Origin of the sequence: Paenibacillus ginsengihumi DSM 21568, assembly GCF_000380965.1 — a bacterium.
Classification (GTDB): domain Bacteria; phylum Bacillota; class Bacilli; order Paenibacillales; family NBRC-103111; genus Paenibacillus_G; species Paenibacillus_G ginsengihumi.
Genome location: NZ_KB905584.1, coordinates 1 through 49,782, shown reverse-complemented (window position 1 = coordinate 49,782; position 49,782 = coordinate 1). Strand labels below are relative to the sequence as shown.

General features: G+C 55.3%; 44 protein-coding genes and 4 pseudogenes. 42 read left to right on the top strand and 6 right to left on the bottom strand.

Annotated features, from left to right (window positions below; genetic code table 11):
* The first annotated feature begins 274 nt into the window (after nt 1-274).
* Nucleotides 275-634 (top strand): class II aldolase/adducin family protein, encoded by a 360-nt coding sequence (locus F591_RS0117460; protein WP_019535908.1) that lies wholly within the window; start codon nt 275-277, stop codon nt 632-634.
* A gap of 30 nt (nt 635-664) precedes the next feature.
* A complete protein-coding gene (locus F591_RS0117455) occupies nt 665-1,264 on the top strand; it encodes an aspartate/glutamate racemase family protein (RefSeq protein WP_019535907.1) in 600 nt (199 codons plus the stop codon).
* A 184-nt stretch (nt 1,265-1,448) separates the two neighbouring features.
* Here F591_RS0117455 and F591_RS28355 read toward each other — a convergent pair.
* Together F591_RS28355 and F591_RS28350 are read right to left on the bottom strand one after the other, a co-directional pair.
* Nucleotides 1,449-2,033, bottom strand: a pseudogene (locus F591_RS28355) (B3/B4 domain-containing protein).
* A 28-nt stretch (nt 2,034-2,061) separates the two neighbouring features.
* A pseudogene (locus F591_RS28350) lies at nt 2,062-2,364 on the bottom strand (LysE family translocator); the annotation flags it as partial.
* A gap of 2 nt (nt 2,365-2,366) precedes the next feature.
* Between F591_RS28350 and F591_RS28345 the strand changes: the two are divergent.
* Nucleotides 2,367-2,927 (top strand): annotated as a pseudogene (locus F591_RS28345) (aminotransferase class I/II-fold pyridoxal phosphate-dependent enzyme); the annotation flags it as partial.
* A 73-nt stretch (nt 2,928-3,000) separates the two neighbouring features.
* On the opposite strand, the gene F591_RS28340 reads toward F591_RS28345, so the two are convergent.
* Nucleotides 3,001-3,621 carry a TetR/AcrR family transcriptional regulator gene (locus F591_RS28340; RefSeq protein ID WP_019535902.1) on the bottom strand — a complete coding sequence of 207 codons (621 nt, stop codon included), beginning with the start codon at nt 3,619-3,621 and terminating at the stop codon, nt 3,001-3,003.
* 135 nt (nt 3,622-3,756) lie between these two features.
* Here F591_RS28340 and F591_RS0117430 point away from each other — a divergent pair, with 135 nt between their 5' ends.
* From F591_RS0117430 to F591_RS0117310, 25 genes and pseudogenes are all read left to right on the top strand, one after another.
* Entirely contained in the window at nt 3,757-4,947 is a 1,191-nt protein-coding gene (locus tag F591_RS0117430; protein WP_019535901.1) for an MFS transporter, read from the top strand.
* Between the two features lie 108 nt (nt 4,948-5,055).
* Nucleotides 5,056-5,732 (top strand): annotated as a pseudogene (locus F591_RS0117425) (response regulator transcription factor).
* Nucleotides 5,729-5,941 carry a hypothetical protein gene (locus F591_RS32350; protein WP_019535900.1) on the top strand — a complete coding sequence of 71 codons (213 nt, stop codon included), beginning with the start codon at nt 5,729-5,731 and terminating at the stop codon, nt 5,939-5,941. The pseudogene F591_RS0117425 and the gene F591_RS32350 overlap by 4 nt, the downstream one beginning before the upstream one ends.
* Before the next feature lie 3 nt (nt 5,942-5,944).
* The gene (locus tag F591_RS0117415; protein ID WP_019535899.1) at nt 5,945-7,597 is read left to right on the top strand and encodes an ABC transporter permease; all 1,653 of its coding nucleotides are present in this window, start codon (nt 5,945-5,947) and stop codon (nt 7,595-7,597) included.
* Between the two features lie 4 nt (nt 7,598-7,601).
* Entirely contained in the window at nt 7,602-8,276 is a 675-nt protein-coding gene (locus F591_RS0117410) for an ABC transporter ATP-binding protein (RefSeq protein ID WP_019535898.1), read from the top strand.
* A 134-nt stretch (nt 8,277-8,410) separates the two neighbouring features.
* Nucleotides 8,411-9,952, top strand: coding sequence for a nickel ABC transporter substrate-binding protein (nikA, locus tag F591_RS0117405; RefSeq protein WP_019535897.1), 1,542 nt, complete (start codon nt 8,411-8,413; stop codon nt 9,950-9,952).
* The gene (gene nikB / locus F591_RS0117400) at nt 9,953-10,900 is read left to right on the top strand and encodes a nickel ABC transporter permease (protein WP_040741947.1); all 948 of its coding nucleotides are present in this window, start codon (nt 9,953-9,955) and stop codon (nt 10,898-10,900) included.
* Nucleotides 10,897-11,745 (top strand): nickel transporter permease, encoded by an 849-nt coding sequence (gene nikC / locus F591_RS0117395; protein WP_019535895.1) that lies wholly within the window; start codon nt 10,897-10,899, stop codon nt 11,743-11,745. The genes nikB and nikC overlap by 4 nt, the downstream gene beginning before the upstream one ends.
* On the top strand, nt 11,745-12,542 hold the full coding sequence (locus F591_RS0117390) for an ABC transporter ATP-binding protein (RefSeq protein WP_019535894.1): 798 nt from the start codon (nt 11,745-11,747) through the stop codon (nt 12,540-12,542). The genes nikC and F591_RS0117390 overlap by 1 nt, the downstream gene beginning before the upstream one ends.
* Complete coding sequence (locus F591_RS0117385; RefSeq protein WP_019535893.1) at nt 12,539-13,306, top strand: ABC transporter ATP-binding protein; 768 nt, start codon at nt 12,539-12,541, stop codon at nt 13,304-13,306. The genes F591_RS0117390 and F591_RS0117385 overlap by 4 nt, the downstream gene beginning before the upstream one ends.
* 15 nt (nt 13,307-13,321) lie before the next feature.
* The gene (locus F591_RS0117380; RefSeq protein ID WP_019535892.1) at nt 13,322-13,840 is read left to right on the top strand and encodes a GNAT family N-acetyltransferase; all 519 of its coding nucleotides are present in this window, start codon (nt 13,322-13,324) and stop codon (nt 13,838-13,840) included.
* Between the two features lie 331 nt (nt 13,841-14,171).
* Entirely contained in the window at nt 14,172-14,681 is a 510-nt protein-coding gene (locus F591_RS0117375) for a MarR family transcriptional regulator (RefSeq protein WP_245581067.1), read from the top strand.
* A 19-nt stretch (nt 14,682-14,700) separates the two neighbouring features.
* Nucleotides 14,701-15,123, top strand: a complete 423-nt coding sequence (locus F591_RS0117370; protein ID WP_019535890.1) for a RidA family protein — start codon at nt 14,701-14,703, stop codon at nt 15,121-15,123.
* A 1-nt stretch (nt 15,124) separates the two neighbouring features.
* Nucleotides 15,125-16,618 (top strand): monooxygenase, encoded by a 1,494-nt coding sequence (locus F591_RS0117365; RefSeq protein ID WP_019535889.1) that lies wholly within the window; start codon nt 15,125-15,127, stop codon nt 16,616-16,618.
* Nucleotides 16,619-17,052: 434 nt separating this feature from the next.
* Entirely contained in the window at nt 17,053-18,828 is a 1,776-nt protein-coding gene (locus F591_RS28335) for a sensor histidine kinase (protein WP_019535887.1), read from the top strand.
* Nucleotides 18,829-18,833: 5 nt separating this feature from the next.
* Nucleotides 18,834-20,426, top strand: a complete 1,593-nt coding sequence (locus F591_RS0117355; RefSeq protein WP_019535886.1) for a helix-turn-helix domain-containing protein — start codon at nt 18,834-18,836, stop codon at nt 20,424-20,426.
* A 152-nt stretch (nt 20,427-20,578) separates the two neighbouring features.
* Complete coding sequence (locus F591_RS0117350) at nt 20,579-22,072, top strand: ABC transporter substrate-binding protein (protein WP_019535885.1); 1,494 nt, start codon at nt 20,579-20,581, stop codon at nt 22,070-22,072.
* Complete coding sequence (locus tag F591_RS0117345; RefSeq protein ID WP_019535884.1) at nt 22,069-23,076, top strand: ABC transporter permease; 1,008 nt, start codon at nt 22,069-22,071, stop codon at nt 23,074-23,076. Before F591_RS0117350 ends, F591_RS0117345 begins: the two co-directional genes overlap by 4 nt.
* Nucleotides 23,077-23,094: 18 nt before the next feature.
* Nucleotides 23,095-23,982: a carbohydrate ABC transporter permease gene (locus tag F591_RS0117340; protein ID WP_019535883.1), complete on the top strand. Its 888-nt coding sequence runs from the start codon at nt 23,095-23,097 to the stop codon at nt 23,980-23,982.
* A 51-nt stretch (nt 23,983-24,033) separates the two neighbouring features.
* On the top strand, nt 24,034-25,320 hold the full coding sequence (locus F591_RS0117335; RefSeq protein ID WP_019535882.1) for a prolyl oligopeptidase family serine peptidase: 1,287 nt from the start codon (nt 24,034-24,036) through the stop codon (nt 25,318-25,320).
* Between the two features lie 2 nt (nt 25,321-25,322).
* A complete protein-coding gene (locus tag F591_RS0117330; protein ID WP_019535881.1) occupies nt 25,323-27,089 on the top strand; it encodes a DUF5605 domain-containing protein in 1,767 nt (588 codons plus the stop codon).
* 370 nt (nt 27,090-27,459) lie between these two features.
* Complete coding sequence (locus tag F591_RS0117325; protein ID WP_019535880.1) at nt 27,460-28,446, top strand: glycoside hydrolase family 43 protein; 987 nt, start codon at nt 27,460-27,462, stop codon at nt 28,444-28,446.
* 255 nt (nt 28,447-28,701) lie between these two features.
* The gene (locus F591_RS0117320; RefSeq protein WP_019535879.1) at nt 28,702-30,075 is read left to right on the top strand and encodes an ABC transporter substrate-binding protein; all 1,374 of its coding nucleotides are present in this window, start codon (nt 28,702-28,704) and stop codon (nt 30,073-30,075) included.
* 99 nt (nt 30,076-30,174) lie between these two features.
* Nucleotides 30,175-31,062, top strand: coding sequence for a carbohydrate ABC transporter permease (locus F591_RS0117315; protein WP_019535878.1), 888 nt, complete (start codon nt 30,175-30,177; stop codon nt 31,060-31,062).
* 24 nt (nt 31,063-31,086) lie between these two features.
* Nucleotides 31,087-31,923 carry a carbohydrate ABC transporter permease gene (locus F591_RS0117310; protein WP_019535877.1) on the top strand — a complete coding sequence of 279 codons (837 nt, stop codon included), beginning with the start codon at nt 31,087-31,089 and terminating at the stop codon, nt 31,921-31,923.
* Between the two features lie 90 nt (nt 31,924-32,013).
* Here the strand turns inward: F591_RS0117310 and F591_RS0117305 are convergent, their stop codons facing one another.
* Nucleotides 32,014-32,982, bottom strand: coding sequence for an ArsR/SmtB family transcription factor (locus tag F591_RS0117305; protein WP_019535876.1), 969 nt, complete (start codon nt 32,980-32,982; stop codon nt 32,014-32,016).
* A 534-nt stretch (nt 32,983-33,516) separates the two neighbouring features.
* Here F591_RS0117305 and F591_RS0117300 point away from each other — a divergent pair.
* The 3 genes from F591_RS0117300 to F591_RS0117290 are packed head-to-tail and all read left to right on the top strand — an operon-like array spanning nt 33,517 to nt 37,484.
* A complete protein-coding gene (locus F591_RS0117300) occupies nt 33,517-34,875 on the top strand; it encodes an MFS transporter (RefSeq protein ID WP_019535875.1) in 1,359 nt (452 codons plus the stop codon).
* 42 nt (nt 34,876-34,917) lie between these two features.
* Nucleotides 34,918-35,949 (top strand): LacI family DNA-binding transcriptional regulator, encoded by a 1,032-nt coding sequence (locus tag F591_RS29645; protein ID WP_019535874.1) that lies wholly within the window; start codon nt 34,918-34,920, stop codon nt 35,947-35,949.
* 50 nt (nt 35,950-35,999) lie between these two features.
* Nucleotides 36,000-37,484, top strand: coding sequence for a sulfatase (locus F591_RS0117290; protein ID WP_019535873.1), 1,485 nt, complete (start codon nt 36,000-36,002; stop codon nt 37,482-37,484).
* Between the two features lie 222 nt (nt 37,485-37,706).
* On the opposite strand, the gene F591_RS0117285 is transcribed toward F591_RS0117290, so the two are convergent.
* Both F591_RS0117285 and F591_RS0117280 read right to left on the bottom strand, forming a co-directional pair.
* On the bottom strand, nt 37,707-38,177 hold the full coding sequence (locus tag F591_RS0117285) for a glutathione peroxidase (RefSeq protein WP_019535872.1): 471 nt from the start codon (nt 38,175-38,177) through the stop codon (nt 37,707-37,709).
* Between the two features lie 186 nt (nt 38,178-38,363).
* A complete protein-coding gene (locus F591_RS0117280; protein ID WP_019535871.1) occupies nt 38,364-39,347 on the bottom strand; it encodes a cation diffusion facilitator family transporter in 984 nt (327 codons plus the stop codon).
* A gap of 447 nt (nt 39,348-39,794) precedes the next feature.
* Here F591_RS0117280 and F591_RS0117275 point away from each other — a divergent pair, with 447 nt between their 5' ends.
* From F591_RS0117275 to F591_RS0117220, 11 genes are all read left to right on the top strand, one after another.
* Nucleotides 39,795-40,577, top strand: coding sequence for a class I SAM-dependent methyltransferase (locus F591_RS0117275; RefSeq protein WP_019535870.1), 783 nt, complete (start codon nt 39,795-39,797; stop codon nt 40,575-40,577).
* A gap of 142 nt (nt 40,578-40,719) precedes the next feature.
* Complete coding sequence (locus tag F591_RS30535; protein WP_083935527.1) at nt 40,720-41,160, top strand: FAD-binding protein; 441 nt, start codon at nt 40,720-40,722, stop codon at nt 41,158-41,160.
* Nucleotides 41,161-41,427: 267 nt separating this feature from the next.
* Entirely contained in the window at nt 41,428-42,594 is a 1,167-nt protein-coding gene (locus tag F591_RS0117265; RefSeq protein ID WP_019535868.1) for an amidohydrolase, read from the top strand.
* A gap of 1 nt (nt 42,595) precedes the next feature.
* The gene (locus F591_RS0117260) at nt 42,596-43,966 is read left to right on the top strand and encodes an MmgE/PrpD family protein (protein WP_019535867.1); all 1,371 of its coding nucleotides are present in this window, start codon (nt 42,596-42,598) and stop codon (nt 43,964-43,966) included.
* A gap of 3 nt (nt 43,967-43,969) precedes the next feature.
* On the top strand, nt 43,970-45,349 hold the full coding sequence (gene purB, locus F591_RS0117255) for an adenylosuccinate lyase (protein ID WP_019535866.1): 1,380 nt from the start codon (nt 43,970-43,972) through the stop codon (nt 45,347-45,349).
* A gap of 19 nt (nt 45,350-45,368) precedes the next feature.
* Nucleotides 45,369-45,521, top strand: a complete 153-nt coding sequence (locus F591_RS31535; protein WP_019535865.1) for a hypothetical protein — start codon at nt 45,369-45,371, stop codon at nt 45,519-45,521.
* Nucleotides 45,522-45,595: 74 nt separating this feature from the next.
* Nucleotides 45,596-46,108 (top strand): GNAT family N-acetyltransferase, encoded by a 513-nt coding sequence (locus F591_RS0117245; protein WP_019535864.1) that lies wholly within the window; start codon nt 45,596-45,598, stop codon nt 46,106-46,108.
* Between the two features lie 433 nt (nt 46,109-46,541).
* On the top strand, nt 46,542-47,333 hold the full coding sequence (locus F591_RS0117235; protein ID WP_019535862.1) for an amino acid ABC transporter substrate-binding protein: 792 nt from the start codon (nt 46,542-46,544) through the stop codon (nt 47,331-47,333).
* Between the two features lie 32 nt (nt 47,334-47,365).
* Complete coding sequence (locus tag F591_RS0117230) at nt 47,366-48,037, top strand: amino acid ABC transporter permease (protein WP_019535861.1); 672 nt, start codon at nt 47,366-47,368, stop codon at nt 48,035-48,037.
* A 14-nt stretch (nt 48,038-48,051) separates the two neighbouring features.
* The gene (locus F591_RS0117225; protein ID WP_019535860.1) at nt 48,052-48,780 is read left to right on the top strand and encodes an amino acid ABC transporter ATP-binding protein; all 729 of its coding nucleotides are present in this window, start codon (nt 48,052-48,054) and stop codon (nt 48,778-48,780) included.
* A 235-nt stretch (nt 48,781-49,015) separates the two neighbouring features.
* Nucleotides 49,016-49,782, top strand: a 767-nt coding sequence (locus tag F591_RS0117220) for an Rpn family recombination-promoting nuclease/putative transposase (RefSeq protein ID WP_245581065.1), incomplete at its 3' end; no start/stop codon positions are given.

Here is a 49,782-nt window from a genome sequence, read left to right as displayed (position 1 = left end):
AACTTCTTCATGATCTGCTTGATTCGGCGACGCTCCGCAAGAATTTCAATTCGGCGTTCGCGGCGTGATTTTCGTTCTGGCGCATGGTTCGTTGCTTGTGGTACCATGTTGCTAGGGACACTTCCTCTCGTTGGTTATTCGTGGTGGTTTAACCTTTGACAAGAGGCTTGCAGTGTCCTGTTTATTTTGCAAAAAAATTGGCAACTTTTTATGACGAAAATGCCTTGTCACAACGTGAATCTCTCAGATTTTGGCTAGGCTACATTCCGAATTCATGTTAAAGCAACAGTTAAGCCAGGCTGGACGTTATTTGCTTGAACATGAATTGGCCTGGGGCACCTCCGGGAACATGAGCGCCCGCATCGATGAAGAACACATGCTGATTACCGCATCCGGAACGTTCATGGGAGATTTAAAAGCCAACGTCATTATCATGCGCAACCATGGCGTAGTGGTCTTTGATGATCATTTGACAGAAGCCGCAATGCGGCTCGAAACGCTGGAAATGGCCAGCCGGATGATGATTCAGGCTCAAGCCGCGGGCATTAAACTAAACAGAATTCCTGACCAAGTGGTTCAAAGTTTTTTGGAGGGTTCCACATACAAACCAAGGAAACGCCCTGGCGGCAAGTGATAATCTGAAAATTCAAGGGAGGGATGGACCATGAGCAAACGCGTCGGTTTGGTGCATGCCACGCTTAATGCGCTGCAGCCCATGACAGAAGCTTTTCAGCAATACGCACCTGCGATTCAGACGCTTCATTTTCTGGATGAAGGCCTGATCGCAGATTTAAATGCCGCGGGCAAGGTGACACGGCCTTTGATACGGCGGTTCATCCGTTTGGTTGAGAAAGCAGAGGAGGCTGGAGTGGACGGCGTGCTTCTTAGTTGTTCAAGTTTCACGCCATATACTCCCCTTATTAACCAGTTATTTGATTTCCCCATTGTCAGCATTGATTTTGCTATGCTTGAAGAGGCTGTCCAGATTGGTACGAAAATTGGAGTCATTGCTACAGTAGTGACAGCTGCACCGATCACCAAGCAAATCCTTGAAGAGATTGCGGCAGAAAAGAAGAAGCCGATTGAGATTTATACCGAAACGTTGACAGACGCCTTTGCAGCGCTGCAAAACGGGGAAGAGCATCGTCATAATCAAATCATTTACGACAAAGTGGAGGAAATGTCCCGAACTTGCGATGTCGTCGTTCTCGCACAAATATCTATGGTCAGAGCCATGGAAGGATACACTCCCCTGATATCATAATTATATTCGATTTTGAAGAAAAGTATATTTAATTTGTCCCTTTCGTGAAGGCTCGAGTTCTTTAAGGGCGCATCAACTTCAAAATAAATAAGCTCCCGAATATTGTCCGAATGACGATTCAGGAGCTTTGTTGCGTACTTGGAATTTGCTGTAGAGCCTCTCTAAACGTAAGATGGGATATACATCAGATGGTCATTTCCCTACGATTCACATCTAGCACCTCGATCCTCGCAATGCCGCCGAGCTTCTGCGACACCTGCTCAGACAACGCTTTGAGCGCCATATGAAACTCAGGCCTTCTTGCTGCATCGATGGATTCCATGCAGAGGAAGGCGTTTGTCGTATGTTCAGTCAGCATCGTTCGTTGAGCTTCGCGCCAATTCCAGCATCTTCATATGGCTCCGGCATCATCTTTATAGACGATTTCCCCTTCGTATGGCGGGGCATTGTCGTCGCTGCCCAATGGAAGGAACGGTTCGGTGCCGTTCGCCTGCGTTAAGCGAACATCGCCCACAAACGTGTCGATATCTTCTCCGCCGCACGGCAGCCCGTAACGCAGCGAAATGGAATTATAGATGTCGACGACGGGGTTGCTGCTGAATTCCTCCATGCCGAGATGTTGCTGCGCTTCTTGTGCGGCCTCCCGCAGCAGCTTCTCGTAAAACTCAACCTCTCTGATGGAGTTATCGATTCCCCGGCAAATGACGATGCCTATGGTTGCCTGAGGAAACAACGACCAAAAATCCTCTTCGATCATAAATTTAGGCATGCAAATCAACGCTCCATTTCGTTTTGCTTTAGGATGAGGAAGGGCTCGCCAAGGCGGAGAAGATCCCCAGAACAATATAAAAATAACCCGTTATCCGGTTCCGCAGCGTCGAGCTCCCTTCGCGGCGCATAATCCGCTTGCGGATGCTTGCGGCAAGAACAGCATACAAGCAATCGCCAATCAAAGCGAGAAGAACAAATATCGTCCCTAACAGCGCGAATTGTCCTGTGACCGACCCGGCGGAAGGGGATATGAACTGCGGGAAGAAGGCCAGAAAAAACAGCGCTGTCTTAGGATTCATGACTTCTACGAGCACGGATTGGCCGAAAATACTATGACAGCGAATTTCGCTATACCCAGCAGCCGTTCCCCGCTCTGGCCTCCATCGATTCGACGAAAGTGATTTATCTCGGGAATTTCTCCAAGTGCTTCCTTCCGGGACTGCGTATCAGCTATATGGTGCTGCCGCAGCCGCTGCTCGGCCGTTATAAACAGCAGTTCGCTCATTTCGAGAGCGCCACTTCGCTGCTCGGCCAGCTCGCCATGGCGAAATTGATGGAGGAAGGGGAATGGAATCGTCATATTAATCGCATGCGGCTGGTGTATAAACGGAAAATGCAGCAGTTGGTTGCTGAATTAAGGAATCGCTTCAATCGGAACATATCGATCATTGGCGAGCAGTCCGGCTTGTATGTGCTGGTCAAGGTGCACTTGGAGCGTTCGGAAGATTGGCTTATTGAGCAAGCTTCCAGGCAAGGAGTGAAAGTTTACCCAACCTCATGCTTCTTCATTCACAACAAGCCCGAGAAACCGATGGTGAAACTGGGCTTCAGCAGTTTGTCGTGCGAGGAAATCGAGCTTGGCGTGCAGCTGCTGCACAAGGCCTGGTTGTAAACTTTCTTGCAGTGCAGGCGCAGGCGCCGCCGGGGAACGGCGCGTGCGACCGTTATTCGGGCAGGCCAATGCCTTATTGGGTTGACGCATCGGAAGCCGGAGCGGGCCCGCCCCCGATCAGCAGCCGGTCGATGATCCCGGCCAGCGCTTGTCTTTTCTCGGCATATTCCTCGTCATTCCAGGCAAAAATTCCGCGGTCATACCAGAAGGAAGCGCCCACCAGCAAAAACTCTGCCGCCAGCTCCGGCTGCTGAACGCGGAATGTTCCTTCCGCCACGCCTTGCCGGACGATTTGCCGGGCATAGGGGAGCAGAGCCGTAATTTCGGCGACTATCCATTTCTGATGCAGGGTGCTGTTGCTTTCTTGGTGCAGGTAATCAAGCACTGCCGCCTCCTGATCGCTCGGGTAAGCGTCCATCAGGAGGCGCGTCAGCTTCTCCAGAGCATTCCGCTCCGTACTTGCGACGAGTTGCTTCACTTTCTCGAGCCGCGAGGCCAGGTTGCGTTCGCAGGCGGCATGGATGATCTCTTCCTTGGATTGAAAATAGTAGTAGAACGTGCCCTGCGCGACGCCGACCTTCCTGACGATATCGCTGACCGATGTCTGCTCGTAGCCTTTGGAGTTAAAGAGCTCCATGGCGGCATTCAAAATTTCGTCTTTGCGTTCCTGCGGGTCTTTGGAAATTCTCGGCATGCGAAGGCCTCCTTTGGGTCGTTCGCTCTTGTTCTAAAATTTACTATACCTATTGACTGGTCGTCAGTCAATGATATAAGCTTATATTTATAATTTGACTGACAGTCAGTCAATAAAAAGAAGGAGCGATGAGCCGTGAACAAGCGAACGATTTTGTGGGTGCTTGGCCTCTCCGCCGCCATGGTGTCTTTTGGGCAAAGTGTATATGTGCCCTTGCTGCCCGACCTGCAGCGGGATCTTCATACCTCTTTGGCTTTGGTCAACTTGACCGTCACTTTATTTACATTCGCGATGGCCGCTATGCAGGTTGTGCTTGGACCTGTCGTCGACTGCAGCGGCCGCAAAAGAGTTTTGATCCCCGGTATGTTTGTCTATGTGTTCGCTACAGCCGGATGCATGTGTTCGACTTCGATTGACATGCTGCTTGTCTTTCGCGTGCTTCAAGGCATCGGCGCGGCTGCTGTGCCGCTCGTTGCCGCAACGATGATCGGGGACGTGTTCGAAGGGAAGGAGCGCGCCGAAAGCATGGCCACGTACCAAATGATCGTAGGGTTGTCGCCTGCCGTCGGCCCCTTGATCGGAGGGCTGATCGGGTCGGCTGCGGGGTATTCGGGGGCTTTCGGCTTTGCGGCGGCCAGTGCCGTTCTTATGATGATCGCCGCCATGTACCTGCTGCCGGAAACGAAACCGGCCAATGCAAGCGGCCCGAGGACCCGGCTGGGGCTAAAGTCGTTTGGCCGCATTGTGCAAAGCAAAACCGGCAGTGCCGTTTTATTGTGCGGGTTCGTCCTTTATGAAGTGTTTTACACGTTTATTGTGTTTCTCCCCACCATGCTGGAAGCCCGGTACGGCTTGGGGGCGGCGGCCATCGGCATGTGTTCGCTGGCGCTGATGGCAAGCAGTCTTGTCGGCAGCAAACGGAGCGGGAAGCTTCAGGCCAAGGTCGGATCGGTGAAGGCGCTGTTTTGGAGCGGGGCGCTCCTTGCCGCCAGTCTTGTTGTGTTCATATTCGCCGCCCCGTTGTCTCTCCTGGCCTTGCCCGCTGCGCTGATGCTGACCGGCTTCGTCAGCGGCCTGGCGATGCCTGTGATGCCCACCCTGTTGGCGGCGGAATTCGTCCGGGAGCGGGCGACCGCGATGGGCGTCTATAACTTTGTCCGTTATGTGGGCATGGCGGCAGCGCCGATGATCGGCAGCATCTTGTATCCGGCAGGCGGCACGTTCCTGCTGATCGGAGTTACGGCGGCAGGGGTCGGCGCCGCGATCCTCGCGGCCCGTCGGCTGCTGCTGCCGAAGGCGAAGGAAGAACAGACGGTCCAATTTTAGGCAGGGCGCCATTTCCATTTGATAATGATTCTCATTATTTGAGTCATGCGCTATAATATTCATAACTCAACAAGTTTGGGACGCTTATCATGAGAGGAATCGAATGGAATGAAACGGATTTTATTCATTTCGACGAGCCGCATCTTTCGCGGTTCGTCGAAATGGAGCTGCGACGCGATGCGAACGACGTCGTTTTGGCTTACGACGGGGTAACCGGCCTGCATCTTGCGCTTGGCGAAGAGTGGGATGTGATTTTGCTCGATCTGATGCTTCCGAGGATGGACGGGCTTGAAGTGTGCCGGCAAATACGCACGCTCAAAAAGACGCCTGTCATCATGCTGACGGCCAGGGACAGCATTTCAGACCGGGTAGCGGGTCTGGATTGCGGCGCCGACGACTATATGCCGAAGCCTTTTGCCATAGAGGAGCTGAAGGCTCGCATGAGAGTGATTTTCAGAAGACAGGAGGACAGCGCCGAAGCGTCGCCATCCTTGCTTACTTGTCGGGACTTGACTGTCAATGTCGACTTGAGGGTTGTCATGAGAGGGGATGTGGAGATCGGCCTGACCAAACGGGAATTCGATCTGCTCGCGGTGCTTATGGAGAACGCCAACCGCGCGATGAGCAGGGAGACGCTCCTCGATAAAGTATGGGGCTTCGAAGCGGCGGTGGATACGAATGTCGTCGATGTGTATATCCGCTATTTGCGCAATAAAATTGACGTACCGGGCCAAGCCAGCTATATCCAAACGCTGCGCGGCATCGGTTACATGATGAAGACATGATCGCGCAAGCCTTGAAGCGGACGCTGCTGCGCATGCCGATTCAATGGACGCTAACCTTATGGTCAGAATTCCCGGTCAACAGTCAAGCGACGCTTCCGGAACTGCTGAAAAGCTGGGGGACGTTCAAGCGCCAGAACATCGATTTTGCGAAATACGGCGAGCTGAATCCGAAGGCCGTGGAGATCGCCAATAAGGTCGGCTGGAAATAAGCGATGAGAATAACGCTGCTTCCGAGATCGGCAGGCAGGCACATCAATGGTTGGACGATAACAAGCGTGATCGGGGCGGCAGCCGTACTGCTGCCCATCCTTTATGTGCTTGCCGGTTTATTCCGTTCGCCAAACGAGAATTGGGACAAGGTCAAACAATTTTTGCTGACGGATTATATGTTGGGATCGGCAAAGCTGGTGCTTTTTACCGGCTTTTTTGCCGCATTTATCGGCGTTGCGCTCGCTTGGCTCATCGCAGGCTATACGTTCCCGCTGCGAAACTTTTACAAGTGGGCGCTCGTGCTGCCGCTTGCGGTTCCGCCCTATATCGCCGCCTATACGTACAGCTCGATGACCGGCTATACGGGCATTATTCAAGCGACACTGCGCAATCGCTTCGGCATTGTGCTGCCGCCGGGGACGATCGAGATCATGTCGGATCGCGGAGCCGTTTTCGTATTGACGCTGTTTCTGTTTCCTTATGTATTCATGATAACCCGAGTTTTTCTGGAGCGTCAGAGCGCATCGTTTATTGAAAATGCGCGGCTGCTCGGCCATAAGCCGCTCTCCGTCTTTTTCAGGGTGGTGCTGCCGCTCGCGCGGCCGGCCATGATGGCAGGCTTCATGCTGGTTGTTTTCGAGGTGCTCAGCGATTACGGAGTAGCCAATTATTTCGGCGTGCAGACGCTATCCACGGCCATCTTTCAGACCTGGTTCGGAATGTACGATGTGCAATCGGCTATGAGGCTGGCGGCCTGGCTCATGCTTGGCGTGATCAGCCTCTTTATCCTCGAACGTTGGCTGCGGCGCAGCAGGCGGTATTCAGCCGCAACGCGCCGCAGCCAGCCGCTTCAGCCGCTTCAGCCGCAGCGGCTGAAAGGGCTGGCGGCCTGGGGGGCCGCCTTGTATTGCACGGTTGTTTTTGCGCTTGCTTTCCTGGCCCCGGTCGCCCAACTGGCGGCGTGGTCCATCCAGCACGGCAGTGCGGTATGGCGCCTCGGCTTCGCCGAATGGACCGCGAATACGCTGAAAGGGGCGGGAATCGGCACGACGATCGTCCTTCTGATCGCGCTTCTCTCCACCCGAGCGGCGCGAATGTCTGGCTCATCGCTGATGCAGGCTCTGGCGCGCCTGATGTCGGCCGGATATTCCGTGCCTGGCGCGATTGTGGCGATCGGCGTGCTCGCCGTGTTTCTTGCGCTGGACGAGCGGCTGGCCCCGCTCTATAAAGCGATGGGCAAAGCGGATGGGGCGCTCGTGCTCAGCTTGTCGCTGGCGATGCTTATTGCCGGCTATGTGATCCGCTTCCTGGCAACGGGATACGGCGCTTTGGAAGCCGGTTACGAGAAAATGCCGCGGGCCTATTCGGAGGCGTCGCGGACGCTGGGCCGCAGCAGCCTGGCGACCTTCCTGCGGGTGGAGCTGCCGCTGCTCAAGGGCTCGCTGCTTAGCGGCTTCGTGCTGACCTTCGTGGAAATCGTCAAGGAGCTGCCGCTGACGCTGCTGCTCAGACCGTTCAACTACGATACGTTATCGACGCGGGCCTATCAATATGCCGCGGACGAACGCGTATTTGACGCCGCGCTGCCATCGCTGCTGCTGGTACTGATCGGACTGGTTTCCGTACTCTTCATGCTTAAAGCGGAAAGGAAATGAGCTTATGTGTTATGTCGCGATTGAACATATAACGTTCCGCTTTGCCGGCGGGCAGCCGCCAGTGATTGACGGGCTGTCGCTTACGATGTCCCGCGGCGAAATCGTCGGCATCCTGGGGGCGAGCGGCAGCGGGAAGAGCACGCTCCTCAGGCTGATCGCGGGACTTGAAATGCCGGAAAGCGGCAGCATTGCCATCGACGGCCGCCTGATGGTGGACGAGCGCACCTTCCTGGAGCCCGAGCAGCGCGGCGTCGGCATGGTATTTCAAGACTATGCCTTGTTCCCGAACATGACTGTCGCCGGTAATATCGTCTTCGGGCTGCATAAGCTGAAAAAATCGGTGCGCCAGGAGCGGCTGGAGCAAATGCTGGAGCTTGTGCAAATGAAGGAATATGCGAGGCGTTATCCGCATGAGCTGAGCGGAGGGCAGCAGCAGCGCGTCGCCCTCGCCAGAGCGCTTGCGCCGCAGCCTTCGGTGCTTCTGATGGACGAGCCGTTCAGCAGCCTGGATGCCCACTTGAAAGCGGCCATCCGCAGTGAGCTTAGGCAGATTTTGCGGAAGGCGAACATCACCTGTCTGCTCGTTTCCCACGATCAAGCGGATATCGAGGCGATATGCGACCGCGCCCTGCATATCAACATTCGCGATGAACAGGACACTCCAACCAAAATCCGTTGAAGAAACTGCTTCAAAAAAGGAAGAACAGCCCCCCTGGATGTGGAGCGGACGGTCGTTAAAAAAGGCCTTGTCACATCAAAAAAATTACGATATTATATTAATCGTAATTGTTACTAAAAAGAGGGGCGTTTATTATGAAACAGTTCTTTTTAAAGAATCGTTTTCTGAACTTGATGATCGTACTTGTCTGCATCCATTTGATCAGCGCTTGTAACGAGTCCGGACAAAGTCATGAAGAAAAGAAGCACATTCATTTTCTATATAATTTCTCAACGAATTCTTTGGATCCCCATGTGGATTCCAGTTACGTCCCGCTGCGGGCAGGGATAACGGAAACGCTGGTACGCCTGGATGAAGACAATCTATCCATTGCGCCTTGGCTGGCGGAAAGCTGGGAGGGCACAGACGGTCAGCATTGGACGATTAAAGTCCGGGAGAACGTCACGTTTCATAACGGTAAGAAAATGGATGCGGAGGCGGTGAAAGCGTCTCTTGAACGCGCATTGAAAGAGAGCGTGGCCATTCAAAATGCGCTCAAGATCGAAAAGATCGAAACGGTGGGCGATGATACGCTGAAAATAAAAACAAAGACGCCCTTTCCCGAATTTGTGTCCGAGCTTGTGAATCCCAATGTCTCCATTATCGATGTAACGGAGGAAGACATTGTCAACCGTCCTGTAGGAACCGGCCCTTTCGCGCTAAAGTCGTTCTCGCCGGGGAGCAAGCTTGAGCTTGAGCGCTACGATCATTATTGGGACGGGGCTTCCAACCTGGATTCCGTAACGTTTGCTTTTAATGAAGATGCGAATGCTCGCACGCTTGCGCTGAAATCCGGACAAGTGGATATCGTTTACCGTCCGGAGGTGGAAAGCCTGGCGTCTTTGCAACAAATGGACGGAATGAAAGTGGAATCCACCGCGACTTTTCGCGTGCACCAGATGACCATGAATATGCAGCGAAAAAGCTTGCAGGACGTCAACGTGCGCCGGGCGGTGGATGCGCTTATCAATCGGCAGAAGATTGTCGATACCATTCTGCTGGGCTACGCCGAACCCGCGGTCGGGCCGTTTCTGCCGTCGCTGCCGTTCGCGCCGAAGTATGAACAGACTGACACCGGAGCCGACGTCGCGGTTGAATACTTGAAAAAAGCAGGATACTCCCTTGTAGATGGTAAAATGCAAAAGGACGGCGAACCGCTTCAATTTGTATTGCTAACCTACAGCGCAAGAGCCGATCTGCCGTTAATCGCTCAAGTGTTTCAGTCGGACGCCAAGCAGATCGGAATCGAAGTCAGCATTCGTCAGATTGATGTCCCTGAGGAATACATGGCCTCCAACCGCGATTGGGATCTTGCGACATACAGCAATCTGACCGCCCCGCGCGGGGATGCGGGCTATTACTTGAATGCGACGTATCATCCCACTGGCGCGCTCAACTTTAGCGGCGCTCAGGAACCCGAACTGACAGCCATGATCGACAGGCTCAACCAAACGGTCAGTCAGGAGGAGCGCGCGTCGCTGGCTGAGCAAATCGCTGATTTTGTCCACGAAAACCGAATCAATTCGTTTGTTCTGCATCCATCGACCATTGTGGCCTATAACGAAAAGAAAGTGAAAAATTGGGTGACAACCCGAAGCGAATATTACATGATCACAAACCGGTTGGACGTGAATTAAGTGATTCAAATTTTGATTCGTAAATTTCTGGAAGTCCTGTTGTTTTTGCTATTCATTACGTTTGTCAGCTTTTTGTTTATTCGGCTTGCGCCTGGCGATCCGGTTCTAACCATTTTGAACGTGGATGAACTATCCGTTAGTCAAGAGCAAGTTGAGGCTCTGAGAGAGGAGATGGGATTCAACGAGCCGCTGCTTGTCCAATACGGACGTTGGCTGCTTTCGTTTATTCAGCTTGATTTCGGCAGCTCTTATATGACTGGGCAGCCCGTCATGGATGTTATTTTCAGAGGGCTGCCCGCTACGCTGGAATTGGCGGGCGGCGCGCTCATCGTCATGCTGGCCGTGTCGATTCCGCTTGGTTCGCTATCCGCTCTTTACCGGAACAGCTGGATCGATCAAGCAAGCAGAATCCTCTCCATTCTTGGAGCGGCTGTCCCCAGTTTTTGGCTGGGTCTGCTGTTCATCGATTTATTCGGTGTGCGTTTAAACTGGTTTCCCACCATGGGAAGAGACGGCCTCTCCACATTGGTCTTGCCGTCTCTGACGCTGGGGCTGGCGATCTCCAGCGTATATGTTCGATTGCTGCGTTCCAGCCTGCTTGACTCGCTGAGCCAGGAATTCATCCGTGCGGCGCGGGGACGCGGGTTATCCGAGCGGAGAATATTTTTTGTACATGCATTCCGGCACAGCCTTCCCCCCGTCATTACCTTTTTCGGAGTCAGCCTGGGAAGCTTGATTGGCGGCGTGCTCGTTATTGAAGTATTGTTTGCGTACCCGGGGATCGGCAAACTGGTCGTGGATGCCATCCGCGGGCGCGACTATCCCCTCATTCAGGGGTACATTCTCATGATGGCGGTTATTGTTTTTGTTGTGAATACGTGCGTGGATTTATCTTACCGGTATTTAAACCCCGAAATGAGAATAAAAGAGAGGGAGGTGAGCGGATGAAAGGATGGTCTTTGCCATGGCCCAAAGCCAATAAGCGAAGATGGCTGGGCGCGGTCGCATGGCTGTGCGTGCTCTTGGTGGGGATTGTCGCCATTTATGCCTTCTTTGTCTTGCGCCATGATCCGACATTGACCAATCTGGATCATCGCCTTCAGGGGGGAAGCCTGCAGCATCCGCTTGGGACCGATCATCTTGGTCGGGATGTGCTGACCAGGCTCTTGCTGGGGGGACAGCAAACCATCGGTTACAGCTTGCTGGCCTTGACCGTATCCCTCGCCATTGGGGTTCCCTTCGGTCTGATCTCAGGTTTTAGACGCGGGCTGGTGGATCGTATTTTTATGCGCATTGCCGACGGGTTTCTATCCTTTCCGGATACGATTGTGGCGATTGTTCTGAGCGGTTTGCTTGGAGCGGGGATCGGCAACCTGGTGCTCGCGATTGTCATCGTAAAATGGGTCGGCTATGCTCGGCTTGTTCGCAGCACCGTTTTAGCGGAGTCGCAAAAAGACTATGTGCTCATTGCCCGAACCAACGGGCTGTCCTCCGGCAAGATTATGCGCAAGCATTTGTTTCCTCATATTGCGGGGCATGTCCTCGTGCTCGCCAGTCTCGATCTTGGAAAAGTGATTTTGCTCATTTCGGCCTTTTCTTACATAGGACTTGGAGCGCAGCCTCCGACGCCTGAATGGGGAGCCATGCTGAACGATGCCCGTCCTTATTTTCAGTCCAAGCCCGAATTCATGATCTATCCCGGTTTGGCGATCGTCGTTACTGTGCTGCTGACGAATATGCTGGGGGATTATTTGCGCGATCGTTTTGATGTCAAGAAGGAGGTGCAATCGTAATGTTGTCGATCAGACAGGTCTCGATTCGCAGCGGAGCAAAGAAGCTTGTCGACAATGTGTCGCTCTCCGTTCGCGAGGGAGATTGGTATGCCCTGGTCGGACAAAGCGGGAGCGGGAAAACGCTGCTCTCTCAAGCGATCGGCCGAATGCTCCCTCCAAATTTGCGGGCAGAGGGGAGCATTTTTTATAAGGAACGGGATGTATTGGCTTTATCGTCCGAACCGATGAGAACGATTCGCGGTTCCAAACTGTCCTATGTGTTTCAGGATTATCAGGGTTCTTTTACTCCCTTTAGAACGATTGGCCAACACTTTGAAGAATACCAGAAGGCTCACGGCTGCTTCGATTCCCGCGCCCGGCAACGAAACGCGCTGGATGCGCTCGATTCCGTCGGGCTGGATGAGTCCGTGTACAAGCGATATCCCTTTCAGTTAAGCGGAGGGCAGCTTCAGCGCGTCTCCATTGCAATGGCGCTGCTGCTGTCGCCGGATTTGTTGATCGCCGATGAAATTACCACGGCATTGGACAGCGTCTCCGGGCACCGAATTTTGGAATTGCTTGCCAAAAGACAGAAGGAGACCGGCTTTGCCATTTTGTTTATCACGCATGATTGGCGGCCTGTCAAACGGTATGCGAACCGCATCGCGGTCATGAAAGAAGGCCAAGTGGTTGAAGCAGGGGAGAAGGATCATGTGCTTGACCGCCCGCAGCATGCATATACCAAACAATTAATCGACGCGGCCCCAACGCTTGATCGCGTTCTTGCAGCAAGTCGGGAGGAGGCGGAAATCGTATGAAGCTGCTTACGGTTAAAAACTTGACCAAATCGTACCAAGGGCAAAAAACGGCGGTTTATCCGCTCTCCTTTGACCTGCATCAAGGCGAATGTCTTGGTCTCGTCGGAGAAAGCGGCTGCGGCAAAAGCACGCTCGCTCGCTGTTTGCTGCGCATCGAAACGATCGACGGGGGCTCGATTTATTTCAAAGACGAAGCGATTGAACGGTTGAACGAGCGCCAATTGCACGCTTATCGGCAAAAGATGCAGATTGTGCTGCAAAATGCATCCGCCGCGTTAAACCCGAAGCTAAAAATAAAAGACTCCCTCATCGATCCATACGAACAGTATCGAAAACAGCTGAGTCTTCGGTATTTCTCCTATACGTCCAAGAAGGCCTTTATCAAGCAGCTGCTTGACGCCGTCCAGCTGCCGGAGAGCCTGGCGGACCGGTATCCGCATGAATTAAGCGGCGGACAGCGCCAGCGGGTGACGATTGCCCGTGCGATCAGCATCGAACCGGAGCTGCTTGTATTGGATGAACCTACCGCCAGCCTGGATGTGATCTCGCAAGGGGCGGTTCTTGCTTTGTTGGCCGAGCTGCGCTTATCATTAAATCTGTCTTACTTGTTCATTTCGCACGATCTGGCTGCCGTCGCGCAAATGAGCGGGCGCATTCTGGTGATGAAGGAAGGGCGGCTTGTCGATCAATTCCATCGCGATCAGTTGATGTCCGATGAACGGCACCCGTATACTAAAGAGCTGATTTCCATTTTTAGCAGTTGAGAGGGAGAAATTCGCATGAGAACGGCTGTCTGTGTAAATGAAGTGACGAAGGGGCAAATTCCGGCTGTAATCGATTTTATGGTGGGCATTCGCAAGGAAGTATTTCCCATGATTCGGGACGAGCGGCTGCCGGAGGACATGTTGAATTTTGAACGGATCTATGTGGAGCCTGAGGACGCTTCATTTTTCGTAGCCGCCGCAGAAGATGGCCGGGTGATCGGTACCATCGGCGTGCTGCGTTACGATGATCGCATTGAAGCGATTCGCGGACGCTATCATCAAGAAAGCGCAGCGGAGATTGTCCGCTGTTTTGTCGGACCGGCGGCCAGAAGATCAGGGGTCGGTTCCCTGCTGTTTCGGGAAGCAGCCAGGTTTGCCGCGGATGCCGGATACTCGAAGCTTTATTTGCACACCCATCATTTCTTAAGCGGCGCGGCCGAGTTTTGGCAGCGTCAAGGCTTCTCGATCTTTCTGGACCAACGGGACGATTGGGAGACGATTCATATGGAAATGGCATGCTGCTCCAATTCCTGAGGGCGGCATAGATTCGCTTGATGGCTGAGAGCAGGCCTTGATCATCCATTTCGCTTGTCTCGTCATGAATAGCTGTGCAGGCCCCGAATAGCCCCTGGAAAGTCGAGGAGATTGACGGCGCGGAGCTTTTGTAGTACATTTAAATTGTTTCATAAGAAATAATATTTGATACATGGCGGGAAATTTCTTCAAAAATATGCTTTCCTATATGAATCTTATATTTTTTCTATTGAAACAAATATTTATTTTTTTGTTTTTCATCCAAACTTTTCACCGCATTTTTAAACCTATTGTTTCAATTGAAACAATAATGATACAATGAAAGGAGTTGATGCAAAGGAGCGGAAGAGCAATGAATTCGGGTCATAAGGCTGTAAATTACGTTTACAATCTCTACCTTGCGTTTTGGCACCAGAAAGAGCTTTACGAGAATCGGGAGAGCGACATCTTTCTGAAGGAACTTCGTCAATCGATCGGATCGGACGTGTACCTGAACATGACGGAAGTTCATGTTATTTCCTGTGTCGGGCAGCATGAGCCGATCAATCTGACCGCCGTCGCTGAAAGAATGGACATTAGCAAGGGCAATGTTTCCAAGATTGCCGCCAAGCTGGTCAAGGACGGATGGCTGCGGAAAACGCAGTTGAACGATAACAAAAAGGAAATCTACTTTCGGTTGACGCAGGCGGGTAAAAGGCTGTTTGCCATTCACGAGGAGCAGCATGAGAAGGAAAAGCGGAAGCTCAGCGCGTTTTTCGAACGGTATGGCGATGCCGAACTGGATTTTGCGCAGCGCCTGTTTAGTGATTTTATTGCTTTTTACAGGGAAGGCGAAAATTGAGCGCTTACGGAGAGGTGCGATGGAAATGGATATTATCAATCCGGCAACGCTGACGGATGCGGGGAAGAAGCTGATCGCCCAGATTAAGGTGGCGCCCGCGTCCCGTCTGGCCTTTATTTCCGGACAAGTGGCCTTAAACGAAAAGGGGGAGCTGGTCGGCCCCGGCGATTATCGTCTGCAGGCGATTCAGGTGTTCACCAATCTCAAGCTGGCGATCGAAGCGGCGGGTGGACGGCCCGACCAAGTTGCTCAGATGAAAATATACGTCGTAAAGCATAACGCGGAGCTGGCGAAGCTCGTTTTCGCGGCCGGCATGGAAGTGTTCGGGCCGGAGTGGCCTTTAGCCGCCAGCACTTATCTGGGAGTCGAGTCATTGGGCCTTCCGGAATGGCTGATCGAAGCGGATGCGATTGTCGCTCTTCCGCCGGAAGGAAGATTTTAAAATGGATTATGAAGTAATCGTTGTCGGCGGAGGACCTGTAGGGATGATGCTGGCCTCGGAGCTGGCCTTGGCCGGAGTGAAGGTATGCATTCTGGAAAGACTGAAGGAAACGACGCCGTACTCCCGCGCGCTTACCGTTCATCCCCGCACGCTGGAGCTTTTCGATCTGCGCGGCATCAAGCCGAAATTTATGGAGCGGGGCAGACCGGTATCGAGGGGACATTTCGCCGGGCTGGAAACTCCGCTCGATTTCTCAGTGCTTGATTCTGCCTCTAACTATACGCTTATTATTCCTCAGAGCGAAACGGAAAAATTGCTGGAAGCGTGGGCCGGCAGCTTGGGCGTGGAGATTCGGCGCGAGGTGGAGGCCGTATCGATTCGCCAACATCCGGACAGGGTAAATATTGAGACCGAAGGGCCGGGAGGAGCTGCCAAGCTGTCGGCCGCCTATGTTGTCGGAGCGGACGGAGGGCGTAGCTTGGTGCGCAAAGAGGCGGGAATACCGTTTGAGGGTACGAGCGAAACGTTCACGACCGTTCTCGGCGACGTCTCTTTGTCTGGACTTCCGCCCATGAGCGCCATATCCAGCTATTCCGAAAGGGGATTAGTGGCCATCCTGCCGATCGACCCGACCACTTACCGGGTTTTGCTCGGCGATCCGGCGAGGATGTCCGTGCCGAAAGAAGAGCCCGTCACACTCGAAGAGCTTCGCTCCGGACTGGAACGGGTGCTAGGAAACGATTACGGCATTTCCAAGCCGCGTTGGCTTTCCCGCTTCGGCAATGCGACGAGACAAGCCGGCCGATATCGCAAGGGGCGAATTTTCCTTGCAGGCGATGCTGCGCATATTCATTTCCCCGCCGGCGGACAAGGCATGAACGTCGGAATTCAAGACGCCGTAAATTTAGGCTGGAAGCTTGCCGCCGCAATCCAAGGCCGGGCGCCGGATTGGCTGCTCGACAGTTATCATGCGGAACGCTTCCCGGTCGGCACGGCATTGCTCCGCAATACGGAAGTTCAGACCTTGATGTTCGAGTTATCCCCGCGCATGGTGGAGCTTAGAAGCCTAATGGCCGGCCTGCTCCGCTTCCCCGATGCGAATCGGATGGTCTCCGAGCAGATCGCCGCTTTCAACGTCCGGTACGAGTCGGATGCCGAGTCGCCCTCCCATCCGCTGGGCGGACAGCGGGCAGCCGAACTGGAGCTCAAGCTGGCGGACGGGACAGCGTGCCGGTCTTACGAGTTTTTCCACAACGGCCAATTCGTTCTGCTTCAACTGGATGTGGAAGAAGGCATGCCCTTTGGGGAACTGTGGCCGGGCTCAGAGCACGTGCGGGTAGTCAACGCCTCATTGACGAAAGCGAACCCGGATTGGAGCGGCGTTCGCGCGGCGCTCGTGCGTCCGGACGGATATGTCGCCTGGGCGGTTGCCCAATCGGATCCCGCTCCGAGGGATTCCGTCGCGCGAGGCATGTCTCGTTGGATGAAATTCTGAAAGGCGAGTGACGCCGACAATCCCATAGCCGATCAGCAAACGCCCGGCCGCTGCCATCTCCGGCAAGCGCCGGGCGTTTGGTATATCATCTCCCGGTACCCTTCCGCAGCAGCTTGTCCAAAGACGCCGGATTCGGTATATTGTGTTTGGCGGTTTCTTTGGCATGGACGCCGATGGTAAACGATTTTGTAAGACCGTCGATTCCGGTGATATAAGACATTCGAGCCAACTGCCGGGACTGTTCGAGCCCGCACTGCTCCCTTTTTGAATGCGCTTACGAAAATGGCGGACCGTTTATCAGGTGCGGCATTTTTTGTTTCCCGGAGCATATCGAAAAAAACGTATAAAAATGTCGTCTAACGAGCAGGCGGCTCGTCTCGTATACGATAAACTTGAAAGTTAACGATTACCTGGAAAAGTGAGTTGAGCGAAGAATGAGCAGATGGTCAGGCCGCCTGGCCGGCAATTGGATTCGTTTCAAGCTGGTGGTCAGCCTGCTTGTTGTCACGGTGCCTATGCTGTCGCTGCTGATCTATCTCAGCTATTATTCCATCGATTTGGTGCGCAAGCAGGTGGCCGATTCCAATGCCAATATGATGAAGCTGTACATGGACCAGATCGACAAAGGGCTCGAGGATGTGGATCAATATTTGTACAACATTGCAGGCAGAGAGACGGATTTGCTGATTATGGCGCAAGCCGAATCGGAAGACGATTATCAGAAAGCGAAAATCCGCTTGATGTCAAAGCTGTCCAGCGACGTTGCCATCTACAAAGCGATCGATTCGTTCTTCGTCTATACGACCGACAGCCATGATTATTTTGAGGCTTTTACGTCGGGCAGTTATGCGGAGCGGCTGGAAATCCGGAAAGATGTGGAGGCCATGCTTTCCGGCGACACCAGCAACATCAACGGCTTCGCTGATAATAGCTGGCAGATTCGCAAGATTGGCGAGGAGCACTACCTGTGCCATATCCTGCGCATCGAGGATGCGTACCTGGGCGCCTGGGTGAATATGAAGAAGCTGGTCAAGCCGCTTGCTTTGATCGATCTCGGGGAGAACGGCCGCTCTTTGCTGGCTGATCATGAGGGTCAGGCGCTGACCGACATGGAATTCGTTCGTACGAACGGTATTGAGCTTGCCCGCGCCGCGGAGTCCTACTATTTGTCGGGGACGTCCGGCGAATTTCTCGTCATTGGCCAGCCGTCCTCCAAAGGGGCTTTCAACCTGGTTGCTCTCATACCGGACAACGCGATTCTGGCGAACTTGCCGCTGCTGCGCATCGTCATCGCCGTATTCGCGATCGGGGCGATCGTCCTGTTTCCTATCGGGCTGTTGCTCCTGCGCAAAACGGTGCTCGTTCCGCTGGGCCGGCTGCTCACGGCCATGAAGAAAGTCCGCGAAGGCATCGTCGATGTGCGCATTCAGCCGTTTCGAACGTCCGAAGAGTTTCAATTGCTGAATGAAACGTTCAATACGATGATCGGACAAATTCATCATCTGCGCATCCATGTATACGAGGAACAGCTAAATGCCCAGAAAGCGCAGCTCAATTACTTGATGCTTCAAATCAATCCGCATTTCTTCATGAATTCGCTAAATATGATGTACAATCTGGCCCAAGTGAAAAAGTACGAGTTGATCCAGGAAATGCTGCTCAGCCTGGTCGGTTATTTCCGCTATGTCATGAACAGCAACAGGCCGTACGTGACGCTCAGCCAGGAAATCCAGCATCTTCATAACTATATGCGAATCCAGGAGCTGCGTTATCCGGACAGCTTGAGCTACGAGATCAAGGCGCCGGATTATTTGATGAATAGCGCCGTACCTCCGTTAATGATTCAGACCTTCATCGAAAATGCGATCAAATATGCCATGACGCTGGACGAGCCTGTGCATATCGCAGTTCATGTCGATCTCGACGAGAGTGACGGGGAAGAACCGAAGCTGAAGATTGTCATTCAGGATACGGGCGAGGGCTTCAGCGCCGACATGCTTGCCGAGCTTCAAGCCGGGAACCGGCTATCCAGCGGCGGCCGGGAGCCGGTCGGAATCTGGAATACGCGGGAGAGGCTGCGGCTGCTGTATGGAGATAAAGCCAGGCTGGCTTTCTCCAATGCAGTCCCGAGAGGCGCTGTCGTTGAGCTCGGCATTCCCGTCAAATCAAACGCCTGCCGCGAACGTAGTTTTCATCATCATAAGGAGTGACGGCGATGACTCGCTTGCTGATCGTGGACGACGAAAAACATACGGTGGACAGCATCCGGCTCGGAATGGACTGGGAGGGGCTCGGGATATCCGAGATTTTCACAGCGTACAATATTCGGCAGGCGAAGGAAATCTTCGAGCGGGAGCCAGTCGAGATTATGCTGTGCGACATCGAAATGCCGCAGGGAAGCGGACTGGAGCTGCTCGCCTGGATTCGGGAAACCGGCCGCACGACGGAAACCGTATTCTTGACCTGCCACGCCGACTTTTCGTTTGCCAAGCAGGCGATCAAGCTGGACAGCTTCGAATATTTGCTGAAGCCGGTCCCTTTCGCCGAGCTGGAATCGGTCATTCGAAGGGTCAAAGAGAAGATCGACAAGGACAGCGATCTGATAAGCAGCAGCCGCTACGGGCATTTGTGGTTCCGTCAGCAGCCGCTTCTGGTCGAACGTTTTTGGCTGGATATCCTCAATCAGACGATACCGCCCCATTCGGCGATGATCGCGAAGGAAGCCGCCGACCGCAGCATCCCGTTCATGGAGCATATGCAAATTATGCCGATTCTCATCCGTTTGCAGCGCTGGCACAAGCCGCTGTCGGCCCGGGACGAGAAAATTATGGAGTACGCGCTGCGCAAAGCGGCTGAGGAAACGATCCTCGACCAGAAGATGGGAGCTCTCGTTGTCTGGGACAAGGACCGGATGGTGGTCCTGCTCAACGTAGAACCGGATAACGCGGAAGCTGCGGAGCTGAAAGCGGCGTGCATGTCCTTCATAGCGGCTTGCCATGCTTACTTTTTCTGCAATTTGTGCTGCTATATCGGCTTTCCGGTATCCCCCGTTCAATTGGCGGACGCTGCCAACCGGCTGCTGGCGATGGACCGGGACAACGTATCGCTGGAAAACCGGGTGCTTCTTCTCGGCGAGCCCGTCGCTTCCTCTGCCGACATGCCGCTTCCGAATTTGGATGTGTGGGCGGTGCTGCTGGAGAAAGGCAAGAAGGACGAGCTGATCAAGGAGGCATGCTCGTATCTGGACCGCTGCAGGCGCGCGGAGGGCTTCGCCGCCGGGCAGCTTCATCAATTTCACCAGAACTTCATCCAAATGGTCTATTATGTGCTGAAGACGAAAGGCATTCAGGCCCACCTGTTGATTCGCGACCGGGGGTCGCTCGAGCTGGCGGCTGCCGCCGCCAATTCCGTCATGGATATGAGGGAGTGGGTCGTTCATACGCTGCAATTGGCCGCAGATTGCATCCGGGCGACGGAACAGACCCAGACTGTCGTCGAGCGGGTAACCTCCTATATTCAGCTTCACCTGACCAAGGAGATGACGCGCGAGGAGATTGCCGGACACGTCTACTTGAGCCCGGATCACTTGACCCGCATTTTCAAGAAGGAGACCGGGATGTCCGTTTCGGAATATTTGCTGCAGGAGCGCTTGAAGCTCGCGAAGCATTTGCTGGCCAAGACCGATATGCCGGTCAGCGCCATCGCGGCGCATATCGGATACTCGAACTTCTCCCATTTCTCCAAAATGTTCAAGAAGCATACCGGCCTCAATCCGCTGGATTACCGAATGGCGCAAATGTCCGATTAAGCGTTTGCAAAAATATCGTGAAATCGTCAGCGGAATGTCGTCTGTTGAGCAGCCGGGCCGGTTAGCCCGCTCTATAATTGAAGACAGGAGCGGGATGGGTGACCGCAGCCGCTCCTTGTTCCAAGCAACTAACGATACGGGGGGTTAACGAAATGAAACGAATCAAGACGGCCGGGCTCATGCTCCTCATCTTCGCGATGCTGCTTGCAGCCTGCAGCGGCGGCGATCGTCAGACGGAAGCGGCGGATGGGGAGGCGGCAGCCGCTCCCGTCGAACTGACGATGGCCTTTTTCACCTTCGGCTCGACGCCTGCCGATCTTCCCGCGGTGCAGGATGCCATCAACAAGATTGCTTCCGAGAAGATCAATGCCAAGGTGAAGCTGCTCCCGATCAGCTTCGGCGCCTGGAACCAGCAGATGAACCTGATGCTGACGGCGGGCGAGAGGCTTGATCTGCTCGTCACGGGCTCCAGTCCTACGCTCGGCTACAGTTCTCAAGTGGCCAAAGGCCATCTGCTTGCGCTTGATGAGCTGGTGCGCCAATACGGGCAAGATATCGCGGCTGCCATGGACCCGGCCTTCCTGAGGGCAGGGCAAATTAACGGCGAAATTTACGGCATCCCGACTCTCCGCGATATGGCCTCGAATAACGGAGTTTTGTTCCGCAAAGACCTGCTCGACAAGCACGGCCTGAACGCCGGGGAAATCAAGACGATCGACGATCTGGAGAAGGCGCTGAAGCTATTGAGCGACAACGAGCCGGGACTTACGCTGGCTGCTGCCAACGGCTCCATCGTCGACCATCTCGTGAACATCGACAATCTCGGGGACTTCTTGGGCGTGCTGCTGAACGGCGGGGCTGAGCTGAAGGTCGTGAACTGGTTTGAAACGCCGGAATACGCCGAGCTGCTCAGGCGGGTGAGAGACTGGTATGAGAAAGGCTACATTTTAAAAGATTTGGCGACCAATAAAGAAGCGACCCACGATCTCGTGAAGGGCCATCGCTCGTTTGGCTTTATGAACTATTTGAAGCCCGGAATCGATCCCCAGGAAAGCCGTTTCGCCGGCATTCCCATGGTCAGCGCCAGCCTCACCGAGCCGCTCTCGACAACGAGCAAGGTCACGAATATTATGTGGGGGATTCCGCGCCATTCGCAATACCCGGAGAAGGCGATGCAGTTTTTGAATTTGATGTATTCCGATAAAGAGATCATCAACCTGTTCGACTGGGGAATCGAAGGCAAGCATTACGTCAAGACCGGCACGGAGAATGTCATTAAATTCCCCGACGGCGTAGATGCGTCGAACAGCGGTTACAACCTCAACCAGGGCTGGATGTTCGGCAATCAGTATTTGTCTTATGTGTTCGAAGGGGACGACCCGGAAATTTATATCAAAACGGAGGAGTTCAGCAACAGCGCAATCAAGTCCAAAGCGCTCGGATTCACCTTTGATTCGACGCCTGTCAAAACGGAAATAGCCGCGCTAACCAATGTCCTTGATCAATTCAAGCCGGGGCTTGAGAGCGGGGCGCTGGATCCGGAGAAGAACCTGCCCGAATTCATCGCCAAGCTTAGAGCGGCCGGCATCGAGAAGGTCATTGCCGAGAAGCAGAAGCAGCTGGATGCCTGGGCGGCACAGCAATGATCCGCGAAGACTTGCACGAAGGAAAGGTGAAGCCGATGGCGCAATTAACGGCAAGACAGGAAGAACGGACATGGCCCGGCGTGGCATACGCGCGCAGGCTGGGCAGATTCAAGCGGTTCGTTCCCTTATTTCTCATGATGCTGCCGGGCCTTGTTTACCTGCTGATCAACAACTATTTGCCCATGTTCGGTCTGATCATCGCCTTCAAGGATGTGAACTTTGCCAAAGGCATTATGGCCAGCGACTGGGTCGGTTTCAAGAACTTCGAGTATTTATTTAAAACCCGCGATGCCTACGTGATTACCCGCAATACGATCCTTTACAACGGCGCCTTTATTGTGATCAACCTGGTCGTGGCCGTAGCGGTAGCGATTCTTCTGAATGAGATTCGCAGCAAGCTGTTGTCCCGCTTTTACCAAAGCGTCATTTTGCTGCCGCACCTGATTTCGATGGTGATTGTCAGTTATTTGGTCTTTTCCTTTCTGAGCATCGAGACGGGCTTTCTGAACAAGAGCCTGCTTCCGGCGCTCGGAATCGGCGAAATTTCATGGTACACAGAGGCCAAATATTGGCCGGCCATACTCACCTTGGTCAATATTTGGAAGCATGCCGGATTTTATTGCGTCGTCTATCTGGCGGCGATTGTCGGCATCGATCCCGAGTATTACGAGGCCGCCAAGCTGGACGGCGCTTCGCGGTGGCAGCAGATTCGCGCCATTACGCTGCCGCTGATCACGCCGGTCATCACGATGATGACGCTTCTTGCCATCGGCCGCATTTTCTATTCCGACTTCGGCCTCTTCTACCAGGTCCCGATGAATGCCGGCGCGCTGAACGAGACGACTAATGTCATCGATACTTACGTATACCGGAGCCTGATGCAGCTGGGGGACATCGGGATGTCCTCCGCTGCCGGGCTGTACCAGTCTGTCGTCGGCTTCATTCTTGTACTAGTGTCGAACTATATCGTGCGCAAAATCAACAAAGAGAACGCATTGTTCTAGAAGGAGGGTGTGCGACCGATGAAGGTTGAACATGCCGGCTGGCAGTGGACGGCTCATGTTGTCCTTATCGCACTTTCCGCGGCGGCGCTCCTGCCCTTCGCGCTGCTGCTCGTCTCGTCTTTTACGGACGAGCAAGCCATATTGCAGCATGGATACTCATTCTTTCCCGATAAATTCAGCACGCAGGCCTATGACTATTTGCTGAATCAGTCCAGCGAGATTGTCCGGGCCTATGGCGTCACGGTGCTGGTTACCGTCGTCGGCACGTCGGTCAGCCTGGCGATCACGACGCTGCTGGCCTATCCGCTATCCCGGCGGGACATTCCGCTCCGCACTCCGCTGGCCTTCTACGTGTTCTTTACCTTGCTGTTCAACGGCGGACTTGTGCCGACCTATCTGATGTACACGCAGCTTTTCGACCTGAAGAATACGCTGCTGGCTCTGATCATCCCCGGGCTGCTGATGAACGGCTTTCATGTTCTGCTGATGCGCACCTTCTTCATGACGTCGATCCCGCTGCCGGTCATCGAATCGGCAAGAATAGACGGCGCGGGGGAATTTCGCACCTTATATTCCGTTGTGCTGCCGCTGTCGCTGCCCATCCTGGCGACGATCGGGCTGTTCCAGACGATCGCATACTGGAACGATTGGTTTAACGGACTCATTTATTTGACGGAACCGAAGCTGTTCAGCATTCAAAATATTCTTAACCGGATTATGACGGATATTCAATTTTTGTCGAACAGCAACCTGGGCTCGGCTGCAAGCCAGGGCATGGCGGCGCTCCCCAGCACCACGGTTCGCATGGCGATTGCGGTGGTGGGCGTTCTGCCCGTCCTCGTGGCCTATCCGTTTTTTCAGAAATACTTCATTAAAGGCATTACGATCGGAGCGGTAAAAGGATAACGGGCCAGCGGGATTATGGTATAATGATGGTTAAAAAAGGAGGCTGCAGCGATGGGAAGAAGCTACTTTACGATCACGGAGATAACGGATCTCGGTCCGTTCATCGTCAAGCTGGTGCTGCCGATGACGGCGAACGTGAAGGCGGAGGCGGTGAAGCCGGCATGCTTCAACGTCTACGCCGAGCGGAAGAATAAGCAGGGAGAGCTCCTGATGCTGCCGAAGAGCTGGTCCGAGAGGGAGGTGTTGCTTCCGAGCAAAGGCTACTGCGAGGTGAAGGACGCTTATCCTTCCGGCCCGGATGGCAAGCGGCGGGAAGAAGGGACATTCGTCACTCTGGAATTGAGAAACAGACCGTTCGACATTACTTCCCGGATTGCCGCGCCGAACGGGATGAACGAGTTCGTCGTCACAGATTGCCGGATCACCCAGATTGCCGAGATTCCGGCAGAAGGGGAGACGCTGACGGGGCTTGTGTTCGACCAGTGTGCGGGCGATGCGATGAAGCAAGCGGAGAAGTTCCTGCACGGCGTTTCTTCGTATGAAGCGGAGCCGCTTGCGTACGGCTATTTCGTGCCGCAGACCGGCAGCGGCAGACGGCCGCTCATCATCTGGCTGCATGGCGGCGGAGAAGGCGGACAAGATCCGGCCGTCGCCTATGCGGGCAACAAGGCGGTCAACCTGGCCAGCGACGAGATCCAGGCGAAGTTCGGCGGAGCGTTCGTATTGGTGCCGCAGGCGCCGACCTTCTGGATGGACGACGGCAGCGGTGAGTACGGCCGGTCGGGCAAGTCGAGGTATGGGAAAGCATTGAAGGCGCTGATCGACGAATTCATTGCCAGGAACGATGCGGCGATCGACACTGGCCGGATTTATATCGGCGGCTGCTCCAACGGCGGATTTATGACGATGCGGATGGTGCTGGATTATCCGGACTTTTTCGCAGCGGCTTATCCGGTATGCGAAGCGCTGTACGACGAGGTCATCAGCGATGCGGAGATCGAATCGATCAAGCAGATGCCGATCTGGTTCGTTCATTCCAAGGACGATGTCGTGGTGAAGCCGGAGGAGACGGCGGTGCCGACCTATGAGCGCCTGATCAAGGCCGGAGCGGCCAATGTGCATTTCTCTTTGTTTGACAAGGTGATCGATCTTCACGGCCTATTTACTGATGAGAAGGGCGAGCCGTATACTTATAATGGGCATTTTTCCTGGGTCTACGCTCTGAACGACGATTGCCGCCTCGATTATGACGGAAATCCGGTATTGGCGAAGGGCAAGGAAGTAACGCTTATGGAATGGCTGGCCATGCAGCACAGGAGCACAGCCGCTCCCATATAAAGATGACGATGGAGGGGCATGCGGTGAAGTTTGACGAGCATACGAAGATCGGCCATATTTGGGCCGACAAGCAAGGGCGGGAAGTATTGCTGAAGCATCTTCCGTACCTGGAGGGAAACCCGTTCTTATCCTTTATTAAGCTGCGCACGCTGCCGATGCTGGCGGAATCCAACCAGTCGTTCGCGTGGCCGCCGGAGCTGCTGGACACGATTTTGGCGGAGCTGGCGCACATTACGCCGGTCCAGGAGGAAGATACGGTCTATATCGCTTCGCAAGATTATGAAAGCGCCGACACACGGGCGGGCTCCGCGACGGTCTCGTACCCGCGGGAAGCGGAGAAGTGGGGAATCTTCGAGGTAGAGCTTCAGGGGCCGAGCCATGGCAATCCGTTCGTCGATGTCGAGCTGTCTGCCGAGTTTGTGTGCAGCGAGGACGGAAGAGTATTTCGGGTGCCGGGCTTTTACGACGGCAGCGGGGTATACCGAATCCGCTTCATGCCGGACGCGGTGGGAAGCTGGCGCTTCGTGACGGCCAGCAACGCGCGGTCGCTGGGCGGCATCTCCGGGCAATGGACCTGCACGGCGCCAGCGGCGGACAACCACGGACCGGTGCGGGTGCGCAATACGTTTCATTTTGCCTATGCGGACGGCAAGCCCTACATCCCGGTCGGTACGACCTGCTATGCCTGGACGCATCAAGGAAGAGAGCTGGAAGAGCAGACGCTGGCGACGCTGGCGGCATCCCCCTTCAACAAGCTGCGGATGTGCGTGTTCCCGAAGTCCTATCAGTTCAATGCCAATGAGCCCGAGCGGTATCCCTTCGAGGGCTCTCCGGACGAAGGCTGGGATTTCACCCGCTTTAATCCGGCGTTTTTCCGGCATTTGGAGAGCCGGATCGCCAGCTTAAGAGATCTGGGCATCGAGGCGGACCTGATTCTGTTTCATGCGTACGACCGGTGGGGATTCTCGGAGATGAAGCCTTCGGCCGACGACCGTTACCTGCGCTATGTCGTTGCGCGGCTGGCGGCATTCCGCAACGTATGGTGGTCGCTCGCGAACGAATACGACTTGATGTGGTCGAAGGAAGAGGAGGACTGGGAGCGATTCGCGCGCATCGTGACGGAGAACGATCCGTACGGACGCCTCATCTCGATCCACAATTGCTTCAAGTTCTACGATTACGGCCGGCCGTGGATTACGCACTGCAGCGTGCAGCGAATCGATGTCTACAGAACGGCGGAGAATACGAACGAATGGCGGGAGCAGTGGGGCAAGCCTGTCGTCATCGACGAATGCGCTTACGAAGGGAATATCGATCTGGGCTGGGGCAACATCACCGGTCAAGAGATGGTGCGCCGCTTCTGGGAAGGGAGCGTGCGCGGCGGTTACGTCGGACATGGGGAGACATACCTGCATCCCGAGGATATCCTGTGGTGGTCCAAAGGGGGACGGCTGCATGGCACGAGTCCGGAACGGATTGCTTTCCTGCGCCAGATCCTGGAGGAAGGGCCGGCGGAAGGATTGAATCCGCTGAAATCCGAATGGGACGCTCCGGCGGCAGGCGTGCAGGATGAATATTACTTGTTTTATTACGGCTTCAATCAGCCGAGCTATCGTCTGTACAACATGAAGCCGGGGATAAGGTACCAGGTCGATGTCATCGACACGTGGAATATGACGATCGAGCGGCAGCCCGGTCTGTACGAAGGCGCTTTCCGGATCGAATTGCCCGGAAGGCAGTATATGGCGGTGCGCATGACGAGAGTTTAAAGCTCGCCGGATCAATGATGGCGGCTAACCGGCGCCATCCTGATCATCCATTCGGCTCCCCTTCATCGGGGAGCCGTTTTTTTGCCAACGGGACGAGCGGGAGGCGATTCATCATACGGTACAACCGAGCCTGGAGCTTCTTGCTGGGGACGACCTGACGGAGGGAGACGAAATTCCGCAGGCTCGGCCTCTTTTTTTGTGCTATGGCCGGATGAGTAACGTTTATGCTCCCTAACGTCAGACAAATAACGCATCGACGTCTTCGGATTTTTTTGCTGCGCGGGTCTGGACGAAAATGGTTTCGTCATTTATTATTAATATAGATATAAAAAATTAATATAAAGTTTAACGAAAGGATCGAGGAAACAGCATGAATCCAAAAAAACAGTCCCTACCGGAATACCGGAATCCGGTCGTGATCCAACGCGCCGATCCATGGATCTACAAGCACTCGGACGGCTACTATTACTTTACCGCCTCCGTACCCGAGTACGATCGGATCGAACTGCGAAGATCGCTTACCATTCAGGGGCTCGCGAACGCCGCGCCCGTCGTCTGCTGGCGCAAGTATGATGAAGGTCCGATGAGCGCCAACATCTGGGCGCCGGAAATTCATTTCATCGCCGGGAAATGGTACATCTACTTTGCGGCTGCGCGCACGACGGAGACGAAGGACGGGTTGTTCGATCACCGAATGTTTGTTCTGGAGAACGAATCGGCCAACCCGCTGGAAGGGACCTGGACGGAGAAAGGGCAGCTGCGGACCGATTGGGAGTCGTTTTCGCTTGATGCCACGACATTCGAGCATCGCGGCGTCCGTTATTTGGTATGGGCCCAGAAAGACCCGGCGATTGCGGGCAATTCGAACCTGTACATCGCGCCGATGAGCAATCCGTGGACGATCCGGGGACCGCAGGTTTGCCTGACCATACCCGAATACGAATGGGAAACAATCGGCTTTCTGGTCAACGAAGGCCCGGCGGTGCTGAAGCGAAACGGCCGCGTGTTTATCAGTTATTCGGCCAGCGCCACTGACCACCATTATTGCATGGGGCTGATCTGGGCCGACGAGAACAGCGATTTGCTGAATCCGGCCTCGTGGACCAAATCGCCGGTTCCGGTGTTCCGGACGGATGAAGAGGCGGGCCAGTTCGGTCCGGGGCATAACAGTTTCACCGTGGCCGAGGATGGAAAAACCGACCTGCTCGTCTACCATGCCCGCAACTACAAAGAAATCGTCGGAGATCCCTTGTACGATCCGAACCGCCACACCCGCGTTCAGGCATTCGGGTGGGATGCGGAAGGCATACCGGTCTTCGGCAAGCCGGCAGCCGATTCGGCGGCGCTTTCCCGCTGAAGCGCGAGGCGTCGGCGGGGAGCCTCTCCCTAAGAAATTCACATTATTCCAAACGATTAACCGAAGTCAAAAAGATTCCATTGACAATGTAAGCATTTTAAATTACTATAAAACCAACATAGTTATTAATGATTAAGTTTATTATTAACAACTTCGTTTTAGGGGATGATTTGCGAAAGGGAGTTTTTTCAGGAAGGATGAATGCGTTTCCAATCGTTCGTGGCATGCTTGAATTCATATTCAGGAGGAGTTCACGTGATCAAGAAAAGAGCACTGGCCTTCGGTTTGCTCACCCTGGCGCTTTCCGCATTCGTCGCAGGCTGCGGCGAAAATGCGGAAAACGATGGAAGCTCGGCGAATCAGTCCGGCTCCGGAAGCGAGACGAAGAAAATCTCGTTCATGTTCCGGGGAAATCCGGAAGAGCAGAAGGCGTATGAAGCGACCGTCAAAAAGTTCGAAGAGGCGAATCCGGGCGTGAAAGTCGAGATTATTATGACGGCTCCCGATCAATATGTGACCAAGCTCAAGGCCGCCATCGCCGGCAAGAACGTTCCCGATGTGTTCTACTTTGAGCCGGGCGATCTCAAAGCCTACGTGCACAGCGGGGTTTTGCTCGACCTGACGTCCTATTTCCAGGACAACGCCAAGATCGATCTCAATAACATCTGGAAGTTCGGCGTCGACTATTATCGCTACGACGGCAACAAAGTCGGCCAGGGTAGCCTGTACGGCTTGCCGAAGGACGTCGGTCCGTTCGCGCTCGGCTACAACAAGACGATGTTCGAGAAGGCGGGTGTTCCGCTCCCCGACAAGGACAAGCCGTATACGTGGGACGAATTCATCAAGGTGAACCAGCAGCTGACGAAGGACACGAACGGCGACGGCAAAATCGACCAGTTCGGCACCGGCCTCAACGTCAACTGGTCGCTGCAGGCGTTCGTCTGGAGCAACGGCGCCGATTGGCTGGACGAATCGAGAACGAAAGTGACGATCGACGATCCGAAATTCGCCGAGGCGCTGCAATATTTTGCCGACATGCAGAACAAGTACAAAATTACGCCCTCCATTGAAGAAGCGCAAACGCTCGACACATATCAGCGCTGGATGAAAGGCGAGCTCGCCTTCTTCCCTGTCGGGCCGTGGGACCTGGCGACGTATGACAAGCTGCCGTTCGAATACGATCTGATCCCGTGGCCGGCGGGTTCGACCGGCAAGCCGGCGACGTTCACCGGCAGCCTCGGCATCGGGGTATCGGCGAAATCGAAACACCCGAAGGAAGCGGCAGAGCTGGTCTACTACCTGACCGCTTCCCCGGAAGGTCAGCAGGCGCTCGCCGACGCCAAAGTGCAGCTCCCGAACCTGATCGACCAAGCGAAGCAATGGGCGTCCGACACGAATACGAAGCCAGCCAACAAAGAGGAATTCCTGCAAGTCGTCGAGGAATACGGCAAGCCGATGCCGTTCACGCTGACGTATAACCGCGAATGGTACGATCTCTTCTTTACGGATATTCAACCGGTGCTCGACGGCCAGGAATCCGCAGCCGACTATGTGAAGAAGCAGCAGCCGAAAATGCAGGCGCTTCTCGACAAGGCGCTTGAGCAAGAAGCGAAGGCCAAGCAAAAGTAACGCGCGCCTAAGCAACCGGGACGGAAATGATGCCGGAGGTCCGGACGAATGCCGGCTCGTCGGCATCATTTTCGCTTTCCGACCTAACAGGGGTGAACCATGAGAAGCAAATCCAATCTGTACCGGAAAGAAATGATTTACGGCTTTCTGTTTGTGCTCCCGCCCGTTATCGGGTTTGCCGTGTTCGGATTGTTTCCCGCCTTGTACTCGATTTACGGCGCTTTCACGGATTGGGACGGACTCGGCCGGATGGACTTCATCGGTCTGGCCAATTTCAGGGATATTTTTCAGGACGAACAGTTTTTCAAAGCGGCATACAACACGTTCTTCCTGATGATCGGCATTCCGATCGGCCTCGCTCTCGCGCTGTTGCTGGCGCTTGCCTTAAACCGCGGTATTCCCGGAACGACTACGTTCCGCGTTATTTATTACATTCCGGTCATTTCCTCGCTTGCCGCCATTTCGATTCTCTGGAGCTGGGCCTATAACGGAGACTTCGGGCTGGTGAACCAGTTTCTCGAGCTGCTTGGCATCGAGGGGCCGAACTGGCTGTCCGACAAGACAACGGTCAAGCCGGCTTTGATCCTGATGATGGTCTGGAAAAATCTCGGCTACACGATGCTGCTTTATTTGGCTGCGCTGCAAAGCGTCCCGAAGGATTACTACGAAGCCGCCCAGATCGACGGCGCAAGTTCTTTTCAATCGCTTTGGCGCATTACATGGCCGATGCTGAAGCCGGTGACGTTTTTCATCGTGGTGACGAATATTATCGGCGGATCGCAGATTTTTACCGAAATCAACATCATGACCCCGACCGGGGGACCGGAATACAGCTCTGCGACGATCGTTTTCTATGTATGGCAAAAAGCGTTCGGCAATCTGCAAATGGGTTACGCGTCAGCTATGGCGGTCATTCTGGGACTGTTTATCTTCGTGGTGACGCTGATCCAGTTCCGTATGAACGAAAGGACTTCCCGAGATTACTAGAAGTCCGGTGAGGAGTGAACCCGTTTGAAAGCACGAAAGCGTCTGACCGATACCTTGATTTTCCTTCTTCTGCTATCCGGAGCCGTCTTTATGATCGCGCCGCTCCTGTGGATGCTCTCTACATCCCTGAAGACGAGAGAGGCCGTATTCGCGCTGCCGCCGCAATGGATTCCGGATCCGTTCGTTTTTGTAAAGTACAGGGAAATTTGGGAAAAAGGTCCTCTGCTCAGCGGCATTCGCAACAGTGTGATCGTCTCGGTCACCGTTACCGTCGTCGGGGCGTTCACCTCCAGCCTGGCGGCCTTTTCATTCGCCAAGCTCCGGTTTCCGGGCAAAAACGCCATCTTCCTGATGCTATTGGGCTCGATCATGATTCCTTATCCCGTGATCATGATTCCCCAATTCCTCATGTTCTCTCATGTGGGATGGGTTGATACGCTGCTGCCGCTCATCGTTCCGGGGCTTTTCGGCAACGTGCTCATGATCTTTTTCCTTCGGCAATATTTGGTCAGCGTGCCGGAAGCGATCATCGAAGCGGCGAAGATTGACGGGACCTCCTACTTCGGCTTGTTCAGCCGAATTGTGTTTCCGCTCATGTCGCCGGCTGTGGCTGCGCAGATCATTCTCTGGTTTATGGGGCTCTGGAACGATTATCTGGCGCCGATTATTTATTTGAATTCGCCCGAGAAGCTGACTCTGCAGCTCGTTATTGCCAATTTCAACGCCAACTACGCGATTCAGACGGACTATCCGCTCATTATGGCGGCATCCGTCGTCGCTCTGCTGCCGATGCTGATCGTGTTCCTGATCTTCCAGCGCCGGATCATCGAATCGGTGGTCATCTCCGGCGTGAAAGGATAAGGGCATTGGCGATGCGCCAAGCAAGCCAAAGGAGAAGCGAAGACGGAAAAGCAGCCGCTTATCCTTCCGGAGAAATGGAAGGATAAGCGGCTACTCTGTTTCCGATTCGCTCAGGGCGTCCTCCGCCTCGGCTGTGCCGGGGCTTGTTCGTTTTTCGTAATAAAGCTTGAAGACGATGTCCTGATTGTAGTTTCCGAATCCGGAACCGAACAGGGTGAGCCCGCCGACGTTCTCGGACTCCTCAAGCACGGCGATCCGGAACGTCCACTGCTTTTGCGTAATTTGCAGATCGCTCAGCTTGACGTCTGAAATGCGCGTGCCGTCGATGAACGTGCCTTCCTCGTTGATTTTCAGCACCTTGAGAAGGCCGTACTGGTTAATTTCGCCCCACCACCAGTCGGGGGTGTATCTTCCGCGATTTTTGCCGCCGAAGTCGCCTGGACTCGTCCAGGTGCCGAGCCGGATGCCGTTCAGGAAAAAGGTGATGTCCGACGGCCAATATTCATTGGCAAAAGGGGCCTCTGACGATATTTCCATCGAGATTTCCAGCTCGACCGGCTCTTCGTTTTTCATTAAATAGTTGGGCAGCTTGTATTCGACGAAGCCCCGCCCGAACCAGAGAATTTTGGCGTTCACCCGTTCCGGCTCCAGGAAAGCGCGCGGTTCGTCGAAAATGCCGATGACCTTGACGGTTGTGGCGAGTCCGCAAGTCGGCACCGCCTCGAAGTCCGTATAATGGCCGACGGATACTTCCGTGAGGTGGAAGTGGCGCGAGAATGGCTCCAGCTTCGAAGGAAACGTGATTTCGATCCCGTCCGCAGCCAGCGTGCACACTTTCTTGGCGCCGCCTTTGCCGGGCTGCTTCGACGTCTTGATGATTCCCGCGCGTTCCAGCTTCTTGACATGCATCGTCATGATGGCGCTGCTGAGATTCAGAGCGTCGGCGAGTTCCTTGACGTTCATCGGTTTTTGGGAGAGCAGCCGAATCATTTCGATTCGCACGTTGCTTGCGAGCGCTTCGAATACCGGGAGCGAGTGCTGGGAAATATCGATTTTCATCCGGAGTCTCCTTAATAAGGTTGTTACAAATAAATATACAGGAATGTTAATCACTCTACAACTGCGCCCATTTTGGATTCGGAGGGAGCCAATCCGGCGGTTTTATCCCGATCTCCCAATGACATCGGTCAGATTGGCTTTGCCGGGCATGGATTGCTCGCTTCGCAAGCCTTCGCTTAAGGGGGGGCCTTGGGGAATGCTTGGCCAACGCGGTCGCGAGCAGGCGCAATGATCGCCGCTTAAGCAGCGTACTCCCAAAAAAAGAGTTGCCAACCGTCCTGCTTTCAGATAGAATGTATTTGTCATCGCAATGTGGAAGCGCTTCTACATCGAAGAGGAATTGCTCCGCATTTCTTTTTCAAATATTAGGGAAGCGCTTCTACATTGCATAATGGCTCCTTGGATTTATTTTTTTGATCGATGTGGAAGCGCTTCTACAAAGGATGGTGAAGACTTCGGCGGACAGTTAAGAAACACGACGAACGGTTACCCTAATTTTGCGAACGATTGCAACCGACAGAGGAGACGATGGCAATGAGCGGAATCAAACCCGGCCTGGCGACAAAAAGCGAAATAATCCGTTATTCCTTCGGGGGCTTCGGCTCCAATGTGTTATTCTTTTTGCAGCTTTCTTTTCTCATGTATTTTTATACCGACGTTTTCGGCGTTTCGCCGGCGGCGGTCGGAACGTTGTTTCTGGGCGTCCGAATTTTGGACGCATTGTTCGATCCCGTGATGGGGATGCTGTCTGACCGGATGAATACGAGATGGGGGAAGTACCGGCCGTTTCTGATTTTCGGGTCGCCGCTGCTGGCGGCCGTGACGATCCTGCTGTTCACTGCCCCGCAACTGGACGCTTCGGGCAAAATCGTTTACGCCGCGTTCACGTATTTGTGCTATTCCTTGATTTCGTCCGTCGTCAACGTCCCTTACCACTCTTTGACGGCGGTTATGAGCAAGGACGCGAATCAGACGACGGCCATCGCATCCGCGAAGCAATTCATGGCGCTGCCCGCGCAAATCGTTGTGACGGCTGCCGTTCTGCCGATGGTCGCCTTCTTCGGAAGCGGCCGGCAGGGGTGGCTGACGACCGCGGTCATCCTGGGCATCATCGCCGTGGCGTCCTTCTGGATTTGCGCCAGCGGAGTCAAGCGGCACGACGTGCAGTCAGATCCGCGGCATGCGGAGCACCAGCATCCGCCGCTCAAGACGCAGCTTAGCCTGATCGTGCAGAACAAGCCTTTGCTGATTCTGATGTTTTCGATGTTTCTCAACCTGGCGGCGACGACGACCAACTCGACGGTTGCCGTGTACTTTTGGCAATATAATGTCAACAATGTGCAGCTGTACTCGCAAATCTCGCTGTGGGGACTTCTGCTGTCCACCCCGATGTACGCGATGATTCCGTATTTCGCCAAAAAAATCGGGAAGCGAAACGTGTTTCTGTACGGCAGCCTGGCATCCGTCGTTCCGACGCTGATCATTCTTTTGACTCCTTACGAGAACGTGCTCGTGCTATTTATCGCATCCATCGTCAAAACGGTATTGGGCCCGTTCTCAGGGGCGATTGTATGGGCGATGATTCCCGATTGCGTGGAGTACGGGAAGCGGAAGACGGGAATCGAAGGCGCGGGAACGGTGACGTCCTCGATCGTATTCGTCAACAAGCTGGGCTCGGCGATCGGCGGCGTAATGGCAGGATTTATTTTGGGGGCCGTCGGATACGTCGCGGGACAGGTCCAGAATCCCGAAGTGCTCCGGGTCATTCTGTATTTGTATGCGGGAGTGCCGTTGATCGCCTATATCGGCACGATCGTCGCTTTGCAATTTTACAACATTTCGCCCCCGAAAGGGGATGACGAGCGTTCGGCCGAATCCGCCATTCATGCTTGAAGAAATATTTGCTATACTGGTACCAAAAAACGGTGAGGCCCTATGAACGCTTCGATATACGATGTGGCGAAATTAGCCGGAGTTTCGATCTCCACAGTGTCCAGAGTCATCAACAAAAGCGGATACGTCAGCAGCAAAACGGAAATGAAAGTCAACCGGGCGATGGAAGCTCTCGGGTTCGTCCCGAGCATTACCGCGCAAAATTTGGCCAAGCATCGGACGATGCTGATCGGCTTGTATTTTCCCGGAATGCACAGCGCGTTATTCGCTTACAGCAACAGCTATTTGATGGAGTTCATTCGCGGGGCCAACGAAGTGGCCATGGATAAAGGGTACCATTTGCTGCTGATCAACGAGCCGAACGAAGAGCGGGCTCATCGGTCCGGAGCGCGGGTTCCGCAATATATGAACTTTCTGAAGCAAAAAAGAATCGACGGGCTGCTGTTCGGCAGCGCGCCGAAAGCGGATGCCCCGTTTCTCGGGCTGATCGAAAGCGAGGCCCCGATGGTGTATGTCGGCGAAAAAATGGTCGAGGACCGCGGGCTGAACGTGTACGCGCAGCTGCGGCAAAACATTTGGCAATGCCTGGACCATCTGTATGAGCACCGCCACCGGGACATCGCCGTACTGGGCTTATCTAACCAGGATATTTCTCCGATTGTGGCGCAGTACCGGGAGCATGTGCAAGATTGGCAGCTCAAGGTGGACGTTCGCTCATGCGAAGCGGATCTCGATTCCTATATGAAGATGCTGGCCGGGATGTTCGCCGGGAATGAATGTCCGACGGGGCTATTGATCATGGACTTCAGCAAGGTGCAGCCTACCATCAATTACTTGAACAACATCGGCAAGCGCGTTCCCGAAGATATTTCGATCGTTTCGCAGGAGCATCATTTCAAGGACGGGGAACAATGCTATCCGGCCGTAACCTGCGCCTATGTGCCGGTTTATCGGATGGCTACGGAGGCGGCGCGGCTGCTGTTCGGATATTTGGAAGACAAAGAAACGTACAATCGGCAAATCGTCGTGACCCCGGAAATTATCAGGCGCGGGTCCGTTGCGGTCCGGAAGTAATTCGTTCCTGTCCATCCTTTAACTATAAGCAAAAAGGAAGGATAGCGATTATGAAAGCAATCATGCTGATGTTCGATACGTTAAACCGGCACATGCTCCCGCCTTACGGCTGCGAGTGGACGCACGCTCCGAACTTCCGTCGTCTGGCCGAGAGGAGCGTCACCTTCGATCATGCGTACGTGGGCAGTATGCCGTGCATGCCGGCGCGGCGAGAGCTTCATACCGGCAGATACAATTTCCTCCACCGCAGCTGGGGGCCGATGGAGCCGTTCGACGACTCGATGCCGGAGCTGCTGAAGACGAGCGGCGTCTACACCCATCTGGTTTCGGATCATCAGCACTATTGGGAGGACGGGGGAGCAACGTACCATACGCGGTACAGCTCGTATGAGCTCGTGCGCGGACAGGAGGGGGACCCCTGGAAAGGGCAGGTTGCCGAGCCGCAGCATCCAGCCATGGAGGGTGCGGAGCGGATGCCGGCGATCATGAGGCAGCTGATCCGTCAGGATTGCGTCAATCGCCAATATATCAAGGAGGAGGCGGATTTTCCGCAAGCCCGGACGATGGCGAAGGGCATGGAATTTATCCGCAGCAATTATCGCGAAGACCGGTGGTTCGTGCAGATCGAGACGTTCGACCCTCACGAGCCGTTTTATGCGCCGCAAAAATACCGGGATTTGTACCCGCATGACTATTCCGGGAAGCATTTCGACTGGCCGCCTTACGGACCGGTGACGGAGCCGAAGGACGTCGTGGATCACGCCCGATACGAATACGCGGCGCTGCTGAGCATGTGCGACGCCTATTTGGGCCAGGTGCTCGATCTGATGGACGAACTGGATTTGTGGAAGGATACGATGCTGATCGTCAATACCGACCACGGGTATTTGCTCGGAGAACACGATTGGTGGGCCAAAAGCCTGATGCCGTTTTACAACGAGATTGCCCATATTCCGTTATTCATCTGGGACCCGCGCTGCGGCAGGCGGAACGAACGCAGGCAAAGCCTCGTGCAGACGATCGATCTGGCGCCTACGCTGCTCGATTATTTCGGCGTCGAGATTCCGCCGGACATGCAGGGCAAAGCGCTGCGGGATACGATCGCCAGCGACCGCAAAGTGCGGGACGGGGCGCTGTTCGGCATTCACGGCGGGCATGTCAACGTGACGGACGGCCGGTACGTCTATATGCGGGCTCCGGTCTCGAAGGACAATTCCCCGCTGTACAACTATACGCTCATGCCAACGCACATGAGAAGCCGCTTCTCGGTTGAGGAGCTGAGACATCTCTCCTTGCAGGAACCGTTTTCCTTCACCAAAGGGGTGCAGACGCTGAAAGTGAGCGCGACGAGCTACAACCTTTCGCACTCTTTCGGCACGCTGCTGTATGACCTGGCGAGCGATCCGTATCAGCAAGCCCCGCTGCAGGATGCGGAGGCGGAGCAGCGGATGATCGGGATGCTCAAGGAGCTTATGGCTGCCAACGATGCGCCTGCGGAGCAGTACGCCCGATTGGGCCTGCATGCTACATCGTGAGGCAAGAAGACGCCTATGACACGATTCCTATCGTCATCGGCGTCACCTGCGCTCCTTCAGTAGAATGATGCTATTGGAAGAGGGGGAGCCGCAAGGCGCCCCCCTTTCTTAGTTACCTCTGGCCGTCCGAAGGATTCAGCTTGCGAGGCGGAAATGATGACGGATGAGCGAAACGAACAAATTGTTTTCAAAGCTGATCCTGTGGAAGCGAGCCCGCTGCGGCTACAGCAGGCTTTGAATATCTCCTTCGATTTCGGCAGGCGTAACTTGCGGGTCGATGCGCTTGACGACTTCGCCGTCGCGGTTGATGAGAAACTTGGCGAAGTTCCATTTGATATCGAATTGCTCGGCAGGCCCCCGGCTTGTCAAATAGGCGAACAGCGGATGGGCGTTGTCTCCGATGACGTCGACTTTATCGAACATAGGGAACGTAACTCCGTAATGGAGCTTGCAAAACTCCTCGATTTTTGCCGCGCCTTCGGGCTCCTGCTCCTTGAATTGATTGCACGGAAAGCCGAGCACGACCAGGCCCTGTTCTTTATATTTCTCGTACAGCTTCTGCAGCCCTTCGTATTGCGGCGTCAGACCGCATTTGCTCGCCGTATTGACGATCAGCTGCACTTGGCCCTTGTATTCGGCCAGCGTCGTTTGCTCGCCGCGAATCGTGGTGACCGGAAAATCATATATTGACATGTGCAAGTCCGCCTTTCTTTTTTTTGAATTTTCTGAACCACTAAATAGTATGCCATGTCACAGGAGAAGTCAAAAGCGGACCCGCCAGGCACCGCCTCAGGTGAGAGAGGAGACGATGCGCGAGCGGTTCATTGTATCCCGGGTCAGGCCTGCTAAAATAGCGCTGCTCAGTCTCGTTAATCGCATCTATCCATGATGGCGATGGGCATGCGCATCCGTATCCGGCCTATTAACTTTGGCGGCGCATAAAATCGAGCTGTCATGGGCATGCCGTTCGGATTCGGCCTGCAGCGTCGCGTGGGCGATTCCTTGATGCTCCAGCATGTGCTCGATCGTTTGCAAAATCGCCTCGGTTTCATAGATCGTCTTGTCTCCGTCGACGACAATATGAGCGGTCAGTGCATTCATGCTGCTGGTGATGGACCAGATGTGCACATCGTGGACGCCATTGACGCCGTCCACCCGCTTGATCGCCTCGACGATCTTGTTCAAATCGATATGGATCGGCGTGCCTTCCATCAAGACATGCAGGGAAGACTTGGTGACATAATAACCGCTCCGCAGCACAAGCGCCGCGACAATGACGCTGGCCAGCGGATCTGCCCAGGCCCAGCCGAAGAACATCATGGCCAGAGCTGCGGCTATCGCTCCGATCGATCCCAGCATATCGCTGAGCACGTGCAAATACGCCCCGCGCATATTCAGATTATTTTTCGTATCGCTTCCTCTCATCATGAACCAGGCGACCAGCACATTGATCAGCAAACCGGCGGCGCTAATCACTAACATGCCGAAGGTGGCCACTTCCGGCGGGTTCGTAAAACGTTCCATCGCTTCATAAAAGATATAGACGGAAATTCCGATCAACGTAATTCCGTTCAGGACGGCGGCCAAAATTTCAAACCGCCTGTAACCGTATGTTTTTCCCGTGCTCACGGCTTTGGCTCCGAACATGAAGGCGAGCAAGGCGATCGCCAGCGCGAAGGAATCGGACAGCATATGCCCCGCATCGGACAATAGAGCCAAGCTGTTCGTGATGACGCCCCCGACCGCCTCGACGATCATGTACGCTGTAATCATCAGGAATGAGATCAGAAGCACCTTCTGATTGTCAGTATGAACATGGCTGTGTCCATGGTCATGACCGTGATCGCGATGATGTCCAGACATATGGGTTACCTCCTCATATAATACATGATCAATTGTTCATATGTTATCGTTAAGCTTATTATATTCGCTTCCGAATCCGGGTGTCAACCTGATTTTGGCCATTGCTCGCTCATCTCCCGGCGCATCTTTGAATTTATCATGCCCTGCAGCAGGAAAAATGATGCACGTGCTATTCGATCCGCAGCCTGCCTTTAGGACAAGCGGCCTGGATGAGCGAAGCAGGGCTTCAGCGAGCCGTTCACCTAAGAGTCGGCTGATGGAAGAGGAGGCGAGCGGACAGGGCAGTTTAGAAGCGGATTTACACTTGGGAAAATATGTGATATGCTTAAAGTGTATTTCACTATGTGGTATTAGGTTTCATTTAATGAAACAAAAAGAAGCGATTCGCTGTCTTTCTCCAACGGCACATTACATTTCGGCATTCGCTTTCCTGGAGGAGGGATACACATGGAAGACAGGATCAAAAACAAGGTCCGGCAGCAATTCGCTGCAAACGCCGGCAAGTACGTTGCCAGCACAAGGCATGCCAAGGGCGAAGATTTAGCGCTGCTTGTTTCCTGCTCGCAAGCGGACCGGACTATGGACGTGCTGGATATTGCCACCGGAGGCGGCCATGTGGCGAAAGCACTCGCTCCGCTTGTTCGCCGCGTGACAGCCGTCGATTTGACGGAGGAGATGCTGGCCGCCGCCGCCGAATTCATTCGAGGGAACGGCCATACCAATGTCGAATTCGTGAACGGCGACGCGGAGCATCTCCCTTTCGCGGACGCTGCCTTCGATCTCGTGACTTGCCGGATCGCGGCGCATCATTTCCCCGATGTGCCGGCATTCGCGCGCGAAGCGTTCCGCGTCGTCAAGCCGGGAGGCAAGCTGCTATTGATTGACAATGTCGCGCCGGAGCATGACGCCCTGGATCATTTCTATAACGATATCGAAAAGCGAAGAGACCCGAGCCACGTCCGTGCATGGAAAACGTCGGAATGGTTCCGCTTGCTTGAGCTCACGGGCTTTCGCACAGAGATGGCCGTCCGTTTTCCGAAACCGTTCCAATACCAGGACTGGTGCGAGCGGGCCGGACTGCCGGCTGAAGCAAGAGAGGCTCTCGAACAGAAGCTGCTGCAGGCGACGGAAGAAATCAAGGATTACTTTTCGATAGAAACGAACGAGGCCGGCAAGCTGGCTGGTTTTACAGGCGAAGCCGTCTATTTTCAAGCAGTCCGTCGATCATGAATGCTGCTCCCGCACGAGGGAGGCGGCAAAGAAATAGATTGACAGCAAGCAGGTTCTAATATAGAATCGAATTCAATTCATACTATTCCGATACACTTTACAGATTTAGAAAAAGCGACGATCCAGACGATAATCTATAGCAATGGCTAGAGAACGATACGATGTCGTCATCATCGGTAGCGGAGGCGCCGGGCTCCGCGCAGCATACGCTGCGGCGGAGCAAGGGGCCTGTCTGGCTGTATTGACAAAAGGCGAGCTGCAGCGCCGCAGCTTAGGCCTCGCCGCCGGGACAGAGGCGATCGGCACCCTGGCGCCGTACGCAGGAGCGCATGCGCAGCCTCATAAGCCGCGGCGCCGCTTCCGGAGCGGTGAAGCTGCAGACAGGCTGGGCGGAGCTGCAGTCGCTAGCTGCAGCGCCGGGCGGGCGCTGCCCGAACGGCGGCCGGGCTGGAGCGGGCGGAGAAGCGGCTGGCGGCGATGCGAAGGAAATGTCGAACAAGAGGGAGCAAGAGAGGCTTCTTTGGTATATAATCGATATGAGGGAAAAGCGCTGGAGCTGCGCGAGCATAGATCGCCAGGCTGAAGCGGCGCCGTCCCCGCGCATAAGCGGCGTCTTGCCGGGAAAGGATGTCCGTCCTCGATCTGCTGCGTTATATCGCGGATGAGCTGGACGGCACCTTCGCTTTCTACGACCATGCGGGCAAGCGTTGATTTTTGCGGAAGCGCTCTGGCGAAGGTCTTCCTGCAGGCTGCCCGCGCCGGACGGGCTGCTCGGGCTCGAACCGGCCATGAGGACGGCGAAAAAACTTCTGGCTGCGAATACCGACTAATCTCATAAGGAGCTGGGCACATGACAACGATATCGAACTTCTTCCGGGAGCAGGCAGCGAAGCTTCAACCGAAGCTTGTTGAGATGCGAAGGGAGCTGCACCTGCATCCCGAGCTTTCCAATGAAGAGCATGAGACGACTGCGCGCATTCGCGCCTGGCTGGAGGAGCTGGGCATTCGGCTGCTTGAGCTGAACTTGCCGACCGGCGTGCTCGCTGAGGTGAAGGGAGAGCTCCCGGGGCCGACGATTATGCTGCGGGCCGATATCGACGCGCTGCCGGTTCAGGAGGAGACGGGACTGCCGTTCGCGTCGACCGTTCCCGGGAAGATGCACGCCTGCGGCCACGATTTTCATACCGCTTCGATGATCGGCGCGGCGGCGCTGCTCAAGGAGAGGGCAGGCGAGCTTCGCGGCACGGTGCGCATTTTGTTCCAGCCGGCGGAGGAGCTGGCGGTCGGAGCGCGCGCGGTCATTGCGGCGGGGGCGCTGGAAGGCGTGTCGGCGGTGTTCGGCATGCACAACAAGCCGGAGCTGCCCGTCGGCACGGTCGGCATTCGGACAGGCCCCTTGATGGCGTCGGTGGACCGCTTCGAAATCGAGGTGCAGGGCAAGGGAGGACATGCGGGGATGCCGGAATCGGCCGTCGATCCGGTCGTCGTCAGCAGCGCCATCGTGACCGCGCTGCAGACGCTGGTCAGCCGCAACGCCAGCCCGCACCATTCCGCCGTCGTCAGCGTCTGCAAGCTGCAGGCCGGATCGACGTGGAACGTCATTCCCGACACGGGCGTGCTGGAAGGCACGGTGAGAACGTTCCAGCCGGAGGCTAGAGCGAGCATTCCCGGGCAGATGGAGCGGGTCGTCGAAGGCGTCGCCGCCGGGTACGGGGCCAGGGCGAAGCTGAAGTGGACGGCGATGCTGCCGGCGGTGAACAACGACGCGAACATGGCCGAGATCATGCGCGCGGCGGCTGACGCTCAAGGACTCCAGGTGGCGGAGGCGGTGCCGACGATGGGCGGCGAAGATTTCGCCCTGTATCAGGAGCTCGTGCCGGGCTGCTTTATTTGGATGGGAACCGGCGGGACGGAGCAGTGGCATCACCCGAAGTTCACGCTGAATGAAGACGCGCTGGCGATCAGCGCGTCCCTGTTCGCGGAAGCGGCCGTGCTGGCGCTGAAGGAGATCGGTTGAGATGAGTCCGGAGGCGATTACGAGGCAGCTGGCTGAGCGGGTTGTCGGCTCCGATCCGCTGCAGGACGCGCCGGCTTGCGAGGCTGCTCGCGCCGGCGTGCTGGACTGGCTGGCGTCCGTGTTGGCCGCGAGGGACGATCAGGGAGCCGAGCGGATCGCCGCGGCGCTCGGCCAAGGGGCCGGACGCGCTTCTGTGCCGGGGCGGCCGGGGCGGCTTCCGGCGCTCGATGCCGCGCTCGTGAGCGGCTACTTGACCCATGCGCTCGATTACGACGACGTGCACGAGAGCGTCCGCGGCCATCCCAGCGCCGTCATCTTGTCCGCGCTGCTGGCGGAAGCGGAGGAGCGGGGCGCGTCCGGCGCGGATTTTCTGGCGGCCTATGTCGTCGGGGTCGAGACGATGTGCAGGCTCGGCCTGGCGCTCGGCCGCAGCCACTATGAGGCCGGCTGGCACAGCACCGCCACGCTCGGCGCGGTGGCGGCTGCCGCCGCGTGCGCCCGTCTCGCCGGGCTCAGCGTCCAGGCGACCGCCCAGGCGATTGGACTGGCGGCCACGCAGGCCGGCGGCATCAGGGCGCATTTCGGCACCGATGTCAAGCCGCTGCACGCAGGACTGGCCGCCCGCGCCGGCCTCCTGGCGATGCGGCTGGCGGAGGCGGGGATCGCCGGGGCGGCAGAGCCGCTTGGCGGCCGGCTCGGCTACTTCGCCGTATTCGGCGGCGAAGACGCCAGACCGGAGCTGGCGGTCGAAGGCTGGGGAGAGCCGTGGCAAATCGTCCGTCCGGGCTTATGGTTCAAGCGGTATCCGTGCTGCTCGGCGTCCCACCACGCGGCGGACGCTGCGCTGGCGATCCGGGCTTCCCGTATGCCGGATATAACCGCCATCGAAGAAGTGACCGTCACCTTCCCGCCCGGGGGAGACGCGGCGCTCATCGTCCGCGAGCCGACGACGGGCGTGGAGGGGCGCTTCAGCGTGGAGTACGTGGTCGCGGCGGCGCTGGCGGACGGAGAGCTCGGCATCGGCACGTTCGCCGACAAGCCGCTTCGCCCCGAGCTTGTGGCGCTTGCCGCCAAGGTGCGGCGGCGTTACGATTCAAGCGTCGTGCCCGCGCCGGACGCGATGCCGAAGGGGCGGTTTACGATCGTCACCGTTTCATTCGCTGACGGATCGACCCTTACGCAGCGGGTAGACTGCCCGCGGGGGGCGCCGGGGCGCCCGCTGTCCCCGGAGGAGCGGGCCGCCAAATACGCGGACGCTTCCCGCGGCCTTCCCGCCGCTTGGCAGGACATGCCCGGCAAGATCGCGCGCTTGGAGCAGCTGGCCGATATGCACTCATTTATCCCCGACATCCAGAACATCCAGGAGGTATAAGACATGCCGTCACATGTTATCGATATGATCATGCTTCAAAACAATTTCGGAACCGCGGAGATGCGTAAGGTTTGGTCGGACGAGAACCGTCTGCAGAAGCATCTGGACGTGGAAGCGGCCCTGGCGCTTGCGGAAGCGGAACTAGGACTCGTCCCGGCCGAATCGGCAGCCGTCATTGCCGAGAAGGCGAAGGTCGAGCTGATGAACATTCAGGAAATCGCCCAGGAAGTGCTGAAGGTCAAGCATTCGCTGATGCCGACGCTGAAGGCGCTGCAGAAGCTGTGCGGCCCGGAGCACGGCGAATGGATTCATTACGGCGCGACCACGCAGGACATTGTGGACACCGGGATGATGCTGCAGCTGAAGGAAGCTCACCGGATCATCGTTCGCGATCTCCGCGCCGTCGCCCGCGAGCTGGCGCGCCTGGCGCGCGAGCATCGGGAAACGCCGATGGCCGGCCGCTCCCACGGCATGCAGGGCCTGCCGACCACGTTCGGCTTCAAGGTGGCCGTGCTGCTCGACGAGACGATTCGCCATCTCGACCGGCTCCGCGAAGCGGAAGAGCGGGTATTTACCGGCGTGATGGGAGGCGGCGTCGGCACTTACGCGTCCTTCGGCCCGCTCGGACCGGAAGTGGAGCGGCTGACGATGGAACGGCTCGGCTTGAAGGCGCCGAATATTAGCTGGCACTCGTCCCGGGATCGTTCGGCGGAATACGCCGGCCTGCTCGGCATGATCAGCGGCACGCTCGGCAAGATGGGCAACGAGTTTTACAATTTGATGCGCACCGAACTGGATGAGGTGGAGGAGCCGTTCACCTCCGGAAAAATCGGCTCCTCGACCATGCCGCACAAGCGGAATCCGGCGGCCTTGGAAGGGCTCGCCAGTCTCACCAAGCCGATACGCTACAACACCGCGCTCGTGCAGGAATCGATGATCGTCGAGCATGAACGCGACGCGATGTCCTGGCGCGGGGAGTGGATCGCGCTGCCGGAGAGCTGCATTTACTTGGCGGCCCAGCTGGCGAATGCGAGGGCGATCCTGGCCGGTCTGGTCGTCAAGCCCGAAAATATGCTGCGCAACCTGAATAGGCTCGGCGGGCTGCTCTTGTCCGAGCGCGTCATGTTTGCGCTGGCCAAGCCGATGGGCAAGCAGACCGCGCATGAGGTCGTGTACGAGCTGTGCATGAAAAGCGTGGAAGAGGGGATTCCGTTCCGCGATGTGCTGGCGGCCGACGCCCGTATCCGGGAAGCGGTCGGCGCGGAAGAGCTGGAGCGGCTGATGGACCCGTCCACGTATTTGGGCTCGGCTCCGCAAACGGTAGACCGGGTGCTGGCCGCCGCGGAGACGAGCGGCTGGCTGCGCGAGGATGAGCAGCCGTAGGCGGGGAGTGCGAGATTGCATGGGGCGAGCTGACCGCTGCCCCGCTGCGACCGGCAACGCCCCGGGCGGCCGGAGCGTGAAGCAGGGAGTTTGGATTTGCCGCATCTTCATTAGGCTTGGCGCGGTACAGAAGGTGCGCGCCGGGCAGGATACGTATATCATCGCTACCTGAACGAACCCGCCCGTCCGCACCGGAGACCGGGCGACGTTCGTAGGGATGTAAACAGCAGGAGGACGGACAACAACATGGCTGATTTTCGTATGGCAACTTTGGACGACGCACCCGTCGTGCTCGATTTGTCGCTGCGGGCTTATGAGCCGATTCGCCAGCTCGGCATCAACTTCGCCGCGGCGACGGCGGATTTGGCTTTGGTGGAGAAAAATATCCGGGAAAACGTATGCTTCGTGATGGAGGAGAACGGAAAAATCGTTTCCACGATCTCGGTCAGAATGCCGTGGGGACCTTCGCCGGGACCGTTCGGCCTGCCCCATCTTTGGTGGTTTGCGAGCGATCCGGATGCCGGGAGGAAGGGCATCGGGGGCGAAATGATCACCTGGTGCGAGGAAGCGTTCGTCCGGGACACCTTGAAGGCGCCGGCCGTTTCGCTCGGCACCGCTGACAAGCATCCTTGGCTGATCGACATGTATAAGCGCCGCGGATACGAGATCGAGGGCTCGAAAGATTTGGGGAAAGGACATATTACGGTTTTCATGAAAAAAATACTCATCCCGGATATGGCGAAGCCGGCAGACCGCTAATGGACCGCTTTGCTGTCGCCGGGGCTCCCTGTATTCGAGGCGCCGCGCAACCCGGTTATCGATCAGATCGGCCGCCATGCCCCGGTCCGCAGCCCCGGTTCCGGCTGATAAAGGAGAGCGGGCTCGTCCGGGAAGGCGAATTTGTTGAAATTTGTCGATGGATCGCCGCCCAATTTTCGACATAGACGCCAATGACGAGCGCTTCCTTCGTCCTGCGGTCGTCACCTTCGGTGTTGGAAATTCGGCTCGTGAGATATTGCCGAATTTTTCAGGATAGACGCCTATGGCGAACGATTTCTCATCATCGGCCGTTGCCTTCGCTCCCGGAAAAATGGCCGATGTCCTTCGTCCTAATGTTGACTGTCCGGATAGGGATATATATAATGGATAAACATTAGTATTGTAGAAAAATAGCGAAAAAAGGGGAATTCAGATGATGAAAAGATGGTTGTCTTTAACGCTCGCCTTTGTGCTCGTCTTGATGGTCTCCGCATGCTCCGGCTCGAATGCCGGCGGGGCGGAGGAGAAGAAAGTGCTCCGCGTCGGAGCGACGGGACAGTCGTATCCGAACAGCTATAAAGACGGAGACAAGCTGGTGGGCTTCGACGTGGAAGTCATTGAGAAGATCGCCGCCAACCTCGGTTATTCCGTGGAGTGGACGAATTCCGATTTCAGCGGTTTGCTAGGACAGCTGGAAACGGGCAAAATCGATACGATCGCTAACGCCGTCGCGGTAACGGAAGAACGGAAAGCCAAGTACAATTTTTCGATTCCTTATTCCTATGCCGGGGTCACGATCGTGACGCATCAAGACAATACGAACATCAATACGCTGGACGATCTGAAAGGCAAAACGGTAGCCGGCGTGTTCGGCTCGCAAAACGTGAAAAACCTGGAGAAGTTCGATACGAAGGGCGAAATCAAGGTCCGGACGTACGAAAATCGCGACGGCGCGCAAAACGATGTGCTGAACAAGCGGGTTGACGGCTACGTGAATGCCAAGTCGTCCTTGCTGGCCGAGATCAAGAAGCAGAACCTGCCGCTCAAATTCGTCGGCGAACCGTTTCATTACGAGGACGTCGGATTTCCGTTCGTGAAGAAGGATGAGAATGCGGCCCTGATCGAGCAGATCAACGCCGAGATCCAAAAACTGAGAGACGACGGCACACTGAAGCAAATTTCCGAAAAATACTTCGGGGAAGACATTACGGTAAAAGCGGAATAATAGTACCGTGAGCAGAGAGCGGGCGATTCGACATGAATTTTGATCCTTCTTATATTATCGTAGTTCTGGGCAAAATCGTGAAGTACATTCCGATCTCGCTGCTGATGGCCGTCGTGGCGATGGTCATCGCAGTGGCGGTCGGACTCGTGCTTGCGTTTATGCGGAACAGCTCCAGCTTGATTCTTCGGTCGCTGGCCGACGTTTATATTTCGTTTTTTCGCTCCATCCCGATGCTGGTCCAGCTGTTCCTGATTTACTATGGGTTGCCGCAGCTGTTTCCATTTTTTACAGCGATGGATGCAGTTACCGCCGCTATTATCGGGCTCGGGATCAAGCAGGCCGCTTTTCTGGCGGAAATTTTTCGCGCTGCCTTCTTGTCGGTGGATAAAGGGCAGATGGAGGCTTGCTTGACCGGGGGCATGACGAAGTTTCAAGCGTACCGGCGCATCATCATGCCTCAGGCGCTGCGCAATGCCCTTCCGGGCACGGGCAATACTTTTATCTCGCTGATTAAGGAAACTTCCCTCGCCTTTACGCTTGGCGTCGTGGAAATTTTCGCGGAAGCTAAGATGCAAGCGGCGGAATCGTTCCGGTTCTTTGAAGCTTACTTGGCCGTCGCTTTGATCTATTGGGTGCTGATCGTCGTGTATACTTACTTGCAGCAGCTGTTGGAAAAATATTTGGAACGCCCATACCGTACGTAAAGGTTGAATAGCTCATGATCAAAGTCGCTAACTTAACCAAAAGCTTTAAAGGATTGCAGGTCCTCAAAGGCATCGATCTCGAAGTGAAGGACGGGGAAGTTCTGTCGATTATCGGCCCTTCCGGCTCGGGAAAATCGACGCTGATTCGCTGCCTGAACTTTCTGGAGAAGCCTGATACCGCAATTATTGAAATCGGAAGCGCGAAGCTGAACGCGGAAAGCTGTACGCGCAAGGAAATTCAGCAGCTGCGCGCGCAGACTGCGATGGTATTCCAAAACTACAATTTGTACAAAAATAAAACGGCCTTGCAAAACGTGACGGAATCGCTCATCGTCGTGAAAAAAATGCCGAAGAAAGAAGCGGACGAGCTCGGCATGGAGCTGTTGAGGCAGGTCGGGTTGGCCGACAAGAAGGACAACTACCCTGCGACGCTTTCGGGCGGCCAGCAGCAGCGCGTCAGCATTGCGCGCGCGCTCGCGCTGAGGCCGCATGCCATTTTATTCGACGAACCAACCTCCTCGCTCGATCCGGAGCTTGTCGCAGAAGTGCTGCAGGTCATCAAATCGATCGCGGAGATGGACACGACCATGATCATCGTTACGCACGAAATGAACTTTGCCCGCGAGGTGTCGGATCAAATCGTGTTCGTTGCGGACGGCTACATCGTCGAGCAAGGCCCTCCCGATACATTTTTCAACCATCCCCAGAAGGAACGCACGAAGCAGTTTCTTAAAAATTTTTGACTTGACTTTAGGACCGAACTCCCATAGGGAGGGAGGTCTTTTTTTCGATGATAAATATTGATAGAAGGGAGTGAATTTATTAGTGTTGTAATTTCCTCAGATAACAGGTAGAAAGAACGACGATCGCAGCCGATATAATTAAGGAAAAGATATGGGAAGGAGAACTAGATGCAAAATGGAGTCCGACGAACGCGATGCGGTTCATCCGCGGCACGATACGTCATACCGATTTCTGTTGTCCAGCAAGAAGCTCTTTGTCGAGCTGCTCCGATCCTTTATCCATAAGGGATGGGTAGAACGGATCGATGAAACGAACGTTGAAGAAATTACCCATTCGTTTATTCTCCAAGACTTCAAGCGCAAGGAAGCGGATCTGGTTTATCGGGTGAAACTCAACGGTCAAGATGTGGTGTTTTATTTGCTGCTGGAGATGCAGTCCAAAGTAGATTTCCTCATGCCGTATCGTCTGCTGATTTATCAAGTTGAAATTTGGCGCTACCTGATGAAAGAACAGGACAAGAAGAAGGTTGCCGGAAAATCGTTTCGGCTTCCTCCCATAGTGCCGATTGTATTGTATAATGGAAAGAGACCGTGGAGTGCCAGCCGTCAATTTCGAGGGATGCTGGCCAATGAAGAACTGTTCGGTCCGGAACTGCTTGATTTTGAATATTTGCTGATTGATGTTGCCCGATATACGGAAGAAGAGCTATTATCGTTGTCCAATACGATCGGTTCCGTGTTTTTGCTGGACCAAACGGAAGACCAGGATCAATTGCTGGCCCGGCTCGGCAAGCTGATGCATACGATCCGACAGCTGCCGGAAGAAAGTCAGCAGCAATTTACCGCTTGGATGGCGAATATTTTAAGTCAAAAATTGCCGGCTAAGGAGCCGCATTTGCAGAAATTAATCCGGAATGTGAAAGGAGAGGTGTCTGTTATGGGACTGGAAAAAATCCTGGATGATATTGAACGCAAAGGCAGGCTGGAGGGCATACTCGAGGG

Coding starts and splice junctions, on each gene's coding strand:
- F591_RS0117460 (WP_019535908.1), top strand. CDS start 275: ATGTTAAAGCAACAGTTAAGCCAGGCTGGACGTTATTTGCTTGAACAT.
- F591_RS0117455 (WP_019535907.1), top strand. CDS start 665: ATGAGCAAACGCGTCGGTTTGGTGCATGCCACGCTTAATGCGCTGCAG.
- F591_RS28340 (WP_019535902.1), bottom strand. CDS start 3,621: ATGCCGAGAATTTCCAAAGACCCGCAGGAACGCAAAGACGAAATTTTG.
- F591_RS32350 (WP_019535900.1), top strand. CDS start 5,729: ATGATCGCGCAAGCCTTGAAGCGGACGCTGCTGCGCATGCCGATTCAA.
- F591_RS0117415 (WP_019535899.1), top strand. CDS start 5,945: ATGAGAATAACGCTGCTTCCGAGATCGGCAGGCAGGCACATCAATGGT.
- F591_RS0117410 (WP_019535898.1), top strand. CDS start 7,602: ATGTGTTATGTCGCGATTGAACATATAACGTTCCGCTTTGCCGGCGGG.
- nikA (WP_019535897.1), top strand. CDS start 8,411: ATGAAACAGTTCTTTTTAAAGAATCGTTTTCTGAACTTGATGATCGTA.
- nikC (WP_019535895.1), top strand. CDS start 10,897: ATGAAAGGATGGTCTTTGCCATGGCCCAAAGCCAATAAGCGAAGATGG.
- F591_RS0117390 (WP_019535894.1), top strand. CDS start 11,745: ATGTTGTCGATCAGACAGGTCTCGATTCGCAGCGGAGCAAAGAAGCTT.
- F591_RS0117385 (WP_019535893.1), top strand. CDS start 12,539: ATGAAGCTGCTTACGGTTAAAAACTTGACCAAATCGTACCAAGGGCAA.
- F591_RS0117380 (WP_019535892.1), top strand. CDS start 13,322: ATGAGAACGGCTGTCTGTGTAAATGAAGTGACGAAGGGGCAAATTCCG.
- F591_RS0117375 (WP_245581067.1), top strand. CDS start 14,172: ATGCAAAGGAGCGGAAGAGCAATGAATTCGGGTCATAAGGCTGTAAAT.
- F591_RS0117370 (WP_019535890.1), top strand. CDS start 14,701: ATGGAAATGGATATTATCAATCCGGCAACGCTGACGGATGCGGGGAAG.
- F591_RS0117365 (WP_019535889.1), top strand. CDS start 15,125: ATGGATTATGAAGTAATCGTTGTCGGCGGAGGACCTGTAGGGATGATG.
- F591_RS28335 (WP_019535887.1), top strand. CDS start 17,053: ATGAGCAGATGGTCAGGCCGCCTGGCCGGCAATTGGATTCGTTTCAAG.
- F591_RS0117355 (WP_019535886.1), top strand. CDS start 18,834: ATGACTCGCTTGCTGATCGTGGACGACGAAAAACATACGGTGGACAGC.
- F591_RS0117350 (WP_019535885.1), top strand. CDS start 20,579: ATGAAACGAATCAAGACGGCCGGGCTCATGCTCCTCATCTTCGCGATG.
- F591_RS0117345 (WP_019535884.1), top strand. CDS start 22,069: ATGATCCGCGAAGACTTGCACGAAGGAAAGGTGAAGCCGATGGCGCAA.
- F591_RS0117340 (WP_019535883.1), top strand. CDS start 23,095: ATGAAGGTTGAACATGCCGGCTGGCAGTGGACGGCTCATGTTGTCCTT.
- F591_RS0117335 (WP_019535882.1), top strand. CDS start 24,034: ATGGGAAGAAGCTACTTTACGATCACGGAGATAACGGATCTCGGTCCG.
- F591_RS0117330 (WP_019535881.1), top strand. CDS start 25,323: ATGACGATGGAGGGGCATGCGGTGAAGTTTGACGAGCATACGAAGATC.
- F591_RS0117325 (WP_019535880.1), top strand. CDS start 27,460: ATGAATCCAAAAAAACAGTCCCTACCGGAATACCGGAATCCGGTCGTG.
- F591_RS0117315 (WP_019535878.1), top strand. CDS start 30,175: ATGAGAAGCAAATCCAATCTGTACCGGAAAGAAATGATTTACGGCTTT.
- F591_RS0117305 (WP_019535876.1), bottom strand. CDS start 32,982: ATGAAAATCGATATTTCCCAGCACTCGCTCCCGGTATTCGAAGCGCTC.
- F591_RS0117300 (WP_019535875.1), top strand. CDS start 33,517: ATGAGCGGAATCAAACCCGGCCTGGCGACAAAAAGCGAAATAATCCGT.
- F591_RS29645 (WP_019535874.1), top strand. CDS start 34,918: ATGAACGCTTCGATATACGATGTGGCGAAATTAGCCGGAGTTTCGATC.
- F591_RS0117290 (WP_019535873.1), top strand. CDS start 36,000: ATGAAAGCAATCATGCTGATGTTCGATACGTTAAACCGGCACATGCTC.
- F591_RS0117285 (WP_019535872.1), bottom strand. CDS start 38,177: ATGTCAATATATGATTTTCCGGTCACCACGATTCGCGGCGAGCAAACG.
- F591_RS0117280 (WP_019535871.1), bottom strand. CDS start 39,347: ATGTCTGGACATCATCGCGATCACGGTCATGACCATGGACACAGCCAT.
- F591_RS0117275 (WP_019535870.1), top strand. CDS start 39,795: ATGGAAGACAGGATCAAAAACAAGGTCCGGCAGCAATTCGCTGCAAAC.
- F591_RS30535 (WP_083935527.1), top strand. CDS start 40,720: ATGGCTAGAGAACGATACGATGTCGTCATCATCGGTAGCGGAGGCGCC.
- F591_RS0117265 (WP_019535868.1), top strand. CDS start 41,428: ATGACAACGATATCGAACTTCTTCCGGGAGCAGGCAGCGAAGCTTCAA.
- F591_RS0117260 (WP_019535867.1), top strand. CDS start 42,596: ATGAGTCCGGAGGCGATTACGAGGCAGCTGGCTGAGCGGGTTGTCGGC.
- purB (WP_019535866.1), top strand. CDS start 43,970: ATGCCGTCACATGTTATCGATATGATCATGCTTCAAAACAATTTCGGA.
- F591_RS31535 (WP_019535865.1), top strand. CDS start 45,369: ATGGGGCGAGCTGACCGCTGCCCCGCTGCGACCGGCAACGCCCCGGGC.
- F591_RS0117245 (WP_019535864.1), top strand. CDS start 45,596: ATGGCTGATTTTCGTATGGCAACTTTGGACGACGCACCCGTCGTGCTC.
- F591_RS0117235 (WP_019535862.1), top strand. CDS start 46,542: ATGATGAAAAGATGGTTGTCTTTAACGCTCGCCTTTGTGCTCGTCTTG.
- F591_RS0117230 (WP_019535861.1), top strand. CDS start 47,366: ATGAATTTTGATCCTTCTTATATTATCGTAGTTCTGGGCAAAATCGTG.
- F591_RS0117225 (WP_019535860.1), top strand. CDS start 48,052: ATGATCAAAGTCGCTAACTTAACCAAAAGCTTTAAAGGATTGCAGGTC.